The sequence below is a fragment of the Staphylococcus sp. GDX8P114P-2 genome (genome assembly GCF_017892945.1).
Taxonomy (GTDB): domain Bacteria; phylum Bacillota; class Bacilli; order Staphylococcales; family Staphylococcaceae; genus Staphylococcus; species Staphylococcus arlettae.
In genome coordinates, this window is the sequence record NZ_JAESMB010000001.1 from 57,672 (window position 1) to 115,342 (window position 57,671).

Annotated in this window: 54 protein-coding genes and 1 other annotated feature (1 of these 55 only partly in view); of the genes, 5 read left to right on the forward strand and 49 right to left on the reverse strand. The window is 34.3% G+C overall.

Annotation, left to right across the window (positions count from 1 at the left end; all coding sequences use genetic code 11):
• Window positions 1-157: 157 nt before the first annotated feature.
• The 18 genes from wecB (KA845_RS00275) to KA845_RS00360 all read right to left on the reverse strand — a co-directional run bounded on the left by wecB (KA845_RS00275) (window position 158) and on the right by KA845_RS00360 (window position 18,123).
• Complete coding sequence (gene wecB / locus KA845_RS00275) at window positions 158-1,297, reverse strand: non-hydrolyzing UDP-N-acetylglucosamine 2-epimerase (RefSeq protein WP_112369016.1); 1,140 nt, start codon at window positions 1,295-1,297, stop codon at window positions 158-160.
• A gap of 38 nt (window positions 1,298-1,335) precedes the next feature.
• Window positions 1,336-2,607 (reverse strand): nucleotide sugar dehydrogenase, encoded by a 1,272-nt coding sequence (locus tag KA845_RS00280; protein ID WP_210127734.1) that lies wholly within the window; start codon window positions 2,605-2,607, stop codon window positions 1,336-1,338.
• Between the two features lie 67 nt (window positions 2,608-2,674).
• The gene (locus tag KA845_RS00285) at window positions 2,675-3,544 is read right to left on the reverse strand and encodes an NAD-dependent epimerase/dehydratase family protein (protein WP_103388456.1); all 870 of its coding nucleotides are present in this window, start codon (window positions 3,542-3,544) and stop codon (window positions 2,675-2,677) included.
• Window positions 3,544-4,101 carry a sugar transferase gene (locus tag KA845_RS00290; RefSeq protein ID WP_103388457.1) on the reverse strand — a complete coding sequence of 186 codons (558 nt, stop codon included), beginning with the start codon at window positions 4,099-4,101 and terminating at the stop codon, window positions 3,544-3,546. The genes KA845_RS00285 and KA845_RS00290 overlap by 1 nt, the downstream gene beginning before the upstream one ends.
• Window position 4,102: 1 nt before the next feature.
• Window positions 4,103-5,311: a glycosyltransferase family 4 protein gene (locus tag KA845_RS00295; RefSeq protein WP_107373983.1), complete on the reverse strand. Its 1,209-nt coding sequence runs from the start codon at window positions 5,309-5,311 to the stop codon at window positions 4,103-4,105.
• A 23-nt stretch (window positions 5,312-5,334) separates the two neighbouring features.
• Window positions 5,335-6,597, reverse strand: a complete 1,263-nt coding sequence (locus KA845_RS00300; protein WP_167868133.1) for an O-antigen polymerase — start codon at window positions 6,595-6,597, stop codon at window positions 5,335-5,337.
• Window positions 6,598-6,602: 5 nt separating this feature from the next.
• Window positions 6,603-7,784, reverse strand: a complete 1,182-nt coding sequence (locus KA845_RS00305) for a lipopolysaccharide biosynthesis protein (protein ID WP_021459842.1) — start codon at window positions 7,782-7,784, stop codon at window positions 6,603-6,605.
• A 15-nt stretch (window positions 7,785-7,799) separates the two neighbouring features.
• Complete coding sequence (locus KA845_RS00310) at window positions 7,800-8,912, reverse strand: glycosyltransferase (protein ID WP_107374070.1); 1,113 nt, start codon at window positions 8,910-8,912, stop codon at window positions 7,800-7,802.
• A 10-nt stretch (window positions 8,913-8,922) separates the two neighbouring features.
• Window positions 8,923-9,546, reverse strand: a complete 624-nt coding sequence (locus KA845_RS00315) for a CatB-related O-acetyltransferase (protein ID WP_021459840.1) — start codon at window positions 9,544-9,546, stop codon at window positions 8,923-8,925.
• Window positions 9,540-10,670, reverse strand: coding sequence for a non-hydrolyzing UDP-N-acetylglucosamine 2-epimerase (gene wecB, locus KA845_RS00320; RefSeq protein ID WP_002509438.1), 1,131 nt, complete (start codon window positions 10,668-10,670; stop codon window positions 9,540-9,542). Before wecB (KA845_RS00320) ends, KA845_RS00315 begins: the two co-directional genes overlap by 7 nt.
• A gap of 4 nt (window positions 10,671-10,674) precedes the next feature.
• Complete coding sequence (locus tag KA845_RS00325; protein WP_002509437.1) at window positions 10,675-11,784, reverse strand: polysaccharide biosynthesis C-terminal domain-containing protein; 1,110 nt, start codon at window positions 11,782-11,784, stop codon at window positions 10,675-10,677.
• The gene (locus KA845_RS00330; RefSeq protein WP_002509436.1) at window positions 11,781-12,818 is read right to left on the reverse strand and encodes a nucleoside-diphosphate sugar epimerase/dehydratase; all 1,038 of its coding nucleotides are present in this window, start codon (window positions 12,816-12,818) and stop codon (window positions 11,781-11,783) included. Before KA845_RS00330 ends, KA845_RS00325 begins: the two co-directional genes overlap by 4 nt.
• A gap of 10 nt (window positions 12,819-12,828) precedes the next feature.
• Entirely contained in the window at window positions 12,829-14,586 is a 1,758-nt protein-coding gene (locus KA845_RS00335; RefSeq protein ID WP_245338042.1) for a nucleoside-diphosphate sugar epimerase/dehydratase, read from the reverse strand.
• Between the two features lie 63 nt (window positions 14,587-14,649).
• The gene (locus KA845_RS00340; RefSeq protein ID WP_002509434.1) at window positions 14,650-15,417 is read right to left on the reverse strand and encodes a tyrosine-protein phosphatase; all 768 of its coding nucleotides are present in this window, start codon (window positions 15,415-15,417) and stop codon (window positions 14,650-14,652) included.
• Window positions 15,410-16,105 carry a polysaccharide biosynthesis tyrosine autokinase gene (locus KA845_RS00345; protein WP_210127736.1) on the reverse strand — a complete coding sequence of 232 codons (696 nt, stop codon included), beginning with the start codon at window positions 16,103-16,105 and terminating at the stop codon, window positions 15,410-15,412. The genes KA845_RS00340 and KA845_RS00345 overlap by 8 nt, the downstream gene beginning before the upstream one ends.
• Window positions 16,106-16,121: 16 nt before the next feature.
• The gene (locus KA845_RS00350; protein ID WP_021459836.1) at window positions 16,122-16,790 is read right to left on the reverse strand and encodes a Wzz/FepE/Etk N-terminal domain-containing protein; all 669 of its coding nucleotides are present in this window, start codon (window positions 16,788-16,790) and stop codon (window positions 16,122-16,124) included.
• 237 nt (window positions 16,791-17,027) lie between these two features.
• On the reverse strand, window positions 17,028-17,534 hold the full coding sequence (locus tag KA845_RS00355) for a GNAT family N-acetyltransferase (RefSeq protein ID WP_002509431.1): 507 nt from the start codon (window positions 17,532-17,534) through the stop codon (window positions 17,028-17,030).
• A gap of 16 nt (window positions 17,535-17,550) precedes the next feature.
• Window positions 17,551-18,123 (reverse strand): GNAT family N-acetyltransferase, encoded by a 573-nt coding sequence (locus KA845_RS00360; RefSeq protein ID WP_021459834.1) that lies wholly within the window; start codon window positions 18,121-18,123, stop codon window positions 17,551-17,553.
• A 230-nt stretch (window positions 18,124-18,353) separates the two neighbouring features.
• Between KA845_RS00360 and KA845_RS00365 the strand changes: the two genes are divergently transcribed.
• Window positions 18,354-18,851, forward strand: coding sequence for a hypothetical protein (locus KA845_RS00365; protein ID WP_167868134.1), 498 nt, complete (start codon window positions 18,354-18,356; stop codon window positions 18,849-18,851).
• 105 nt (window positions 18,852-18,956) lie between these two features.
• On the opposite strand, the gene KA845_RS00370 is transcribed toward KA845_RS00365, so the two are convergent.
• Window positions 18,957-20,147 (reverse strand): glycine C-acetyltransferase, encoded by a 1,191-nt coding sequence (locus KA845_RS00370; RefSeq protein WP_167868135.1) that lies wholly within the window; start codon window positions 20,145-20,147, stop codon window positions 18,957-18,959.
• 189 nt (window positions 20,148-20,336) lie between these two features.
• Here KA845_RS00370 and KA845_RS00375 point away from each other — a divergent pair, with 189 nt between their 5' ends.
• On the forward strand, window positions 20,337-21,512 hold the full coding sequence (locus KA845_RS00375; RefSeq protein WP_103388462.1) for a M20 family metallopeptidase: 1,176 nt from the start codon (window positions 20,337-20,339) through the stop codon (window positions 21,510-21,512).
• A gap of 105 nt (window positions 21,513-21,617) precedes the next feature.
• On the opposite strand, the gene tuf is transcribed toward KA845_RS00375, so the two are convergent.
• From tuf to KA845_RS00515, 28 genes are all read right to left on the reverse strand, one after another.
• On the reverse strand, window positions 21,618-22,805 hold the full coding sequence (gene tuf / locus KA845_RS00380) for an elongation factor Tu (RefSeq protein WP_002509426.1): 1,188 nt from the start codon (window positions 22,803-22,805) through the stop codon (window positions 21,618-21,620).
• A 215-nt stretch (window positions 22,806-23,020) separates the two neighbouring features.
• A complete protein-coding gene (fusA, locus tag KA845_RS00385; protein ID WP_103388463.1) occupies window positions 23,021-25,111 on the reverse strand; it encodes an elongation factor G in 2,091 nt (696 codons plus the stop codon).
• 120 nt (window positions 25,112-25,231) lie between these two features.
• A complete protein-coding gene (rpsG, locus tag KA845_RS00390; RefSeq protein ID WP_002509425.1) occupies window positions 25,232-25,702 on the reverse strand; it encodes a 30S ribosomal protein S7 in 471 nt (156 codons plus the stop codon).
• 70 nt (window positions 25,703-25,772) lie between these two features.
• Window positions 25,773-26,186, reverse strand: coding sequence for a 30S ribosomal protein S12 (gene rpsL, locus KA845_RS00395; RefSeq protein WP_002509424.1), 414 nt, complete (start codon window positions 26,184-26,186; stop codon window positions 25,773-25,775).
• A 96-nt stretch (window positions 26,187-26,282) separates the two neighbouring features.
• Window positions 26,283-26,537 carry a ribosomal L7Ae/L30e/S12e/Gadd45 family protein gene (locus KA845_RS00400; RefSeq protein WP_002509423.1) on the reverse strand — a complete coding sequence of 85 codons (255 nt, stop codon included), beginning with the start codon at window positions 26,535-26,537 and terminating at the stop codon, window positions 26,283-26,285.
• 141 nt (window positions 26,538-26,678) lie between these two features.
• Window positions 26,679-30,269 (reverse strand): DNA-directed RNA polymerase subunit beta', encoded by a 3,591-nt coding sequence (gene rpoC / locus KA845_RS00405; protein WP_167868140.1) that lies wholly within the window; start codon window positions 30,267-30,269, stop codon window positions 26,679-26,681.
• 187 nt (window positions 30,270-30,456) lie between these two features.
• Window positions 30,457-34,008: a DNA-directed RNA polymerase subunit beta gene (gene rpoB / locus KA845_RS00410; RefSeq protein WP_103388464.1), complete on the reverse strand. Its 3,552-nt coding sequence runs from the start codon at window positions 34,006-34,008 to the stop codon at window positions 30,457-30,459.
• 201 nt (window positions 34,009-34,209) lie between these two features.
• Complete coding sequence (locus tag KA845_RS00415) at window positions 34,210-34,821, reverse strand: class I SAM-dependent methyltransferase (protein ID WP_002509419.1); 612 nt, start codon at window positions 34,819-34,821, stop codon at window positions 34,210-34,212.
• Between the two features lie 231 nt (window positions 34,822-35,052).
• Complete coding sequence (rplL, locus tag KA845_RS00420; protein WP_002509418.1) at window positions 35,053-35,421, reverse strand: 50S ribosomal protein L7/L12; 369 nt, start codon at window positions 35,419-35,421, stop codon at window positions 35,053-35,055.
• Window positions 35,422-35,460: 39 nt separating this feature from the next.
• Entirely contained in the window at window positions 35,461-35,961 is a 501-nt protein-coding gene (gene rplJ, locus KA845_RS00425) for a 50S ribosomal protein L10 (protein ID WP_002509417.1), read from the reverse strand.
• Window positions 35,962-36,034: 73 nt separating this feature from the next.
• Window positions 36,035-36,177: a sequence feature (ribosomal protein L10 leader region), on the reverse strand.
• 87 nt (window positions 36,178-36,264) lie between these two features.
• Window positions 36,265-36,960 (reverse strand): 50S ribosomal protein L1, encoded by a 696-nt coding sequence (rplA, locus tag KA845_RS00430; RefSeq protein ID WP_002509416.1) that lies wholly within the window; start codon window positions 36,958-36,960, stop codon window positions 36,265-36,267.
• A gap of 217 nt (window positions 36,961-37,177) precedes the next feature.
• Window positions 37,178-37,600, reverse strand: coding sequence for a 50S ribosomal protein L11 (gene rplK, locus KA845_RS00435; RefSeq protein ID WP_002509415.1), 423 nt, complete (start codon window positions 37,598-37,600; stop codon window positions 37,178-37,180).
• Window positions 37,601-37,757: 157 nt separating this feature from the next.
• Window positions 37,758-38,306 (reverse strand): transcription termination/antitermination protein NusG, encoded by a 549-nt coding sequence (nusG, locus tag KA845_RS00440; protein WP_002509414.1) that lies wholly within the window; start codon window positions 38,304-38,306, stop codon window positions 37,758-37,760.
• Between the two features lie 14 nt (window positions 38,307-38,320).
• The gene (gene secE, locus KA845_RS00445) at window positions 38,321-38,500 is read right to left on the reverse strand and encodes a preprotein translocase subunit SecE (RefSeq protein ID WP_103388465.1); all 180 of its coding nucleotides are present in this window, start codon (window positions 38,498-38,500) and stop codon (window positions 38,321-38,323) included.
• A 93-nt stretch (window positions 38,501-38,593) separates the two neighbouring features.
• Window positions 38,594-38,737 carry a 50S ribosomal protein L33 gene (gene rpmG, locus KA845_RS00450; protein ID WP_002509412.1) on the reverse strand — a complete coding sequence of 48 codons (144 nt, stop codon included), beginning with the start codon at window positions 38,735-38,737 and terminating at the stop codon, window positions 38,594-38,596.
• A 126-nt stretch (window positions 38,738-38,863) separates the two neighbouring features.
• Window positions 38,864-39,430, reverse strand: coding sequence for a sigma-70 family RNA polymerase sigma factor (locus tag KA845_RS00455; RefSeq protein WP_167868137.1), 567 nt, complete (start codon window positions 39,428-39,430; stop codon window positions 38,864-38,866).
• Window positions 39,431-39,511: 81 nt separating this feature from the next.
• Entirely contained in the window at window positions 39,512-40,039 is a 528-nt protein-coding gene (locus KA845_RS00460; protein ID WP_103388467.1) for an NYN domain-containing protein, read from the reverse strand.
• Window positions 40,039-40,785 carry a 23S rRNA (guanosine(2251)-2'-O)-methyltransferase RlmB gene (gene rlmB / locus KA845_RS00465; protein WP_002509409.1) on the reverse strand — a complete coding sequence of 249 codons (747 nt, stop codon included), beginning with the start codon at window positions 40,783-40,785 and terminating at the stop codon, window positions 40,039-40,041. Before rlmB ends, KA845_RS00460 begins: the two co-directional genes overlap by 1 nt.
• Before the next feature lie 4 nt (window positions 40,786-40,789).
• Complete coding sequence (locus KA845_RS00470; protein ID WP_082435643.1) at window positions 40,790-41,140, reverse strand: Mini-ribonuclease 3; 351 nt, start codon at window positions 41,138-41,140, stop codon at window positions 40,790-40,792.
• Between the two features lie 40 nt (window positions 41,141-41,180).
• Window positions 41,181-42,581 carry a cysteine--tRNA ligase gene (gene cysS / locus KA845_RS00475; protein WP_002509407.1) on the reverse strand — a complete coding sequence of 467 codons (1,401 nt, stop codon included), beginning with the start codon at window positions 42,579-42,581 and terminating at the stop codon, window positions 41,181-41,183.
• Complete coding sequence (gene cysE, locus KA845_RS00480) at window positions 42,565-43,215, reverse strand: serine O-acetyltransferase (protein WP_002509406.1); 651 nt, start codon at window positions 43,213-43,215, stop codon at window positions 42,565-42,567. The genes cysS and cysE overlap by 17 nt, the downstream gene beginning before the upstream one ends.
• A gap of 300 nt (window positions 43,216-43,515) precedes the next feature.
• On the reverse strand, window positions 43,516-44,973 hold the full coding sequence (gene gltX, locus KA845_RS00485; RefSeq protein WP_210127737.1) for a glutamate--tRNA ligase: 1,458 nt from the start codon (window positions 44,971-44,973) through the stop codon (window positions 43,516-43,518).
• A 377-nt stretch (window positions 44,974-45,350) separates the two neighbouring features.
• The gene (locus tag KA845_RS00490) at window positions 45,351-46,412 is read right to left on the reverse strand and encodes a PIN/TRAM domain-containing protein (protein ID WP_103388468.1); all 1,062 of its coding nucleotides are present in this window, start codon (window positions 46,410-46,412) and stop codon (window positions 45,351-45,353) included.
• 64 nt (window positions 46,413-46,476) lie between these two features.
• On the reverse strand, window positions 46,477-47,844 hold the full coding sequence (gene radA / locus KA845_RS00495) for a DNA repair protein RadA (protein WP_002509403.1): 1,368 nt from the start codon (window positions 47,842-47,844) through the stop codon (window positions 46,477-46,479).
• A 530-nt stretch (window positions 47,845-48,374) separates the two neighbouring features.
• Entirely contained in the window at window positions 48,375-50,846 is a 2,472-nt protein-coding gene (locus tag KA845_RS00500) for an ATP-dependent Clp protease ATP-binding subunit (protein WP_021459824.1), read from the reverse strand.
• Window positions 50,847-50,859: 13 nt separating this feature from the next.
• A complete protein-coding gene (locus KA845_RS00505) occupies window positions 50,860-51,870 on the reverse strand; it encodes a protein arginine kinase (protein ID WP_002509401.1) in 1,011 nt (336 codons plus the stop codon).
• A complete protein-coding gene (locus KA845_RS00510; RefSeq protein WP_103388471.1) occupies window positions 51,863-52,420 on the reverse strand; it encodes a UvrB/UvrC motif-containing protein in 558 nt (185 codons plus the stop codon). Before KA845_RS00510 ends, KA845_RS00505 begins: the two co-directional genes overlap by 8 nt.
• An 18-nt stretch (window positions 52,421-52,438) precedes the next feature.
• Window positions 52,439-52,900 carry a CtsR family transcriptional regulator gene (locus KA845_RS00515; protein ID WP_103388472.1) on the reverse strand — a complete coding sequence of 154 codons (462 nt, stop codon included), beginning with the start codon at window positions 52,898-52,900 and terminating at the stop codon, window positions 52,439-52,441.
• A gap of 157 nt (window positions 52,901-53,057) precedes the next feature.
• On the opposite strand from KA845_RS00515, the gene KA845_RS00520 reads away from it, so the two are divergent.
• Entirely contained in the window at window positions 53,058-54,272 is a 1,215-nt protein-coding gene (locus tag KA845_RS00520) for a NupC/NupG family nucleoside CNT transporter (protein WP_167868138.1), read from the forward strand.
• Window positions 54,273-54,651: 379 nt separating this feature from the next.
• Window positions 54,652-54,840, forward strand: coding sequence for a hypothetical protein (locus KA845_RS00525; RefSeq protein WP_002509397.1), 189 nt, complete (start codon window positions 54,652-54,654; stop codon window positions 54,838-54,840).
• Window positions 54,841-54,954: 114 nt separating this feature from the next.
• On the opposite strand, the gene pdxT is transcribed toward KA845_RS00525, so the two are convergent.
• Both pdxT and pdxS read right to left on the reverse strand, forming a co-directional pair.
• Complete coding sequence (gene pdxT, locus KA845_RS00530) at window positions 54,955-55,530, reverse strand: pyridoxal 5'-phosphate synthase glutaminase subunit PdxT (RefSeq protein ID WP_002509396.1); 576 nt, start codon at window positions 55,528-55,530, stop codon at window positions 54,955-54,957.
• Window position 55,531: 1 nt separating this feature from the next.
• On the reverse strand, window positions 55,532-56,419 hold the full coding sequence (gene pdxS / locus KA845_RS00535) for a pyridoxal 5'-phosphate synthase lyase subunit PdxS (RefSeq protein ID WP_002509395.1): 888 nt from the start codon (window positions 56,417-56,419) through the stop codon (window positions 55,532-55,534).
• 97 nt (window positions 56,420-56,516) lie between these two features.
• Between pdxS and pdxR the strand changes: the two genes are divergently transcribed.
• Window positions 56,517-57,671: the 5' portion of a MocR-like pyridoxine biosynthesis transcription factor PdxR gene (gene pdxR, locus KA845_RS00540; protein ID WP_002509394.1), read on the forward strand. It continues 219 nt past the right edge of the window; the window shows 1,155 of its 1,374 coding nt (coding positions 1-1,155); it begins with the start codon at window positions 56,517-56,519; its stop codon lies beyond the right edge, outside the window.

A 57,671-nucleotide genomic window follows, 5' to 3' on the forward strand; every position in this document is an offset into this window, starting at 1 on the left:
CTTCTAACAATTTTAATACCTAGTACTAATACTACTCCGATTATACTTTAAATGGAAATCATTGTCCTAAAATTATGATTACGCTTACAATGATAAACAAAAAAGCATCTCAATTAAAGTTGACTATCATTTCAACTATTGAGATGCTGTTTAAATTTTAATTTCTATAATTAAAAGGTTCAGGTTTTACTTCTCTAATTCCAAAATAATATTCTATGTTTTCACAAATACGTCGCGAAGCTTTGCCATCTCCATATGGATTACTAGCTTTATTCATTCTTTCATATTCATTGTGGTTATCTAACAAATTTTTCGTCTCTGTTAACACTGCTTCATAAGTTGTACCAATAACTTTTAATGTACCAGCACTAACACCTTCTGGTCGTTCAGTGGTATCTCTCAAGACTAATACCGGTTTACCCAATGATGGTGCCTCTTCTTGAACTCCTCCAGAATCTGTAAGAATTAAATGTGCTTCATTTGCAAAATTATGAAAATCTACAACATCAAGCGGTTCAATTAATTCAATTCTTGAATGATCGTATAAATACTGACTCGCAATCTCTCTTACTTTAGGATTTTTGTGCATTGGATATATAACAACGACATCTTTATATTCATCTACAATGTCACGAACTGCTCTAAAGATGTTGTGCATAGATTCCCCAATATTCTCTCTTCTATGTGCAGTTAATAAAATAACTCTTTTATCACTATGACGTTCAAGAATTTTTGACTGATATCCGTCTTTAATTGTTGTCTTCATTGCGTCAATGGCAGTATTTCCCGTTACAACGATACTTGCTACTTGTTTCTTTTCCCTTTGTAAATTATTAGCAGCTTGCTCTGTGGGTGCAAAATTTAAATCAGCCATATGAGCAACCATGACCCTATTCATCTCTTCTGGAAATGGAGAATATTTATTCCAAGTACGTAATCCTGCTTCTACATGACCAATTGGTATTTGATTGTAAAAAGCTGTTAAGCCACCTACAAATGTAGACGTTGTATCTCCGTGAACCAGGACCATATCTGGTTTTTCCTCTTTTATTACTGCATCTAATTTCGTTATAATTCTAGAAGTGAGTTCAGCTAATGTTTGGTTTGCCTTCATGATATTTAAGTCATAATCTGCTTTTATATCAAAGATGTTTAACACACTATCGAGCATTTCTCTATGCTGTGCTGTAATTACGACAACTGGTTGTAGCTTTTCATTTGTTTGTAACGCTTTAACTAGAGGCGACATTTTTATAGCTTCCGGGCGGGTGCCAAAAACGGTCATTATTTTCTTCATTTGCTTCCCCCTTGTTCATAACAATTTAAATTCAATCATTAATTAACTAGCTCTATATCTCTTGTTATGTATAGGTTACCATAGTTAATATATGATACATCTTTAAAGTTGGATTTAACAATGTTTTTCGTATCAAAGATGATTTTATGTTTCATGTATTTGAAGTCATCATCACTAAATGTTTTAAACTCAGAATGATCCGCAAGAATAAGTACCAGTGAAGCCCCTTCAGTAGCTTTATCAATATCTTTTTCAACAAAATCTAATTTAACATGTGGATCATAAGCCACTACATCTAAGTTCTCATCTTGTAATAATGTATAAATATCAACAGCTGGTGATTCCCTAATATCATCGACGTCACCTTTATAAGTTAATCCAAATACAGCAACTTTGGCGTTATCGATACCAGTTAATAACCGCTTAACATTTTCAACTACAAATTGAGGCATTGAGCGATTAATTTTTCGAACATTTTGAATTAATGGCGAATTTTTTGGGTCTGTCGCGATAATGAAATACGGATCAACAGCCAAACAATGACCTCCTACACCTGGACCAGGTAAATGTATGTTTACACGTGGATGCTTATTAGCCATTTCAATCACATCTAATACATTGATGTCTAAGTTATTGCAAATTTTTGTTAACTCGTTTGCTAAAGCAATATTTAAATCACGATAAGTATTTTCCATTAATTTACTCATTTCAGCAGTACGTGCATTAGTTTCAATCATTTCACCTTTAACAAATGTACTATAAACTCGTTTCCCAGCTTCCACACATTTAGATGTAACACCACCAATAATACGGTTATTATATACTAACTCTTCTAAAATTTTCCCAGGTAATACACGTTCTGGACAGTGAACTAAATAAATATCTTCGCCAACTATAAATCCAGTTTCTTCGATTAATGGTTTAACGAAGTCATCTATGGTACGAGGTGCAATAGTAGACTCTACAATAATCGTATCACCTTTTGTTAAATGTGGAATTACACTGTTTATTGCACTAAGTACTATTGAAATATCACAAGATTCGTACGTATCATCGTTATTTGGTGTTGGTACAGTAATGATAAATGCATCCGCTTCTTCAGGCTTGGTAGATACTTTGAACTTCCCTGTTTCAAGTACTTCTTCAAATGCTTCTTGTAACCCTGGCTCCTCTATGTTTGCTTTCCCTTGTTGTAAACAATCGATTGTTTTTTCATTTATGTCTACACCTAATACATCCACACCATGTTTGGCGAACATAATAGATGTTGGTAGTCCGATATAACCTAAACCCACAACTGTTATTTTCAAAATAATACCCTCCATATACAAATAATAATTTTTATATGTGATTTTCATTAAAATGACTTTTAAAATACTAATATTTATTCATGATATCTTTGATAATTGTTTCAAATTTCTGATTATCAATAGCAACTTTGCTTTCATGTGCATACAAAGATTTGGCATACACCAAGTTACCGTAGATTTTAGAAATAACTCGAAATTTATTTAAAATAGGATACATTGCTTTTGGAATAGGCAATAAAAATGTATTTTTATGTTCATTCTTCCGTATTTCTGTTACAACCTTTGTCGTATTGAATTCAAATTTATCTTTTGGATGATAGATACCTGTCATTTCATGTTTAATTATTTCATTTACAAATTGTTCCAAATGTTTAATATACAAAGCGCTCCTAGCATTACTTAAATTTGGAATTATAGGTAATCGCTTTGCAACTTTTATTAATTTAGTGAAATTACCTGGTGAACCTACTCCATATATCATTGGAGGTCTAATTATTGCAACTTTAAAATTATCATCTGCTATCTCTCGTATTTTAGCTTCAGCTTTAGCCTTTGATATACCATAATTTGTCACTGGTTTTAAATTAGTTGGATTTGTTAGCTCAACCATTTCACCAATTTTGCCATCCTCTCCAAACACAGCCATCGTACTCATAAATACAAAATGTTTAACTCCGCATTTTTTGGCTTCCATTGCTAAATTAAATGTTAAATGCATATTAACTCGAAAATACTCTGCAAGTTGAGCGTTAGGATCATTGTTATGTACTAAAGCTGCTGTATGGATAATGGCATCATATTGCTTAAAATCCAGTTCTTTCCACAATGTATTTTTTACATTTAATCTGCTAACTTTATTACCTAATTGTTCTAAACTATCTGCTAAATGACTGCCAACATATCCGCTACTTCCAGTTATTAAAATGTGTTTAGCCATTAGTGAGACACACCTTCTGAAGAGATTGTGTTAATCACAGTTTTATAAATGATGTACATATCAAGTAGTAATGATTGATTTTCCAAATAGTATTTATCATACATAACTTTTTGGTCATCTGTGTTATTATCTCTGCCCATCACTTGAGCTAATCCAGTAACACCTGGTCGTATTGTATGCACATTAACCTTAGTCCTCTTTTCGATAAGTTCATATTGGTTATAAAGTGCTGGTCTCGGGCCCACTATTGACATTTCTCCTTTTAGCACATTTACTAATTGCGGTAACTCATCAATTGATGTTTTTCTAATGAATTTACCTGTCTTAGTTATAAAATCTTCTGGCCCCATTAAATCTGTTGCTACGTTAGGCGTCCCCATTTTCATGGATCTAAATTTATAAATATTAAAAAGCTCATTATTTATCGTTGGTCTTTTTTGTTTGAAAATAGCAGGACCCGGTGACTCTAATTTTATTAGTACTGCTACAATAAGTAGTAACGGCCCGGCTACAATTAATCCATATATTGAGCAAAATAAATCGAAAGCTCTTTTCACATCAATTGCCTCCATTCAGCAAAATATAATATTTAGTTGTGTTATGTTGTCTCGTATATTCATCTTTAAATAATTGATATGCATTACCCCCCAATACTTGTAAGTCATTCCTTGAGTGCGAAGTTATAAAATTTAGAATGTCTTGTGCTGCACCATTATCAATTTGAATACCTGCATTGTATGTTTCAACGTGTTTAACGATATCTGAATGTTTATCCATAATTAAAATTAAGGGTTTCTTATTGGCTAAGTAACCATAGTTTTTACTCGGCACACCTAAGCCCACACCTTCAGGAATTAACGAAGCAAAACAAGCATCAGTAATTTTTAATACATCCGTATAATCAGTCCCAGTTAGAAATTCATACATCTTCACATTTTTAATTTCGTTTGATTTAATACTTTTTTTCACTTCTGCATATTTTTTACCATGCCCACATAGAATCGTTAACGTGTTCTCGTTATTCTTATTTAACTTTAAGAATTCAACAATTGTCTCCATATCTTGTAGTTGTCCCATATTGCCACTATATAGCAAGATCTTGTCATATTGATTTCTAAGTTTCTTAAATTCATTACTCTTAACTACGTCATATTCAGATTCTATGTACCAGTTAGGTATCACGTGAATATTTCCCGGGTTATCTGAAATTTTATTTTGTAATAAATAAGTTTTCATTTCTGTGCCTAGAACTATGATGTTTTCAGCATTTTTATATACATGTTTATTGATATAGTTCATTAATCTATCAATTAGACTTCCAGATTTGATAGTTCCTGTTTTCAAAGCGTTGTCGGGCGCAATATCATACACTACAAATGAGTATTGCTTGTTAAACATTCGATATAACACATCTGGAATTAAAGGTAATATTGGTGGGTTTGAATATACTAATATATGATCATAAGTCAGCATTTTTGGCATTTTACAAACAAACATTGCAAATAATGAAAAGAAATTAAAAATACGACCAAATTTATTTTTGTTATTAAATTTAGAGTATTTTAATCTTTTAATAGAAATTCCCTTGTAATTTTCATTTTTTTCAACATCTTTTTCATTACTGTATTCATATGGCCACCCACACATCACTTCCACACGCATACCTTTGTCAACTAAGTCCTCAGCCATTTGAGTTGGTAATGTAGCAGACGACACATATTCAGGATAAAAATACTGACATAATATTAATAATTTTTTCTTTTTCATCTACTCACCTTAGATTTTCAAATTTATTTAAACTTAAGCTTAATTTGTGATAACCAAAGCAATAATGCTAACGGAATAAATAAATATAATGCTTCTTGAATATTTGTTGCAGTATCTCCCCGAATAGAACCCATAATCAATTGAATAGATAAAATAGTTATTAAAATTAAATTAATACTATATATTCCATTTTCAGCTTTTCTTAAGCTCAAACTGTACTGGTCAGCTAAACCACAAAATATTGCAAATATTATACTCGCTAAAATTATTCCAAAAACACCTAAATATATATATGCTTCACCTACAAACCCTGGTGGAATTGACATCCCTTGATCAAATGGAAAATTTAATTTTTTAACTATTTCTTCCGACAAAGGTTGGGGTTTATTCGGCCAAATACTTCTAGGTATAAAAATAAATAATGGTTTGAATAATGTTAATATATTTACATGTACTTGATAATTAGTAATTATAGTTGCTAAAGAATATGAATAATTCACATCCGTTCCTACTGCTAAATAATCTATATATTTGTTGTAATCTCCGACTAATATATCTTTAAAATTCACAAAACCATCCTTCAAACCATAAGTTCGAATGCTCATCATTAAAGGTAATATAATTAATATAGTTGATAGTGCAATTACTGATAAATGAAGAAGGTTTGGTGTTTTCCCTTTTTTATAAATGTAAAGTACTAAAATTGCTATAGTGGGATATATTAAAATGCGTCTTCCAAATATGAAGATTGTTACTACTATTACACTAATAAGAATTAGAAATAAAGATTTCACTTTATTTCTTGTATTATTTGAATTATATAAATATAAATATGAAAGATATAAGTAACCCAATAGCACTGATCCTTGTAACATTTTCATTATAGAGCTATTTTCAAGAGTTGCAGTCGAACCACCAGTAACAATGTTCAATCCTGTTAACATTATTACAACAATTGTTGCTAATACATATATTGGATAGATATTATCTATATTTTTTGTTTTTATTATTAATAAATTGTTCATTTCAAATTTTATATTTGCAAGTTGAATAATAAGATTAGTAACTACAAAGACAATCAAAGCTAGTAAATACAATTTATTAGTGTAATCATAATTTGAGGCATCTAAATACAATTTATAATTAAAAGGTTTATCCATTATTATAGGTAATAAAAAACTTATACTAAAAACTGTTAAAAATAATAAACTTATAAACCTAAAATTTGAACGCAATAAATATATCGCATAAGTAACCGATATTGTTACAAAGAAAAATATAATCACACAATTCACCCTTTATTCTGAATTAGCTTTAAAATATTTTTATAAATGGCAAAATGCTTATATATTGCTGAAATTATTAAAGCGATTGCATATCCATATATTTCTATAATGTTAGTCAATATTGCACTAAGTAAAACAATTATTATTAATGTGAATAAGTTAATTATCAAATTATTTCTATATTGATTGTTAGCAAGCAATTTTATTTGTAGCAATGCTGAACTCGACATTAAAATCACCCCTAAACTCGCTGGAAATATTAACAATTGAACTTTGTAAATATACTCATTATAAAATATATAAATAAAGACCCATGAAAGTACGGAAATAAAAATTGATATTATAATTGATAAAAATATTATTAACTTCCACGTCTTTCTTACTTGAGCTGTCGTAATCTCTTGTTTGTTATCAACTTCATAACTCAATAACACGGTAACAATGGGATTGATTAGTATATTAGAAATTTTGCCAATTATAGTAGCAATAAAGAATAATGGCACATAAATAGTTCCTAAGAATATACTTAGCAATATCCTATCTGAGTAATTAATTAAATTTAATATGGAATTAGCACTAAGAAGCTCTAAATAACTTTTAAAATCAACTTTATTTAACATTTTAATATTTGTTTTTTTTAATACGTTCTTATATTCAAATATCATTAATATACTCATTAAAAATTCACTCAAAAATAATATTACGAACACAGATGTATGCAATAAATACATACTTACGCCGCCTATTATCATAATTGCACTTGCTACTAAACTTATATAAAATAGTGATTTAAATCGAAAATCTAATCTGTAATATACAAATAAATAACATCTTATTAATAAAAATGCTGACCACAAACTAGAAAACATAATATCTATGAATGCAAACTGATTCACTAGAGAATAAAGACCCGTTACACACATTACTATTACAGATCCCATAAATATTAAAAATAAGTATTCCGATTCAATTATTTGATCTTTATTTTTATTTATTAATCTTATGTTATTCAATGTGTTCCCTATGATAGGTGAAATCATATTAACTAATGTTAAAAGTAAAATGAAGTTCCCAAATTCTATTGTAGAATGTGATTTTGAATAAATAGGTAGAAGTAAAAACTGCATTAAAACCATGATCATTACGTTAGATAACACACTATAGATAAAGTCTTTTGATTTATTCATTTTGCTACCACACTATTAATTACTTAAATATATTCTTTTTAATTTTTCACTTTCATTTTGCCAATTCAGCTCATTAGATGCCTTAATAGCATTACATCTTAATTTGTTGTATAAAATTTTATTATTTAATAATGTTTGCACGGCTTCAGCAATGTTTTGAGGTGTTACTTTGTCTATTACAATTCCAAATTCATATTTTTCATTTAAGTAGTAATGTTCTTTAACTGGAGATAATATTACTGGCAATCCAGCATGTATACATTCAAAAATTTTATTAGACACTGTATATTTAAAATTTATTGAAACAGGTTTAGTAAGAACTACACCAATATCACTTTCACTTAGTTTTTGAACTAACTCTTTTACTTCTACAGGTTTAGCTAATTTTACGTTAGCATTTTCTACTTTAATGAGTTTTCTAATTTCGTCTTCTTGTGGGCCAAATCCTCTAATCACATAATTAACTGGTTGTTCATGCTGAATTGTAGCAGCTTTAACAAACTCCTCATAACCACGATTTGCAACAATCTGACCTTGATAAACAACTTCATTAATTTCACTACTTTTAGTTAAAGTCAATGATTCATCGAGAAACGGTGCATTGGTAATCACATGTGGCGTTTTTTTATAACCTTTTTTTAAATAATATGATTTAGCTGCATGACTCACAGTAACAAATGCATTCACCCTTTTATTTATAATATGTTTTTCAATAAGTTCAACAATTTTAGATATAACTCTGTACTTATTGATAAATGCGTTCTTAGCATATATTTCATGGGCATCAAAAATGATATTGGCTTTTTTATAACCACTTAAGTAAACCATTAGCAACACATCAAAATCATTTGCATGAATAACGTCTGGTTTATAATTTTTAATTTGTCTTATTACACCTTTGGCAAATTTAATGCGTTTAGATAGCTTACTTAAAATTGAAGTAGAATCTTTTTTATCACCAATTAATTTATATTTAAAATCTATCTGCTTTAAGCGTTCTTCTGTAACATTTTTATTATTCATTCCAATCATTAAATGAGTATTAGTAACATTTTTAATCGTCTCCATTTGCTTCAAAATTCTAGGATCTTGAACAATATTACTTGATACGATATTTAAAATTTTCATTTATCTCTTCCTATTCTTTCGAAACTTTAAAATTATTTAATGAAAAGTTATTTGCTTTAAGTTCTTTTGGCTCCATTAACCACCATTTACTTTCAAGTAACTGCTGAATAGTTACATTATCAAATCTTTTTTTTATAGCTTTAGCTGGTATTCCACCTACAATTTCATAAGGAGCAACATCTTTCGTTACAACTGCTCCTGTTGCTATGATTGCACCAGTACCTATTTGAACACCATCTAGTACGATTGCACTAGCTCCAATCCATACATCATGTCCAACAACAATTTTCTTCGGACTCTCATCAAATTTCAAAAAAGCTTCTTTTAAACCAAAAGGGTTATTGTTTGAATAAAAGACAGGAGAGCTACTAAAAAAATTTACTGGATGCTTACCTAAACCCATCTTTACATCAGATGAAATTGAACAGTAATTGCCTATTTTAACGTTATTAAAATCACTACCAAAACCAATATAACTATATTTACCGATAGTAGAATTTCTGACTTTACAGAATCTATCGACATAATTATTACCTTCAAAAGTTGAATTAGTAACATAAGCTAATCTATTTATCTTCACATTTTTTTCCTTAGAAGATGATGATTTTATTAAAGCAAATACTTTATTTAACATGATTTCCTCCAAGTATTGCGATTAATAATATCTTTATAACTTTGAATAATTTTAACGACCTTTGTTGAAACATTGCTATCTTGATAGTCGATTGCGTCAACCATTGGCTCGTCATTTTCTTGCATTAATTTCGCTAATTCTACAGATTGCACAAGATTGGCATATGAAATGCCACCAACAATAACTGTCCCTTTATCAAGTACTTCCGGTCTTTCAGTTGATGTACGGATTAAGACACCTGGGAATTTTAAAATAGCTGATTCTTCAGACAATGTACCGCTATCGGATAATACGACAAATGCATTTTTCTGCAATGCATTATAATCAAAGAAGCCAAATGGTTTTAATTGACTAACCAATGGATGAAATTTGAAGTTTCTTTCTTCAATTTTTTTCCAACTTCTTGGATGCGTTGAATAAATAACTGGCATTTGATAGTTCTCTGCAATTGCGTTAATCGCACTCATCAATGATAAGAAGTTTTGCTCATTATCAATATTTTCTTCACGATGCGCTGACACTAAAATATAATTTTGCGGTGTTAACTTTAAGTTTGAAAGAATGCTACTTCCCTCAATTTTAGTTAAATGTTCATCTAATACTTCTTTCATAGGAGACCCTGTCACAAAAATATTTTGTTTTTGGATACCTTCATCAAGTAAATAGCGTCTACTATGTTCTGTGTAAGGTAAGTTAACATCACTGACATGGTCGACAATTTTCCGATTAATTTCCTCTGGTACATTTTGATCAAAACATCTGTTTCCTGCTTCCATATGAAATACTGGAATTTTAAGTCTTTTCGCTGATAACGCTGCTAAACAACTATTGGTATCTCCTAAAATTAACAGTGCATCTGGCATTTCTTCAGCTAAAACTTCATATGATTTTGCTAAAATGTTACCCATTGTTTCACCTAAATGACTTCCTACCACTTCAAGAAAGTAGTCTGGTTTTCTTAATTCTAAATCCTCAAAAAACACTTGATTCAGCGTATAGTCATAATTTTGACCCGTATGTACTAATACGTGATTGAAATACTTATCGCATGATTTTATAGTTGCTGATAACCGAATAATTTCAGGCCTTGTACCAACAACAGTCATTAATTTTAATTTTTTCACTTATTTAGACCTCCAAGAAATATGTATCTGGATTATGTGGGTCAAAGATTTCATTTACCCACATGATTGTAACCATATCTGTGTCACCTAAGTTTTCAATATTGTGTGTATAACCTACTGGAATATCAACTACTTCAAGTTTTTCGCTAGTAACAGGATATTCAATAATTTTGTCATCTCCAACTTTTCTAAAACGAATAACACCATGACCAGAAACAACTAAAAATTTTTCATTTTTTGTATGATGCCAATGGTTTCCTTTCACAATGCCAGGTTTTGAAATATTAACCGAAACTTGACCTCTATCTATAGTTTTAAAAATCTCTGTAAATGATCCTCTATCATCAACATTCATTTTTAAAGGATAACTAAATTTATCTTTAGGTAAGTAACTTAAAAATGTACTATGCAATGCTCGTTCAAATGGATTTTCAATATTTGGGAGTGATTTATTTATATTCATTTCTTTAAATCGATATAATAGTTTAGCTACTGTACCTAATTTTTCTTCAAATACATTAGGTACTTCGGGTCTGTCATTTTTAATAGTCGGTCGTCCTGCAATTGCATTTTTAAATTCTTTAATAACGTCATCAATATAGTTTAATTTAAGTTCAACATCCTCATCATTAACTTGTATTTCTTTATTTCGAGCAATATTATGGCAAAACGTAGCAATAACTGAGTTGTAATTCGGTTTGCACCATTTACCAAATAAATTAGGCAAGCGATAAATTAAACTTTCATTGCCATTTTGTACTGCAAAATTAATAAGTAGATGCTCACTTTCACGTTTACTATTACCATATGGTGTATCAATTTCAGCTTGAATTGATGAAGCAAAAATAATTTTTGGTTGCTTAGGGTTATCTTTTAAGATTTCAAGTATTTGTTGTAAAAAGTCTACATTACCTATTTTAAATTCCGTATCATTTTGAGGCCTATTTACGCCTGCTAAATGCACAACTGAATCAGCTACCAGTAAATACTGTTTTAATTCATCTGAGGAAGTTTGTCTGTGCACTTCAAAAATTTCATAATCTGTTGTTGCTTTCAAATCTTCTTTTAGGTTTTTTCCTACAAAGCCATTTGAGCCAGTTATAACAATTTTCAATGTAAACGCTCCTGTCTTTTATGGTATTTGCTTAATTCAGTACGAACATATTTTAAAGTCAGCAATTTCTCCTTAATTTCTTCAACTGTTAATATTGTCGTATTATCAGAATTATATTCATAAGATGCAGTAATACTTTTACTACCATCTTCAAAATAATTACTGTAATTCAAATCTCTTGAATCTGCTGGCACTCTGAAATAATTTCCTAAATCTTCACATTGAGCGTATTCCTCGCGAGTTAATAATGTTTCAGACTTTTTCTCACCATGTCTTGTACCGATTATTTTGAGGTCATTATATGCTTCAAATAATTGTAAAAGTGCTGTCGCAAGGTCTCCAACTGTTGAGCTCGGTGCTTTTTGAACCATAATGTCTCCATTTTGTGCGTGCTCAAATGCATAAATCACTAATTCAACGGCTTCTTCTAAAGTCATTAAAAACCTTGTCATATTTGGATCTGTTATTGTTAATGGTTCTCCAGCTTTAATTTTTTCTATGAAGAGAGGAATGACTGAGCCTCTTGAAGCCATCACATTACCGTACCTAGTACCACAAATTAATGTTTGCTCACTATCCACATTTCTAGATTTAGCTACAAATATTTTTTCCATCATTGATTTAGAAATGCCCATTGCATTAATCGGATAGGCAGCTTTATCTGTAGATAAACAAATTACTTTTTTTACATTATGACGAATAGCATTTTGTAGTACATTTTCAGTACCGAGTATATTTGTTTTAACAGCTTCTATTGGGAAAAATTCACAAGAAGGCACTTGTTTTAAAGCTGCTGCATGAAATACAAAATCTACATTTCTCATAGCAGTTTCTACACTACGTGAATCTCTCACGTCACCTATATAAAATTTTAATTTAGGGTGATTGTACTTTTTTCTCATATCGTCTTGCTTTTTCTCATCTCTTGAAAACACTCTAATCTCTTTAATATCTGTTTCAAGAAATCTATCCATAACGGCATTACCAAATGACCCTGTTCCACCAGTGATTAATAGCACTTTATCTTTAAACATATTAATTCTCCTATTCATTAGCAATCTGGATAATTTTTTCTTTAGAAAAGTTATTTACTAAATCATTTATGATTTCGTCTACTTCTACTCGAGAGAAGAATTTCACTTTACCTCGATAGATTTTTTCATATACTTGTTCTGGATGTATTTCACCCTCATTCAGTAACTCTTCGTATAGCTTTTCTCCTGGTCTTATACCAGAAAATTCAATACCGATATCTTCTTCTTTTTTACCGCTTAACCTAATAAGATTACGCGCTAAATCTACTATTTTTACTGGTTTTCCCATATCGAGTACGAAAACTTCTCCGCCTTGTGCTAAGGCACCAGCTTGTAATACTAATCTTGATGCTTCTGGTATCGTCATAAAATACCGCGTCATTTCTGGATGCGTTACAGTAACCGGGCCACCCGCTTCTATTTGTTGCTTAAATAATGGAATTACTGAACCTCGCGAACCTAACACATTACCGAAACGGACAGCGACAAAGTCTGTTTGTGATGTTTTGTCGTTCAAACTTTGTATAACCATCTCTGCAACTCGCTTTGTCGCTCCCATAACGTTCGGTGGGTTTACTGCTTTATCTGTAGAAATCATGACAAACTTTTTCACAGCTGCATGTTTCGCTGCTTCTGCAGTATTTTTCGTTCCTAGTACATTATTACGTAATGCTTCTTGTGAATTATATTCCATCAGTGGAACGTGTTTATGTGCTGCTGCATGATACACGGCATACGGTTTGTAGTAATTCATCACTTCAAATAATCGCACTCTATTTTGCACATCGGCTATTACAGGTTCTAACTCAATTTCCCCTGCATACTGTTTGGACAATTCTTGGTGTATTAAATAAATACTATTTTCACCATGTCCTAACAACACGACTTTGTTCGAGCTAAATTTACAAACTTGGCGACAAATTTCTGAGCCTATAGAACCACCTGCACCGGTAACTAATATCGTTTTATGCGTTAACTCCTGTGATATCATTTGCATATTTAGTTCTACTGGGTCCCTCCCAAGTAAATCTTCAACTTCTACCTTTTTCAGTTGATTAACTTCAATTTCTCCTGCCATAACTTCCTCAATATTAGGCATTCTTAATAACTCAACACCTTCAATATTGCAGATATTATTAATTTCTTTTAGTCTCTTTTGATTAACTGTAGGTATTGCTATAATAATTTTTTTGATGTTAAATTTCTTTACTAACTCCGGAATATCAGCTATCGTTCCCTGTACTTTAACTCCTTCAGTAATTGCTATTTTGTACTTTTTCGGATCATCGTCTACTGCCAATACTGGTTCTAATTTCATCTCAACACTTTTCAACATTTGACGAATCAACATCGAACCTCCTTGGCCAGCACCGACAACTAATGTAGGTTTTTTATTATATGCTTTGCCACCAAAGTGTTTACTTGATACTCTCCAACATAAACGAGAACAACCAATAAATATTAAATGCATCATCCATGTAATAAAATACAACCTAATAAATGGACTTTGCGCTGTTAAGATTGCTACGATAATCATTGTGCTCACAATAGATGAAGTTACCGCTTTCACAACTAACAAGAGTTCACCCACACTAGCATACTCCCATGCCCGATGATATAAGTTAAAAGCCAAGGCAAAAATGTGATGCGATATTAACAACGACAGCGCTGATAACATTAATAATTTAATAGAATAACTTTCAAAATATGGCTGTAAGATAAAATAACTTACAAAGACTGAGAAAGTTACTATTATTGAATCAATCATAATTAATATTAATAACCGTAATCTTGCAGAAATGTGCGTCACTATAATCCCTCATTCAATTTACTAAGTTAGTCCAAACCATTTTTTCTCTTTATATCCCTGAGTTGGCTTAAATTTGGATATGTGTACATCCCTAACCACCTTTTGTGCATTTGTTAAAAAATTAGTTAATTCACCATGATACTGCTTCACCTTACGGTCCTGAAATAAGCTACGCATCAAAAATGGACGATGTATGGCATGATGTGCATCGGAACCTACAAAATGTACTAAATTGTTATCTATCATTTGAAATGCTAACTTTTTAACGTTTTTACCAAAAACACCTACTAACGATCCAGAAGTCAATTGACTTAAAGCTCCCATGTTAATTAGCTCAAATAATACATCAAGATTTTGACTCATTTCTTTATTTCTTTCTGGATGTGCAATGATTGGTATATATCCTTTATTTTGTAATTCATAAAATAGCTTATGCGTATAATACGGCACTTCGTTCGATGGAAATTCAATTAATAAATAACGTGAATCATTAATTCCTTTAATAGTTCCTTGTTCTAGCTCAGTAATAATTTGATCTGTCAATCGAATTTCCTGTCCCGCATAAAAGTTAATGTTCAATTGTTTTACTTCTTCATGATTTTGTAATTCCAACAACTTTTCTTCAACACAGTGCATAGTCGTTGAATATTTAGGATGTAAATGATGAGGCGTCACTATTATTTCAGTTACTCCTTCTGTACGTGCTTGTTGTAGCAGTTTACTCGCTGCTTCAATATTTTGTGGTCCATCATCAACATCAATTAACACGTGATTATGAAAATCAATCATTACTATCATCTCCGTAATAATAATAGTAATTTGACGATTTATCTTTCGGCATTTTATTTAATACAACACCAATAACTTTTGCTCCTGATATTTCTATTAATTCTTTAGCTTTTTTCACTTCATTTTTATCATTCTTTTCGCTATCAATGACTAAAATGCAATTCACCACATTGATAGCGTATAGTTGAGCATCAGTCACACTCGTTACCGGTGGTGTATCGATCACAATAAAATCAAACTCTTGCTTTAGTTGCTGGTATACTGTTTTAAATTTTTCTGAACCAATTAACTCAGATGGATTCGGTGGTATCGGACCAGAAGTTAGTACAAACAAATTTGCAACGAACGTCTCTTTGACAGCATCTTGATACATTGCCCTACCTAACATATAGTTTGATAATCCATTATTGTTCGTTACATCAAAAACATAATGTTGCGTCGGTTTACGCATATCACCGTCTATAAGTAATGTTTTATAACCTGCTTGCGCATATGTAATTGCAATATTTGCTGCAATCGTACTTTTTCCTGCTGCAGTTTTTTCTGAGGCAACTATGATATCTGTAATTTCAGCATTTGCATTCGAAAACATAATATTCGACCTTATTCCTCTAAACTTTTCACTAATCGTTGATTTGGGTTGATCATATGTGTACAGGGGTGTTATATTTTTATTCTTTTTAGCCATAGCTGAGCAACCTTCCTTATTTGAATTTTTGTATAGCGCCTAGAACTGGTAAGTCCAATTCCGTTGCTACATCTACTTCTGTTTTTATACGTTTATCAAATAATTCTTTTAGCACAACAGCAAACAGCGCTACTAATAATCCCGATGTCCATCCGATAAATAAATTTACAAGTGGTTTAGGTGCAACTTGTATGGCGGTCCCATTAGCTTTAGATAAAATTGACACATTATCTATATTCATAATGTCAGTCACTTCATCACTAAATACCTGTGCAATAGTATTAGCAATTTTTTCCGTTTCCTTCTTATTTTCACTTTGTATATTAATGTTTAATAATTGCGTTTCAGCCTGATTTGACACAGTTAACATTGCAGCAATATCGTCCGCACTATATTTTTTGCTTAGTTTTCTGGCAGAGGCCTCTAAAATACGAGGACTTTTAATAATTTCATTATATGTATTTACTAATTGAATATTGCTTTGTACTTGTTGCGGATTAAATTGCTGACCATCACTTTCTTTTTGATTAACCAAGACTTGGGTAGAAGCTTCATATTTGGGAACCATAATAAAAAAAGTAATCATTGCACTACTAATTAAAAATAAAAGTGGCACTAAACATAAGAACTTTAAGTTTTTCTTTATTATGTCTTTTAACTTCATCAAATCTAATGTTTTTTCCATATTTACCTCCATTAATCATGTTTTACAATTGATTAAATGCCATCCATTTTGTAATATCAATATTTGCTCACAATTTTTATTGCGAACCATATTGTAATTTACAAATATGTTGCATTAAAATTTTACCTGAATATACTTTCAAGCTGTGGTAAATTTTAAAATAAGCAAAAAAAAGGAAGCACTTAATAAAAAAGTGCTTCCAAAAAAATGTGTAATTCTTATTTTGTTGTAAATTTATTATGCAATGTCGAATAAGAAACGTCGTGTTGTTGTACCATCTTCTTTTGTATATGGTTCGATTTCTTCGCCACCGTTATGCTCAATGACTGACAATGAAATTTCATTATCTGCATTGCAAGTAATTAAGGCTTCTTGTACGCCAATACGTGATAAATAATCTAAAGCTTTCTTCAAGATTTTATTACCGTAACCTTTACCACGATATTTTTTGCGTATGCCGTAACTAACGTGACCACCGACTTTTTTCAATGAATCATTTAAATGATGTCTAATATTAACTGCACCGATAATTTCTTCATCATCAATTAAGAAGAATGTTGTGTTATCCACTGTTTCATCGCGTGTTTTATTATGTGCTAGTTCATGCACTAATTCTTCGAAACAACTATATTTTGTAATACTTGTAATCGATGGAACGATTTGCTCATCATTATCTATCCATTCCTTCATATAATTACAATATAAAGATTCATCTGACATTGCCAACTCTCTAAATTCAGCCATGCTGATGTGCCTCCTTCTAACTACTTATATCATTATTATGTGTGTTTAAATAATAAACAAAATGATCCGTCCATTGACCATTTTCAAATATAAATCCCTTACGTATACACTCAAAATGGAAGCCCACTTTTTCTAATAGCTTTTGTGATGGTTCATTATCAAGATTGACATGTGCTTCTATTCTATGAAAATGTAATATCTGTTGTGCTTGTGCCACGATTTCAACTAGTGCTTCATAGGCATAGCCACGTCTCCAAAATTGGTTGTGAATAAAGTAGCCTAATTCTGCCCATTGAAAATTGTCCCTACTTAATGTTTTCAAATCTATCATTCCGATATGTTGCCCACGTTTATCAAAGATAGCAAAATAATAAATATCATCTTCTTTTATCGCTTCTTGTTGGTTACGCACAAGTGTGTAAAACCATGATTCGGTCTTCTCTAATAAATCAAGTTGTCCCTTATCATATTTATATTGTGCTGGCTTACTGTTACTATAACCGTTATACCATGAATGATAGTCATTTTTTTCCAACGGTCTAATGATAAGACGTTGTGTCTGAAAATGCAACCTTAAATTGTATTTCATTTAGTTATTCCCCTTTTAAAATAAAAAACCACAATTTTCTGTATATTGCACACCGTTAATTAAGCTAGTTGACCCTATCATACTACTTTCTAATTTGTTAGTAAAAAATTCCGCCATGCTTACTTTTTTTCGAGATGGGTATACTGATAATAAGTAATTTTACACTTATAAACATTGATATTTTCTTTGTTATAACATGCTAGAACCAAGCATTTAAGGAGGTTGTTACAATGAATAAACATCTGTCTAATATTTTATTCACATTCTTTGGAATTTTAGCTTGGTTGGCAACGATGCTGATTTTTATTTTACCAACACTAACACCATATCAATCTTACATCGAGAGTCAAAGTGGCTTATCTGAAGGTTGGATTGTTGTATTGCTTGTACTCATTACACTATTTTATATCTTTATCTTAGTGTTAGACTTATTTAACTCAGTCGCTACACAAGTATTACAATTTGTGTTACTTACGTTAGTAATTGTCTGTACGTTACCATCCATCACAGCATTTATTATCATTTCTTTTATTGTTGATATCAGTATCATTCAAATTTTCATACCAATCGTCCTCATTATATTTACGATTTTATTGCATGTCGTGTGGTGTACTATACCATTTCTACAAACTAAAGAGGCAAAAGAAGCTAAAGCACAACAAGATGCAAAACAACGTGACGATACTAATACTGCCAAAGATTCCATTACTAAAAGACATGCCCATTAGTCACATGATAACAAAGAAGCTAGAACAATTGTCTGTTCTAGCTTCTTCTTATAGTCATTATTCATTTATTACAGCAAAAATTTCTATGAAATATGCTCAATTAATCTATTCAATAATATTTAATTCTTTTCCAACTTTTTCAAATGCTGCAATGGCATCATCTAACATCTCTTTAGTATGTGCTGCAGTTGGCATATTACGTACACGTCCTGTGCCTCTTGGTACAGTTGGGAATACGATTGATTTTACATAAACACCTTCTTCTTTCAGTTTATTACTGAAATCTTGTGTTTTCTGTTCATCACCAATAATGACTGGTGTAATCGGCGTTTCTGATTGACCAATATCAAAGCCTAATTCTTTTAAACCTGCTTTTAAATAATTGCCATTTTCCCATAATTTATCATGTAATTCAGTTGAAGCCATTAATTTTTTAACAGCTTCTGTGATCGCTTTTGTATCTCCAGGAGCTAATGAAGTAGAGAATAAGAAAGGTCTTGATTGTACTTTTAACCAATCGATTAATGATTGAGTACCTGCCACATAACCGCCTACAACACCAATTGCTTTTGATAATGTGCCGATTTGGAAATCAATTTTGTCTTGTAAACCGAAATGTTTTACAGTACCAGCGCCGTTACCCATAACACCTGAACCATGTGCATCATCAATATAAGTTAACAATCCAAATTCTTCAGCGATTTCTACGATTTCTGGTAATTTTGCAACATCTCCATCCATACTAAAGACGCCATCTGTAATATACATTACTTTATTATATTGTCCTGATTCCACTGCTTCTTTTGCTTTGGCACGTAAGTCTTCCATATCAGAATGATTCACACGGATAATTTTAGCTTTTGATAAACGGCAACCATCAATAATAGAAGCATGGTTTAATTCATCTGATAAAATAGCGTCATTTTTATTCATTACTGCAGATATCGCAGCCATATTACAATTAAAGCCAGATTGATAAGCAATAGCTGCTTCTGTTCCTTTAAATTGCGCCAATGTTTGCTCTAATTCATCATGTAAATCTAATGTCCCATTGATTGAACGTACTGCACCTGCACCCACACCATGCGTATCAATGGCATTTTTAGCTGCTGTTTTTAAGTCTTCATCTGTCGCTAGTCCTAAATAGTTGTTTGATGATAGATTAATATAGTTTTTACCATTAATTTTAATTTCAGCGCCATTCGCACCTTCAATTGTGTCTATTTCGTTGTAGAGTCCATTATCTTTTAAATAATTAATATTCTCTGTTAAAAAGTCATTCAGTGATTGTACCACTGTGATTCCCCCTTTGAGTTGTCTATGTACTTAACCCCATCATATCGCATTTTGATTTAAGTTAAAAGTACTAAATACGGCATTGAAAATTAATTCTAAAGATAATATTTTAACTCGTGCTCTATAGGCTTTAGAAGGAAAATGTTATACTGAAGTCATATGAAAATAGAATAGGAAGAAGGGTTGAAATTGTTTGATTGGTATCAACTAGCAAATATGAAAGAAAATAGAATGATTCAAATTCGCAGATATCTCCATCAATATCCTGAGTTATCATTCGAAGAAGAACATACGTATGATTTTATTTTAAATCAATTAAGCCAATTATCGTGCGATATACAATCACCTGTTGGCCGTAATGGTATCGTTGCAAGATTTTCAGGCAAAGGTGATGGTCCAGCAATCGCTTTACGTGCCGATTTTGACGCTTTACCCATAGATGAATTAACGAATTTAGACTTTAAATCAAAGCATCCTGGAAAAATGCATGCATGTGGACATGATGGCCATACAGCTATTTTATTAGGTGTGGCTGAACTTATAGACGAACACCGCAATAACCTAAATGGAGATGTCGTACTGATTTTCCAATATGGTGAAGAAATAATGCCTGGTGGTTCTCAAGAAATGATTGATGCTGGCTGTTTACAAGATGTAGATCGTATATATGGAAACCATTTATGGAGTGGCTATCCTACTGGTGCTATCTATTCACGCAATGGCGCGATGATGGCTTCACCTGATGAATTTAATATTAAGATTCAAGGACAAGGTGGTCATGGCGCTAAACCACACGAAACAATAGATCCTGTAGTCGTTATGGCTGAATTTATTTTAAGCGCACAAAAAATCGTTTCACGTACGATAGACCCGGTTAAACAAGCCGTAGTGAGTTTTGGAATGATTAAAGCTGGCGATGCTGACAATGTTATCCCTGACGCTGCTTATTGTCGTGGCACAGTACGCACTTTTGATACAGAAATACAGCAACATGTTATTGAACGATTGGAAAAAATATTAGAAGGTTTAGCAGTCGCGAACGACATCACATATACCTTTGATTATATTAAAGGGTATTTACCAGTGCATAATCATCCACAAGCTTATGATGTCGTACAAGCTGCTGCAGATCAATTAAATTTCCGTTTTAATAATGCTGAGTTGATGATGGTCGGAGAAGATTTTTCTCATTATCAACGCGTACGTCCGGGTGCTTTTTTCCTCACTGGTTGTGGAGACGAAACCAAAGGCACAACTGCGCCACATCACAGTCCGTATTTTGATATTGACGAATCTGCGATGAAATATGCAGTCAGCACCTTTTTAAAAATTTTAGAACTAGAGCAAGTCATTATAACTAAATAATACTTCAGAAGATAGGTACAACAATGCTACCTATCTTTTTTGAATACAAAAAAAGCCTCCAATAATGGAGGCTTCAAACTACATCTATATTAGATAAAGTTTAAATTATTTTTCGATTACAGTAACAACGCCTGATCCAACAGTACGTCCACCTTCACGAATTGAGAAACGAGTACCGTCTTCGATAGCGATTGGAGAAATTAACTCAACGTCCATTTCAACGTTATCGCCAGGCATAACCATTTCAGTACCTTCTGGTAAGTTAACAACACCAGTTACGTCAGTAGTACGGAAATAGAATTGTGGGCGGTAATTACTGAAGAATGGAGTATGACGTCCACCTTCGTCTTTAGATAATACATAAACTTCAGCTTTGAATTTAGTATGTGGTGTAATTGATCCAGGAGCAGCTAATACTTGACCACGTTGGATGTCTTCACGAGCAACACCACGTAATAAAGCACCAATGTTGTCACCAGCTTCAGCGTAGTCTAATAACTTACGGAACATTTCTACACCAGTAACAGTTGTTTTGCTTGAATCTTCTTGCATACCAATGATTTCAACTTCTTCGCCGACTTTGATTTGTCCACGTTCAACACGGCCTGTAGCAACAGTACCACGACCAGTGATTGAGAATACGTCCTCAACTGGCATCATGAATGGTTTGTCAGAGTCACGTTCTGGAGTTGGGATGAAATCATCAACTGATTGCATTAAGTCTAAGATTTTTTGCTCGTAGTCAGCGTCGCCTTCTAGAGCTTTAAGAGCAGAACCAGCGATTACAGGTACATCGTCACCTGGGAAGTCATATTCGCTTAATAAGTCACGAACTTCCATTTCTACTAATTCTAATAATTCTTCATCGTCAACCATGTCAACTTTGTTTAAGAATACTACTAATGCTGGAACACCAACGTTACGTGATAATAAGATGTGTTCACGAGTTTGTGGCATTGGGCCGTCAGCAGCAGATACTACTAAGATACCGCCGTCCATTTGAGCAGCACCAGTGATCATGTTTTTAACATAGTCAGCGTGTCCTGGGCAGTCAACGTGAGCATAGTGACGTTTTTCAGTTTGATATTCGATGTGTGAAGTATTGATTGTAATACCACGTTCTTTTTCTTCTGGAGCGTTGTCAATCATGTCATATGATTGAGCTACAGCGTCACCATTTTTTGCTAATACAGTTGCGATAGCAGCTGTTAATGTTGTTTTACCATGGTCAACGTGACCGATAGTACCAATATTGGCATGTTCTTTTGAGCGATCAAATTTTTCTTTAGCCATTATAAAATCTCTCCTATTCTCTTAGAAAATATATTTAATAATTATCTCTCATGACAGTTTCTCACCATCATGAGAAGACAGATAACAAGTTGATGCAAAGGAACATAGTTCCTTTATAATGCATTTAGACCAAAAAATCAATTCAAACAATTGGATGGCTTATAATTAAGCTTATTTTGTATTTTACCGACGTTTGTCGTACAACACAAGTTTAATTATTCAGCTTGGTTTCCACTGTTTTTCTTGATAATCTCTTCAGAGATTGATTTTGGAACTTCTGCATAGTGGTCAAAGTACATAGTATAAGTACCGCGACCTTGAGTGTTTGAACGTAATGATGTTGCATAACCGAACATTTCTGAAAGTGGTACAAATGCGTTAACAACTTGTGCGTTACCGCGTGGTTCCATACCATCTACACGTCCACGACGAGATGTTACGTCACCCATGATGTCACCCATGTACTCTTCAGGCATTTCGATTGTTACTTTCATCATTGGTTCTAAGATAACTGGATCACATTTTTTAGCAGCTTCTTTAAGTGCTAATGATGCAGCAATTTTGAAGGCCATTTCAGATGAATCGACATCGTGGTATGAACCATCAAATAATTTAGCTTTAACATCAATTAATGGATATCCAGCTAATACACCATTTTCCATTGAATCTTTAAGACCAGCTTCAACAGATGGAATGTATTCACGAGGAACTACACCACCAACAATGGCATTTTCAAATTCGAAACCTGCGCCAGTTTCGTTAGGCGTAAATTCGATTTGAACGTCACCATATTGTCCACGTCCACCTGATTGACGAGCAAATTTACCTTGAACTTGTGCTGATTGCTTGAATGTTTCACGGTAAGAAACCATTGGCGCACCAACATTACATTCAACGTTAAATTCTTTCTTCATACGGTCTACTAAGATATCTAAGTGAAGTTCACCCATACCACCGATGATAACTTGTCCAGTTTCTTCATCTGTGTGAGCATGGAAAGTTGGATCTTCTTCTTGTAATTTAACTAAAGCAGTAGTCATTTTATCTTGGTCTGCTTTAGATTTTGGTTCTACTGATAAGTGAATAACTGGCTCTGGGAAGTCCATTGATTCCAAGATGATGTCATTTTTCTCACCACATAAAGTATCACCAGTACCTGTATCTTTAAGACCTACCGCAGCAGCGATATCGCCTGAGTATACAGTGTTTAATTCTTGACGAGAGTTAGCGTGCATTTGTAATAAACGACCTACACGTTCACGTTTATTTTTCGTTGAGTTTTTAACATATGAACCTGATGTTAACGTACCTGAGTACACACGGAAGAATGTTAATTTACCAACGTAAGGGTCTGTCATTACTTTGAATGCTAATGCAGCAAATTCTGCATCGTCATCCGCTCTAGCAATAACTTCTTCGTCAGGATCTTCAGCACGGTGACCAATGATTGGTTTAACATCTAATGGTGATGGTAGGTAGTCAATTACAGCATTAAGCATTAATTGAACACCTTTGTTTTTGAATGCTGTACCAACTAGTACTGGGTAGAATTCTACATCAGTAGTTGCTTTACGGATAGCAGCTTTCAATTCATCAATAGTGATTTCTTCATCACCAAGATATTTTTCCATGATGTCTTCATTAGTTTCAGCAACGGCTTCAATTAAGTTAGCACGTGCTTCATCTGCTCTGTCTTTTTGATCTTCAGGAATTTCAATTTCTTCAATTTCAGTTCCTAAGTCATTGTTGTATTTGAAACATTTCATTTCTACTAGGTCAATGATTGCTTCGAACTCATCCTCTGCACCAATTGGTAATTGGATAGGTTGTGCATTCGCTTGTAAACGGTCATGAATAGTGCTAACTGAATATTCAAAGTTTGCACCTAACTTGTCCATTTTGTTTACGAATACAATACGAGGTACACCATAAGTAGTAGCTTGACGCCAAACTGTTTCAGTTTGTGGTTCAACACCTGATTGAGCATCAAGTACTGTTACCGCACCGTCAAGTACACGTAAAGAACGCTCAACTTCAACTGTGAAGTCTACGTGTCCTGGTGTATCAATGATATTTACACGGTGATCATCCCACTGTGCTGTTGTTGCAGCTGAAGTGATAGTGATACCACGATCTTGTTCTTGCTCCATCCAGTCCATTTGTGAAGCACCTTCATGTGTTTCACCGATTTTATGGATTCGGCCAGTATAGTAAAGAATACGTTCTGTCGTAGTTGTTTTACCAGCATCAATGTGAGCCATAATACCGATATTACGAGTTCTTTGTAAAGTAAATTCTCTAGCCATGTATTTTTTCTCCTTCCAGTATTACTGCGAATAAATACTATAAATATGGCGATGCCCTAAGCACGAGCCACAGATAGTAAACTATCAAATTGGAACATACTCAGGGTAAAAACTACCATCTTACCAGCGATAGTGAGCGAACGCTTTGTTTGCTTCAGCCATCTTGTGTGTATCTTCACGTTTCTTAACTGCGCCACCTGAATTGTTAGCTGCATCTAAGATTTCGTTAGCTAAACGCTCTTCCATAGTTTTTTCACCACGAAGACGAGCATAGTTTACTAACCAACGTAATCCTAATGTAGTACGACGTTCTGGACGAACTTCTACAGGTACTTGATAGTTAGAACCACCAACACGACGAGCTTTAACTTCTAATACTGGCATGATATTTTCAATAGCTTCTTCAAATACTTCTAATGCATCTCTACCACTACGTTCTTGAACTAGTTCGAAAGCATTATAAAGAATTCCTTGAGCTGTTCCACGTTTACCATCTAACATAATTTTGTTGATCAATTTTGTAACTAATTTTGAGTTATGAATTGGATCTGGTAATACGTCTCTTTTTGGGACTGATCCTTTACGAGGCATAATGTAAGTCCTCCCTTCCTATTATAATATATTTTGAGATTTTATAAGTAAAATTTACGAAATTTTAAACTTATTTTTTAGGTTTCTTAGTTCCGTATAATGAACGACCTTTTCTACGTCCATCAACGCCTGAAGTATCAAGCGCACCACGTACGATATGATAACGCACACCAGGTAAGTCTTTTACACGTCCACCACGTACAAGTACAACACTGTGTTCTTGTAAGTTATGTCCGATACCAGGAATGTATGCATTTACTTCAATGTTATTTGATAAACGCACACGTGCATATTTACGTAACGCTGAGTTAGGTTTTTTAGGTGTCATTGTACCAACACGAGTACAAACACCACGTTTTTGAGGTGAATTTAAGTCAGTAAATTTTTTCTTTTTACTGTTAAAACCTCTGTTTAAAGCTGGTGAATCAGATTTTTTACCTTTACTTTGTCTTGGTTTACGCACCAATTGGTTAATAGTTGGCATTTAAAATGTCCTCCTCTCTTCTTTTTTAATCCCACACATCCAGGTGGTTCATTTTTAGGTTAAATAAAATTTAGTAAGAATATCTTCTCACTAATCTCATTTTAGTAATGCAACAATAGAAGCATTAACATTAATCCCTACACATTCTCCTAAAGCTTGTTTGCTCGCAAAAAATGATATAGGCATTGTTTGTAGATTGATTTGGCTTAACACGCGAGAAAGTACATAAACTTCTACGTCTTCAGCGATAATCAATGATGTAACTTGATCGTTGCTCAGCGCTTTCAGCGTCTGTCTCTGACCAATAACATAGTGTTGTTTGTTAAAGCGTGCAACTTTTTCATTAGACATAAAATATCCTCCAAAGTTCTGCTTGCATCAACCTTAATAATAGTAACATCTACATGGTGTCACGTCAACTATAAATAGACTTTATTATCAAAAAAACAAGTGACCGATTAAGGCATCGGTCACTATGTTTTATACACCTTGTTATTCAGTAATAATAGCTTCTTCTATTTCTTGTTCCGGAGCAGCTTTATCGTATTTAACGTCTCTATAACGTCTCATACCTGTACCTGCTGGAATCAATTTACCGATAATAACATTTTCCTTCAAGCCAAGTAAGTTATCACGTTTACCTTTAATTGCAGCATCTGTTAGGACACGAGTTGTTTCTTGGAATGAAGCCGCAGATAAGAAGCTTTCAGTTTCAAGAGATGCTTTCGTAATACCTAATAATACTGGTTTAGCTGTTGCTGGACGTTTACGTTCTTTGAACGCTTCACGGTTAGCATCAGTAAAGTTGTGAATGTCTACTAATGAACCAGGTAATAGTTTCGTATCGCCTGCTTCAATGATACGTACTTTACGTAACATTTGTCTTACCATAACCTCAACGTGTTTATCGTCGATTTCAACACCTTGCATACGGTAAACTTTTTGAACTTCTTTTAGTAAGTAGCTTTCAGTTGCGTTCAAGCCAGCAACAGATAAGAAGTTTTTCGGTTCAATTGAACCTTCAGTTAATACTTCTCCACGCTCTACTGCTTGTCCAACTTCTACTTTCAATCTTGAAGTACCTGAAGCAAGGTAAGATCTAGTTTCATTATTACCTTTAATGACAATTTCTTGTTGACGGTCTTTCGCTAGTTTAATGTCTTCTACCGTACCTTCGATATCAGTGATTACCGCTTGTCCTTTTGGATTACGCGCTTCAAAGATTTCTTGGATACGAGGAAGACCTTGAGTGATATCGCTACCTGCTACCCCACCTGTGTGGAATGTACGCATTGTAAGCTGTGTACCAGGTTCACCGATTGATTGGGCTGCAATTGTACCAACTGCTTCACCAACTTCGACTTTTTCACCTGTAGCAAGGTTTTTACCGTAACATTTTTCACATACACCATGACGTGTATTACATGTAAATGCTGAACGGATATACATTTCTTCAATACCAGCATCTGTAATTTGTTTAGCGATATCTGCAGTAATTAATTCGTCTGGACGGATGATAATTGCATCTGTTTCAGGGTGACGAATTGTTTCTTTAGAATAACGACCTTCGATACGCTCGATGAATGGTTCAATCATTTCAGTACCTTCTTTGATGTCTGAAACAAGTAAACCACGGTCTGTACCACAATCTTCTTCACGGACAATAACATCTTGAGCCACATCAACAAGACGACGAGTAAGGTAACCTGAATCGGCAGTTTTCAGTGCTGTATCGGCAAGACCTTTACGCGCACCGTGAGTAGAAATAAAGTACTCTAATACTGTTAGACCTTCACGGAATGATGATGTAATTGGTAACTCAATAATTTTACCGGATGGCGCAGCCATGAGTCCACGCATACCTGCTAACTGTGTAAAGTTAGATGCGTTACCACGGGCACCAGAGTCACTCATCATGAAGATAGGGTTTGTTTTATCTAATGACTGCATTAATTCACCTTGAATCTTATCTTTGGCGTCTGTCCAAATTTCGACTACTCGGTTATAACGCTCATCTTCAGTAATTAAACCACGATTAAATTGTTTTGTAATACGTTCAACTAATTCTTCATGTTCATCTAAAATATCTTGCTTGTCTGGTAATACCACAATATCAGATACACCAACAGTAATACCCGCTTTAGAAGAGAACTTAAATCCTAAGTCTTTCATTCTATCAAGCATCATTGATGTGTCAGTGATGCTAAAGCGATTGAACACTTCGGCAATGATATTACCTAAGAATTTTTTGTTGAATGGATCAACAAGTGGTTGATCTTTGAAGTATTCTTGTAATCCGCCTTCACCTAGTTCAGTTGCAGAAACAAAGTACTTATCTGGTGTTTTATCTTCTAAATTAGCTTGTGAAGGTTCATTAATATAGGCGAATGAATCAGGAATAATCTCATTAAATATCACTTTACCTACAGATGTTGTCAAGATCTTACGATTTTGTTCTTCTGTAAATGTTGGATTATTAAATGATTGTGCGTGCACACCAATACGTGTGTGTAAGTGCACATAACCATTAGCATACGCTTTTAATACTTCGTTAGTATCGTTGTAAATTGTACCTGTATTCACAGCATCTGCACGTTCTAATGTTAAATAATAGTTACCTAATACCATATCCTGTGATGGTGTAACAACTGGTTTACCATCTTTAGGGTTTAAGATATTTTGTGCAGCTAACATTAACATACGTGCTTCAGCTTGTGCTTCTTTAGATAAAGGTACGTGAACAGCCATTTGGTCACCATCAAAGTCAGCGTTATAAGCCGTCGTTACAAGTGGATGTAAACGAATCGCACGACCTTCAACTAATGTTGGTTCAAAGGCTTGGATACCTAATCTGTGAAGTGTAGGCGCACGGTTAAGTAATACTGGGTGTTCTACGATAACATCTTCTAAAACATCCCATACTTCATCGTCCATGCGTTCAATTTTACTTTTGGCATTTTTAATATTCGTTGCAATTTCACGTTGTACTAATTCTTTCATAATGAATGGTTTGAATAATTCTAATGCCATTTCTTTAGGTAGTCCACATTGGTACATCTTCAAGCTAGGTCCTACTGCAATAACAGAACGGCCTGAATAGTCAACACGTTTACCTAATAAGTTTTGACGGAAACGACCTTGTTTACCTTTTAACATATGTGACAATGATTTTAATGGACGGTTACCTGGACCAGTAACTGGACGGCCACGACGACCATTATCAATTAAAGCATCTACTGCTTCTTGTAACATACGTTTTTCGTTTTGTACGATGATGCCAGGAGCACCTAAGTCTAATAAACGTTTTAAACGGTTATTACGGTTAATAACACGACGATATAAATCGTTTAAATCACTTGTAGCAAAACGTCCACCATCTAATTGAACCATTGGTCTGATCTCTGGTGGAATAATTGGTAATACGTCTAAAATCATCCAAGCAGGATTATTACCAGAATGTCTAAATGATTCAACAACTTCTAAACGTTTAATAGCACGAGTCAATCTTTGCCCTGTAGCTGATTCAAGCTCATCACGTAAGTGTTTTAATTCATCATCTAAATTTATTTCTGCTAATAAATCTTTAATACCTTCAGCACCCATTTTAGCGCTAAATTGGCCTGGGAATTTATCATAATACTCTCTGTATTCTGCTTCAGAAAGTAATGTTTTCTTCTCTAAACCTGTTGGTCCTGGGTTAACTACCACATAAGACGCGAAGTAAATAACTTCTTCTAATGCTCTTGGTGACATATCTAATAAAAGGCCCATACGACTTGGGATACCTTTGAAATACCAAATATGTGATACTGGTGCTGCTAATTCAATGTGTCCCATGCGTTCACGACGCACTTTAGATTTAGTTACTTCCACACCACATCTGTCACAAACCATGCCTTTATAACGCACACGTTTGTATTTACCACAACTACATTCCCAGTCTTTTGTAGGTCCAAAAATTCTTTCACAGAAAAGACCATCTTTTTCTGGTTTAAGTGTACGATAGTTTATTGTTTCTGGCTTTTTGACTTCACCAAAAGACCAAGATCTGATTTTTTCAGGTGAAGCAAGTCCTATTTTCATATAATGGAAATTATTTACATCAATCAAGGAGCCTACCTCCTTCAATTTAGATTAACTGTGCAAATTGATTGATTGGCTTATATCAACAAAATGAATAATAAAAGTGTCAAGTTGCGTATACATAGCACGATAAACGCGCTATGTACGACAACCTGTGAATTTATTCTTTATTTAGTCTTAAATACAATTAGTCAGTGATTTCTTTTTGTGATTCTGGCGCGCCTTGTTGTTGTAAGTCAACTTTACGCTCTGTTGCTTCTTCATCTTCTGTATCATGCATGTCGATTTCATTATCGTGTTCATCCATAATTTTAACGTCTAAACCTAAACTTTGTAATTCTTTCATCAATACGCGGAATGATTCTGGAACACTTGGTCTAGTGATATTTTCACCTTTAACAATAGCTTCGTATGTTTTCACACGACCTACTGTATCATCGGATTTATAAGTTAAGATTTCTTGTAATGTATAAGCAGCACCATATGCTTCAAGTGCCCATACCTCCATTTCACCGAAACGTTGTCCACCAAATTGTGCTTTACCACCAAGTGGTTGTTGTGTAACAAGTGAATATGGTCCAGTTGAACGCGCATGTAACTTGTCATCAACCATGTGCGCAAGTTTAAGCATGTACATTACACCAACTGAAATACGATTATCGAATGGTTCACCAGTACGACCATCATAAAGTACAGTTTTACCGTCTCTAGCCATGCCTGCTTCTTCAATAGTTGACCAAACATCATCATCGTTGGCACCATCAAATACTGGTGATGCAACATGAATACCTAAGTTTTTCGCAGCCATACCTAAATGTAATTCAAGTACTTGTCCAATGTTCATACGTGATGGCACACCTAATGGATTTAGCATGATATCGATTGGCGTACCGTCTGGTAAATAAGGCATATCCTCTTCAGGAACAATTTTCGAAATTACACCTTTGTTACCGTGACGTCCACACATTTTATCACCAACGTGTATTTTACGTTTTTGAACGATATAAACACGTACCAATTGATTTACGCCTGGCGCAAGTGTGTCGTCTCCTTCTTCACGATTGAAGACTTTAACATCTAGCACGATACCGCCTGCACCATGAGGTACACGTAATGAAGTATCACGAACTTCTCGTGCTTTTTCACCAAAGATTGCATGTAACAAACGCTCTTCAGCAGTTAATTCTGTGACACCTTTTGGCGTTACTTTACCAACTAAAATATCACCGTCGTTAACTTCGGCACCAACATAGACAATACCGCGATCATCTAAGTTTTTCAGTGCGTTATCCGAAACGTTTGGAATGTCTCTCGTAATTTCTTCAGGTCCTAATTTAGTATCACGTGCTTCAGATTCATATTCTTCAATATGGATTGAAGTGTAAACGTCATCTTTAACAAGACGTTCACTCATGATTACAGCATCCTCGTAGTTATAACCGTCCCAAGTCATGAAACCAACAACTACGTTTCTACCTAAGGCCATTTCACCTAATTCCATTGAAGGACCGTCAGCTAGGATTTCACCTTTTGTCACAACATTACCTTTTGCAATGATTGGACGTTGGTTATAACAAGTACCAGTATTAGAACGTTTGAATTTAGATAATGGATAACGATCTAATTCACCTTCGTATTCTTGACCATTTTCTTCAATCAAGCGACGAACTAGGATTTCATTAGATTCAACGTGCTCAACGCGACCTTTGTATTTTGCAATAACTGCAGCACCAGAGTCACGAGCAGCTACGTGTTCCATACCTGTACCTACGAAAGGTGATTCAGGGTTCATCAACGGTACTGCTTGACGTTGCATGTTCGCACCCATTAATGCACGGTTAGAGTCATCGTTTTCTAAGAAAGGAATACATGCCGTTGCAGCTGAAACTACTTGCTTAGGTGATACGTCCATGTAGTCCATTTTTTCTTTAGCCATAACTGTGTTATTACCGCGGAAACGACAAACAACTTCGTCATCTAAAAACTTACCATTTTCATCTAAGTTAGAGTTGGCTTGTGCTACCACATAGCTGTCCTCTTCATCAGCAGTTAGGTAATCAATTTGATCTGTAATTGAGTTTGTTGCTAAATCTACTTTACGGTACGGCGTTTCGATAAAGCCAAATTCATTTACACGTGCATAACTTGATAGTGAGTTAATTAAACCGATGTTTGGTCCCTCTGGTGTTTCGATAGGACACATACGGCCATAGTGAGAATAGTGTACGTCACGTACTTCCATTTGAGCACGTTCACGTGTTAAACCACCAGGTCCTAATGCTGATAAACGACGTTTATGTGTTAACTCAGCTAATGGGTTAGCTTGGTCCATGAATTGTGATAATTGTGAACTACCAAAGAATTCTTTGATAGATGCAATAACTGGACGAATGTTGATTAATTGTTGTGGTGTGATTGAGTCTGTATCTTGAATAGACATTCTTTCTCTAACCACACGTTCCATTCTTGATAAACCAATACGGAATTGGTTTTGTAATAATTCACCTACTGAACGTAGACGACGATTACCTAAATGGTCAATATCATCAGTAAAGCCAATACCACTTAATAAGTTAAAGAAGTATGACATAGATGCGATAATATCTGCTGGTGTAATACATTTAACTTCTGAATCAGGGAACGCGTTACCAATTACTGTAGTAGTACGTTCTTCTTCATCATTTGGTACATATACTTTGATAGATTGAATTTCAACTGGTTCATCAATTACTGTACCTTCTAATTCAAATACTTCACTATTTGCATTTGCTTCTAAAACATCCATGATTTCATCTAAGCTACGACGATCTAAAACTGTGCCTTCTTCAGCTACAATTTCACCTGTCTCAGCATTAACAATCGGTTCTGCTAATTTTTGATTAAACAGACGATGTTTTAAATGTAGTTTTTTGTTTGCTTTATAACGACCTACACTTGCTAAATCATATCGTTTTGGATCAAAGAAACGTGAATATAATAAGCTTTTAGCATTTTCTACTGTAGGTGGCTCGCCAGGACGTAAACGTTCATAAATTTCTAGTAAAGCTTGGTCTGTATTTTCAGTACCATCTTTTTCTAGTGTGTTACGTAAATATTCATTATCTCCTAATAGATCGATGATTTCTTGATCTGTAGAGAAACCTAAAGCACGTAATAACACAGTTAAAGGTAGCTTTCTAGTTCTGTCGATACGTACATATACAACATCTTTTGCATCTGTTTCATACTCTAACCATGCACCACGGTTAGGAATGATAGTTGCATCATAGTTCGTACGACCATTTTTATCTAGTTTTTCGTTGAAGTAAACGGATGGTGAACGAACAAGTTGTGATACGATAACACGTTCTGCACCGTTAATCACAAATGTACCTGTATCTGTCATTAATGGGAAATCTCCCATAAACACTTCTTGCTCTTTTACTTCGCCAGTCTCTTTAATAATAAGACGTACTTTCACTCGAAGTGGTGCAGCATACGTTGTATCACGGTTTTTCGATTCTTCTAAATCATATTTTGGTTCACCAAGTCTGTAATCTACAAACTCTAAAGACAGATTACCTGTGAAATCTTCAATCGGTGAAATATCACGGAACATTTCTAGTAACCCTTCTTTTAAGAACCACTCATATGATTTCGTTTGAATTTCGATTAAGTTCGGTAATTCTAATACTTCTGAAATTCTCGCATAATTTCTACGTTTACGATGTCTTCCATATTGGACAAATTGACCTGCCAAACAGATTCACCCCTCAAAAATTGTGTGTTTACTTTTGATAAATAACCAAATATAATAAGACAAAAAGAAAACGGTAGCACTCCTTATGACACCATTTTCTATTTACTATATTAGCAATATACATTGTTATTTTATACGTAAAAGTACACACTTATTGAACATAAATTTTTACATTCTATAACTATATCAGAATCAAGTATTTTAATCAAGCTTTACACTTCGCAAAATGTAATAGCCTTTACTTTTTTCTACTACTTCTACGTTTTCAAATACTTCTTGCATTTTCTTCTTCGCTGAAGGCATTCCTTGTTTTTTCTGAATAACAACATAGAGCGCGCCTTCTTGTTTCAACTTACTACTGGCGTCCGTTAGTATTTGATGCACCACAGTTTTTCCTGCTCTAATAGGTGGATTGGTTAACACAAAGTCAAACGTAGCGTCCTCTACTTGAGTTAAACCATCACTTTCTACAATTTCAACATTTTCGATGTGATTTTTTTGTTTGTTGCGCTTTGCTAATGCTAACGCACGCTGATTCACATCTACCATTGTAACCTGATGATGTGGTGCTACTTTAGCAACCATTAAGCCAATGGGCCCATAGCCACATCCAACATCAATTATATTTTTCGTAGGTCCAGGGGGATTTGCTTTCAAAAATGTTGTAACTAACAAGTCAGAACCAAAGTCTATCTTCCCTTTCGAAAAGACACCTGTATCTGTTGTTAGTTTTAAATTATGATTATCGTAGGAGTAGGTAAAAACAGTTTCATCACTTTCAACTTCAGGATTCGCATCATAATAGTGGCTCATGACTACACCTCATTTTAATCCACAAATTGCGGATTATGTATTATCTTAGCTAGTGCTTAGTTCAAATGATAACGTAGACCTTTAAAGATAATCAAAAGATAAAACCCCGTTATAGTGATAACGGGGTTTTCATTTCTCAAAAATCTCAGACTGCAAGTTGCTTACATATCACTTTGATAATGTAACTCTCGGCCTGCAATATAAAATTATTCATTAGTTAAGAGGCTAGAATTATTTTAATTCTACTGTAGCGCCTACTTCTTCTAATTGTGATTTAAGCTCTTCAGCATCTTCTTTAGATAAGCCTTCTTTAACTACTTTAGGAGCTCCGTCTACTAATTCTTTAGCATCTTTTAATCCTAAGCCAGTTGCTTCTTTAACAGCTTTAACAACTTTGATTTTAGATGAACCAGCTGAAGTTAACTCTACGTCAAATTCAGTTTGTTCAGCAGCTGCATCTGCGCCGCCTGCTGCACCTGCTGCTGCTACTGGAGCTGCTGCAGTTACACCAAATTCTTCTTCAATTGCTTTTACTAAGTCGTTTAATTCTAATACTGACATTTCTTTAATTGCTTCAATGATTTGTTCTTGATTAGCCATTTTAATATTCCTCCATTAAGTTAAGTTTTTTATGCGCAATTATTCAGCGCTTTCTTCTTTTTCTTCACCAACAGCTTTAACTGCATATGCGAAGTTGCGGACTGGTGCTTGTAATACAGATAATAGCATTGATACAAGACCGTCGTGTGATGGTAGAGATCCAACTGTTTTAACTTCTTCAGCTGAGATAACGCTACCTTCCATAATACCTGTTTTAATTTCTAATGCTTCGTGTTCTTTAGCGAATCCTGCAAGTACTTTTGCTGGCGCAACGACATCTTCAGTAGATGTTGCAACAGCTGTAGGTCCTACTAAGAATTCATCTAATCCTTCGATACCAGCTTTTTCAGCAGCACGACGAACCATAGTGTTTTTGTAAACTTTGTACTCAACACCAGCTTCACGTAATTGTGAACGTAGTTCTGTCACTTCAGCTACACTTAAACCACGGTAGTCTACGATTACAGTAGATACTGAGTTTTTAAGTTGTTCAGCAATAGTATCAACTTGTTGTTGTTTTGCTTCAATGATAGCAGACATTTAGACACCTCCATACAATTTATTTTGGTGCTTTTAATTTTGAATAATACTCTAGCTTAAGAGTTAAAAGCATCACTCAATAAAAAAAGCACTTTCTACCCACGGCAAAAAGTGCTTGAAAGTTTCTTCACGTTCAAGTCAATTTTAGCCTCGGCAGGATGTAATTTTAAGTTAATGTATAACTCCTACTGTCTTAGGTAAAATAATCACATAAACCAATATAACTGGTTTATTGTAATATGTCAATATTTATTTATAGACTGAAAGGAATACTTTCAGTCTATTTATATTAGATATGATTTATTATAGTTTAAAGCCTGAAGTATCAACTTTAACGCCAGGACCCATTGTTGTAGTAATACCAACAGATTTGAAATAAGTCCCTTTAGCTGAAGATGGTTTAGCTTTTGCTAATACATCTTGTAAAGCTCTGAAGTTTTCAACTAATTTATCAGTATCAAATGAAGTTTTACCAATAGATGCATGTACAATACCAGCTTTTTCAGCGCGGTATTCTACTTTACCAGCTTTGATTTCTTCAACAGCTTTTTTCACATCCATAGTAACTGTACCTGTTTTAGGGTTTGGCATTAAACCTTTAGGTCCTAATACACGACCTAATTTACCAACTTCACCCATCATGTCTGGTGTTGCAACAACTACATCGAAGTCAAACCATCCTTGTTGGATTTTGTTTACGTAGTCGCCTTCGCCTACGTAATCAGCGCCTGCTGCTTCTGCTTCTGTTGCTTTGTCACCTTTAGCAAATACTAATACACGTTGTGATTTACCAGTACCGTTTGGTAATACTACTGCACCACGGATTTGTTGGTCATTTTTACGTGTATCAATGCCTAAACGGAATGCTACTTCTACTGAAGCATCAAAGTTAGCGATGCTTGTTTCTTTAGCTAATGCGACAGCTTCTTCAACATCGTAATGTTTTTGGCGGTCTATTTTACTAGCTGCTTCTTGATACTTTTTACTTTTTTTAGCCATTTATTGTTCCTCCTTTAGTGGTTTTAGCGGAATTTCCTCCCACGTTTACTTGCCTGCGCAAGTTAAGAGCAGATAACAGTGAAGTGTGTATGGACTTTGGGAGACTTCCTCAACAGTTCTACTTCTTCATTTACGACAATGTTGAATACTGCGATCATGTTTGTCATCTCTGTCATCTGCTACTATCCGTCTATCTGTTTCATGTTAATTGTTATAATTATTCTACTGTGATACCCATACTACGTGCAGTACCTTCGATAATACGTATAGCTGCTTCTTCGTCTGCAGCGTTTAAGTCTTGCATTTTGCTGTTAGCAATTTCGCGTACTTGATCTTTAGTTACTGTAGCAACTTTGTTTTTATTAGGTTCGCCTGAACCTTTTTCAACGCCAGCTGCTTTTTTAAGTAGTACTGGAGCTGGTGGTGTTTTAGTAATAAATGTAAATGAACGATCTTCATAAACACTGATTTCCACCGGAATGATTAAACCTGCATCTTCTTGAGTACGTGCGTTGAATTCCTTACAGAATCCCATAATGTTCACACCTGCTTGACCTAATGCTGGACCAACTGGTGGTGCTGGGTTTGCTTTACCTGCAGGAATTTGTAATTTAACTACTTTTTCTACTTTTTTAGCCACGATGTGCACCTCCTTGATATCGTGATGTGGTCACAGGACTGAGTTTTGCCCTCCCACTCTTCTACATTTCGTGACGAAATGGAACGCTCTAAAGCGCGACCACAGTATTATACCATCAATCTATATTAGAAATCAATAGTAATTTTCCTTTTAATTATTATAATTTTTCTATTTGATCAAATTCTACTTCTACCGGAGTTTCTCTTCCAAACATGTCTACTAAAACTGTTAATTTGAATTTATCCGCTTCAATTTCTTGTACTTCACCAACTTGGTTAGCAAACGGACCAGATTTCACTCGTACTTGTTCACCTAAATCAACTTCAACATCAATCGTTTTTTCTTTCATGCCCATTTGTTTTAAGATGAAACGTACTTCATCAGGCAATAAAGGATTAGGTTTTGAGCCTGCACCAGCAGAACCAACGAAACCAGTTACACCTGGTGTATTCCTTACAACATACCAAGATTCGTCGGTCATCACTAATTCAACTAACACATATCCTGGGAATGTTTTTTTAGTTAGCTTTTTCGCTTTACCATCTTTAACTTGTGTTTCTTCCTCTTCTGGTATGACAACTCTAAAAATTTGTTCTGTCATATTCATAGATTCTACACGTTTTTCTAAATTCTTTTTAACTTTATTCTCATAACCAGAATAAGTATGCACTGCATACCAATGCTTTGCACTAACTTCTTCAGACATGTCGTCACTCCTCACTATTTAATTAATTCTATAAGTCTGCCAATTCCTAAGTCTAAGGCATAGAAGAAAGCTAGAAAGAAGATTACTGTAGCAACCACAATTACTGTGTACTTAAATAAATCTTCTTTAGTTGGCCAACTTGTCTTTTCCATTTCAGACTTTACGCCTTGAAAGAAACCATCTTTTTTAGCCATTATAAACCCTCCATCTCATTATACTCGAGTCATCCATTACTACTATGTTATCCGTTCGCGTTTGCAGCTACTTAATATGAAATACACTAACATTTATTTTGTTTCTTTATGCAGTGTATGTGTATTACACCTAGGGCAATATTTTTTCAATGTAAGTCTCGTAGTTGCATCGTTGTGTTTGGGTAAATTGTAATTTCGGCTGCCACATTCTTCACAATTCAACGGTACTTTTTTCAATAAACCTCACCTTATTCATTATAATACCAATCTACTATACATAAGTCATATAGCAATTGTCAAACATCAATACTATTGTAAAATGTATCACGTGTTGTCATATCACCATATTCAGTGTACTACATTTTATTGCCACCAGAGTAGTAAATAACGCTTAATTTTGCGTTTTGCTCTTTGAATCCCGTTATAGACTACTTTGTGTTCTATATTAAAACGCTGTGCAATAGAATGCGGTTTATAGCCATTTACCATATCAGTCATAATAGTACGTTCTAATATGGTCAGTCGTTCGAAGCTCTGATTTAATATTGTTTTCAACTCATTACGTAATATAATCACTTCAATATTTTGCTGTTGTGTACGTGATTCATAATTCACACGAAACTCTTGCACTAATGCTTGCCGTTGCACATTTTGTAACGCGCGTCGTCGAAAGTAATCTGCTTTTGTTGTTTTCACTATTTTATTGATGTAATGTTCAATTGGTGTGTCTTGCTTAAAGTCAAAATGCGCTATATTGAGTAAAAGCTTCAGGATAATGTCTTGAAACAAATCATCTTTACTATCTTTAGTAATTGAGCTGCAATTTAAACTTGCTTTAATCTTAGGTGTGACCTGTGCAATGATGTGGTTTACTAATGTTTGATTATGTTCATTAGTGGCATGGGCTACAGATTGCTTTTTAGTTGTCATATGGTCTCTCATGATATGTTCCTTTCCGTTAGAATATTCATATCATACAAAGCGAGATCACTAAAAAGCAAGAGGGCAAAATTAGTCTTTCTTGTGGTTACCACGCCTAATTTTTTCGAATTCTTGCAATATCTCATTTGATAATGGGATACGTGTTCTTGGTTTAGTTTCATTGAAGCCATCTAATGACTTAGAAATAGTCGTTTCGTTTTCTTCTAAATCGCGCCACATTTCTCTCGATGAGATGCGATAGGCGCCTGTGCCAAAGATTGCATGTTGTTCACTCATGTCACTCGTTACTACTGTAATATGTGTCGTATGTTTATTATACAAATCGTAAACATACTTTTCGATGTAGCTATCAGCTGTTTCCTTTTCTTTCGTAAACACTGTTTTAACACCATGATACTCATACTCAGAGTGCAAACCAGATTGGTCGTAAGCATCAAATACACAAATGACTTCATCAGCAACAACCGCACTGAAGTTTGCAATAGCAATCAATAATTGTTCACGAGCCTCTTCTAGATTTTCCTGTGCGAGTTTGCTTAACGTTTTAGATTGGCCAATCATATTATATCCATCTATGATTAAGTACCTTTCCTTCATTATGCATCTCCAATCTGATTCCGTTTACGATAAACTTCGTACATCAGTAAACTTGCTGCTACAGATGCATTCAAACTATTGACGTGTCCAACCATAGGAATCTTGATATAAAAATCACATTTATCTTTCACTAATCTACTCATACCTTGGCCTTCACTACCGATAACTAACGCAAGTGGCATGCCAGCATCCAACTCACGATAATCGGTTGCGTTATCTGCTTCCGCTCCTGCTACCCAATAGCCATGTTCCTTTAACGACTCGATCGTTTGTGCTAAGTTTGTCACGCGCATAATCGGCACATGTTGGATAGCACCTGTACTTGCTTTTACAACTGTTTGTGTTAGAGCAACGGAACGACGTTTAGGTATAATAATCCCATCTACACCCGAAGCGTCAGCCGTACGAATAATCGATCCTAAATTATGTGGATCTTCTAACCCATCTAAAATCAACACTGTGGCTAAAGTATCTTTGTTGTCTTGTTGCGCTATAAAGTCATTAAAATCAGTATACTCATAAGGCGCTACTAATGCAGCGACACCTTGGTGTGGTGATTCTGACAAACCGTCTATCTTAGATTTAGGAACGGTTTGTACAATGATTTTCTCGTTTTTAGCTTTTTTTAATATCTCATTGATTTGTTGTTTTCTAATTCCATCTTGAATTAAAATTTTATTAATTGTATGGCCACTGGTAATAGCTTCTTTTACCGCATGTCGACCGACGATAACGATATCTTCCAACATGTCACTCCCTTTCATTTACACTTTCTACAATTGCCTCTAATAATGCTGTCAGACGCTCTTCTTGTGTGTCTAAATATAAAAAGCCAATGACTGCTTCCAAGCCTGAACTTTTCTTATATGTTTGTATATCTGTATTTTTAGCTTTAGTATAACTTTTAGCATTGCGTCCACGACGTACTATTTCTAATTCTTCATCTGTAAACCAAGTGTTCTCAATCAAATATTCTAGTGTTTGTGCTTGGCTTTTAGCAGAAACATATTGTTTTGCCACCTGATGTAAACGATTGGGCTTACTTTGTAATTTCAAAACGATATAGGTTCTAATGTGTTGATCTAACACAGCATCTCCCATATACGCTAATGTCAATGGGTTCAAAAGTTTAGGATTAGTATTAGCCACGTTTAAACCTCACACCTTGAGGCGTATCTTCAAGTATAATATTTTGTGCTTTTAAGTCATCACGAATTTCGTCTGCGCGTGCGAAATCTTTATTTTTTCTAGCAGCATCACGTTCTGCTATTAATGCTTCAACATCTTCATCTAATAATTCATCAGTTGAAGCACCTTCTAATGGCACGCCTAACACATCGCTAAAGATATGGAACACTTCTTTAAAACGTTCTAGTACCGCCAGTGAAGTGGTATTTTCCAATACAAATTTATTTGCTAATTTAACTAAATCGTACCATGCCGTGATAGCATTCGCGGTATTAAAATCGTCATTCATTACAGTTTCAAATTGTGTTAATATGCTATCAATTTGCTCTAAATAGTCACTTTGATCTGTTATATCTGTAGCAATTGCTGCACGCTCTAACACAGCATTATAACTATTACGTATACGCTCTAATCCACTTCTAGCTGCATTAACAAGTTCCATATTGTAATTAATTGGGCTACGATAATGTACGCTAATCATGAAGAAACGTAATACGTCAGGATCAATTTCTTTAATAATGTCATGTACTAACACAAAGTTACCTAACGATTTACTCATTTTTTCATTATCAATGTTAATAAAACCATTATGCATCCAATAATTCGCAAATGGTGCATGGTTGTGTGCTTCTGATTGCGCAATTTCATTTTCATGGTGTGGGAATTGTAAATCTGTCCCACCAGCATGAATATCAATTGTGGCACCTAATTCTTTATATGCCATTACAGAACATTCGATATGCCAACCTGGACGTCCCTCTCCAAATGGACTCTCCCAACTAATTTCACCGGGTTTTGCTTGTTTCCACAATGTAAAATCAAGTGCATCTTCTTTCTGTTCACCTTGCTCAATACGAGCACCTACTTTTAAATCATTGAGTGATTGATGACTTAATTTACCATAATCTTCAAACTTACGTGTTCTAAAATAAACATCGCCACCACTGACATAAGCATAACCTTCATCAACTAATTCTTGAATAAATTGAATAATGTCATCCATATGATTCATAACACGTGGATTCGACGTTGCTTTCTTAACATTCAATGCTGACGTATCTTCATAAAATGCTTCAATATAGCGATCAGCAATCGACTGTACTGATTCGTTCAATTCGTTTGAACGTTTAATGAGTTTATCGTCTACATCGGTAAAGTTAGATACATATTCTACCTCATAACCTTTGTATTCAAGGTATCTGCGTACTACATCATAGTTAATTGCTGGTCGAGCATTCCCTATATGAATATAGTTATAAACTGTAGGTCCACATACATACATCTTCACTTTACCCGGTTCAAGAGGCTCAAAAGTCTCCTTTTGGCGTGTTAATGTATTATATAATGTAATCATCTTGAATCTCTCCATTTCTTGTTTTTTCAAGTTGTTTCTCTAACTCTTTCATTTGCTCATAAATCGGGTCAGGTAAATTTAAATGATCGAATGTTTTACCGATACGTTTACCATCTTGTTTTACTATATGCCCTGGTATACCTACTACAGTTGAAAAACTTGGCACAGAAGTTAGTACTACAGAATTAGCACCAATATTTACATCTGAATGAATTTCAATATTACCTAGTACTTTAGCTCCCGCTGCAATCAGTACGTTATCTCCAATGTCTGGATGTCTTTTGCCTTTCTCTTTTCCAGTTCCGCCTAGTGTCACACCTTGATATATAGTTACATTATCTCCAATTCGACATGTCTCACCAATTACTACTCCCATGCCGTGATCGATAAATAAACGTCTCCCTATCTTTGCACCTGGATGTATTTCTATACCAGTAAAAAACCGCGTAATTTGTGATATTAATCTTGCAAGAACATATTTTTCCTTTTTATATAATGTGTGCGCAATGAGATGACTCCATACAGCATGTAAACCTGCGTATGATGTCACAACTTCAAACGTCGTTTTTGCTGCTGGGTCTTGTTCAAAAACCATATTTATATCATCTTTTACTCTTTTTAAAACTTTAAACAAGATTTTTTCCTCCCTACTAAAAAAGCACCTCTAACACAATATGCTAGAGGTGCTTTGGCACGGTCCCACTCTTCTTTATATATAAGTTTAATTTTGATATTTCATCCCAAAATTGCACTTATATACACTCATTTACATCATTTAATTGTTAGCAACAAAGGTGCATTCCATAGTATTAGTGATGTACTCGCAGCTCCCGTACACTCTCTGAACACTTTTACTACTTACTAATCCTTTGCATTGTCAATTCTTATCATAGGGGTTCTCGTACTGTATTTCAAGTTTCTAAGTGCCACAGATTTATTTTACGTAATGTTGTAATCTTGTTAACACTTTATCTTTACCTAATACTTCAATTGTATTAGGTAATTCCGGTCCATGCATTTGCCCAGTAACCGCAACACGAATCGGCATAAATAATTGCTTACCTTTAATTCCAGTCTCTTTTTGTACTTCTTTAATTGTTTTTTTAATTTCTGTCGCTTCAAAGACTTCTAACGCTTCTAATTTGCTATATAAATGTTCCATCAATTCTGGCACTTGTTCTCCAGCAATGATTTCTTGTTCATCATCGCCTAGTGCTTGCTCATCACGGAAGAATATTTCAGATAACGGAACAATTTCTCCAGCGTAACTCATTTCTTTTTGATATAACGCTACTAATTTACGTCCCCAATCTAGGTCCGCTTCTGTTGGTTGTTCTGGTAATAAGTTAGCTTTAATTAAATGAGGTAAAGCTAATTCAAATACTGTTTCAGTATCTTTTTGCTTCATATATTGGTTGTTTACCCAAGCTAATTTGTGTTTATCAAAGAAGGCAGGTGATTTAGATAAACGTTGTTCATCAAAAATCTTAATAAATTCTTCTTTAGAATAAATTTCTTCCTCGCCCTCTGGTGACCAACCTAGCAAAGTAATAAAGTTAAATAACGCTTCTGGTAAATAACCTAAATCACGATATTGTTCGATAAATTGTAAAATTTTACCATCACGCTTACTTAATTTTTTACGTTCTTCATTAACTATTAATGACATGTGCGCAAAACGTGGTACTTCCCAACCAAATGTTTCATAAATCATAATTTGTTTTGGTGTATTAGAAATGTGGTCATCGCCACGAATAACATCTGAAATTTCCATGTAATGGTCATCAACTGCTACTGCAAAGTTATAAGTTGGCACGCCATCTTTCTTCACAATAACCCAGTCACCTATATTATTGGAATCAAATGAAATTTCACCTTTAACCATATCATCAAACTTAAATGTTGTACCTTTAGGTACTCTGAAACGAATTGATGGTTTACGACCTTCCGCTTCAAATTGTTGTCTTTCTTCTTCAGTTAAATGTGCGTGTTTTCCACCGTAACGTGGCATTTCATTGTTTGCTATCTGTTCTTCACGTTCAGCTTCTAATTCTTCTTCAGTCATATAACATTTATATGCTTTGTCTTCGTCTAATAATTGTTGAATTAATGGATTATAAATTTCTGCACGCTCTGATTGGCGGTATGGTCCATAGCCTTTATCTTTATCTACTGATTCATCCCAGTCAATGCCTAACCATTTTAAGTTATCAAATTGAGAAGATTCGCCATCTTCTAAATTACGTTTACTATCTGTATCTTCAATACGAATAATAAAGTCTCCATCATAATGTTTTGCAAATAAATAGTTAAATAAAGCTGTTCTAGCGTTACCTATATGCAAATAGCCCGTTGGACTAGGGGCATATCTAACTCTTACGCGATCACTCATTATATTCACTCCTGTTTACCATTTTAATATTATCAATTAACATGCGTGCGTATTGACGGCACATCAAAAAAGTTGAAACATGCTGTAACAACTTATACTTGTTATACCTATACCCACACCATTAACTATGAATATGCTTTGTTATATTTTCTAATTAATAATACCATAGCTCAGCATATTTTGCTTATCACTTTTTTCTAATTTATAGATAATTATCGAAGTAATAGCTTACTTCGCCAATACATAGCTAAAGGCATTTTTCGCTATCTATTGTAGCACGATACAGTATAAATTGATAACACCATGCCTATATCTATGTATTAAAAAATCTATGTAACACCCTATCAATTACATGGCATTACATAGATTATAATTTATTATGCACTAATTTTTTTGGCGAAAATAATACGACCTGATGAAGTTTGTAATAAGCTAATCACTTCTAAATCAATATGTTCTCCAATATGCTTTTTGGCATTGTCTACTACGACCATCGTACCGTCATCTAAGTAACCTACAGCTTGTCCACTTTCTTTGCCCATTTTCGTTAATAATAAGTTAAAACGGTCACCTTGATGGACAGTTGGCTTAATTGCTTCAGATAAGTCATTCACATTTAATGCCTGTATCCCTTGCACATGACATACTTTGTTCAAATTAAAATCAGTCGTGATAATATGACCCCTATAATGTTGAGCTAATTTAATGAGCATTGCATCAATATCACTATGTGATTTTGTAGGATGGATGATGCGTGTCGGATGATCCGTATCATAAAGTTCATTTAATATATCTAATCCACGTTGTCCTTTTTCTCGTTTCACACTATCATTGGCATCAGCAATAATTTGCAACTCATTTATAACGCCTTGTGGTATTAATATTTCACCGTCAATAAAACCACATTTTATAATATCAACAATACGACCATCGATAATGGCACTCGTATCAATAATTTTAGGTACTGCATTTCTAGCATTAATAGACATCGAACGCGCCATGTTTTCAGGTAAAAACAACAACATTTCATCTCGTTTTTTCAAGCCAAATTGGAAACCAAGATAACCTAATATAATAGTAATAATAATCGGTACAAAATGATTTAATACATTATTACCAATTATTTGGAAAATAAAAGAAATCATAACTGAAATTAATAGTCCTATCATTAGACCAATTGTGGCAAATAAGATTTCAATTGCACTTTGACGCATAATCGTTTGCTCAACTTCTCTTAAGCCTAAGGCGATTTTTCGTATAAACCACCCAAACAAAAGGAAGAAAATAACTATGCCTAATAGACCAGTAAAATAACTATTTTTTAATAGTGGATAATGACTTAGTCCTGTATCATTTATAATTTCTGGTATAAAATAGACGCCCAAACTTGCACCTAATATGACATAGCACAAGATTACAATGACTCTTATCATATTCAATAATACTTCCTTTCCATAGTGACTACATATCGGTGGCAGTACTATTCATTTTCCTTATTTATATTTATTGTTTCAATGCATATTTTAATGCATCATGAACGCTAGAAACACCGATAACTTGAATATTATCAGGGAAAGTCCAGCCTCCAATATTTGTTTCAGGGATAACAACCCTTTTAAAACCAAGCTTTGCAGCTTCTTGTACACGTTGTTCGATTCTGGATACACGACGTACTTCACCAGTAAGTCCAACTTCTCCGATGAAACAATCGAGACCATCAACAGCTAAATCTTTAAAACTAGAAGCCGTAGCCATTATAATTCCTAAGTCAACAGCAGGTTCTGTTAGACGTACACCACCAGCAACTTTAATATATGCATCTTGTTGTTGTAATAAAAAATTCTCTTTTTTCTCTAACACTGCCATCAATAAACTAAGCCTATTATGATCAATACCTGTCGCCATACGTCTCGGGTTATTAAAGGTCGTTGGTGTAACTAATGCTTGTACTTCAATCAATAGTGGTCTTGTCCCTTCCATCGTTGATACAATAGTTGAACCTGGCACATTCGTCGAACGCTCTTCTAAAAACATCTCTGAAGGGTTTTTGACACCTTTTAGTCCGCTTTGTTTCATTTCAAAAATTCCCATTTCATTGGTTGAACCAAAACGGTTTTTGACCGCACGTAAAATACGATAGGCATGATGTTCATCACCTTCAAAATACAACACTGTATCTACCATATGTTCTAACAACCGCGGCCCAGCAATTTGGCCTTCTTTAGTTACATGTCCTACGATAAAGGTCGCAATATTCATTTGTTTAGCAATGTTCATTAAACTTTGCGTACTCTCTCTCACTTGTGACACAGAGCCAGGTGCAGAACTAATTTCAGGATGGAATATCGTTTGGATCGAATCTACAACGATTAAATCAGGTTTCATTTTTTTTACAGTATCATGAATAATTTCTAAATCTGTTTCAGCGAATACGTTTAAATGACTTGAGTCTTCATCTAAACGTTCAGCTCGTAACTTAGTTTGATTTAATGATTCTTCTCCCGTAATATAGAGCACATTGTGGCTTTGTGATAACGCTGCACATATTTGTAACAGTAACGTTGATTTCCCAATTCCGGGATCACCGCCAATGAGCACTAACGATCCACTAACTATGCCACCACCCAATACTCTGTTAAACTCTGCAGATTTACTTTCTATTCTAGGTGCTGTTTCATTATTTACTTCATTAAGTTTCTGCACTTTCGATGCAGTATCTTTACTTCTCACTCCATGTTTTGGGCTTGAAGCTTGTTGCTCTATACTCTCCTCCATTTGGTTCCACGCACCACAACTTGGACATTTCCCCATCCATTTCGGAGACTGATAGCCACAAGCCATACATTCAAATATCACTTTCTTTTTGGCCAAATTTGCACCTCCAACTTTACTTGAACAAATCTATTCTATACCTCTGTTGCTGTAAAAACAATTAAAATATTAAGTGATTCATAGGGCTTATATCACCGTATCTAACTTACTAGTCAATCCTACATTGATTATTTCTTAAAGCTAACAGTTATTAATATGACATTTCCTATTCAATGTTACGCTTACACATTTTACTACTTTATCATATTCTGTCATAAATTGAGACACTATTATTATGCCTAAATAGTATCTCAATTATAGGTAAATCAGTGTGCTGAATACTAAAGTAAGCAAACGCAAGATTAACTAAGTATCTCAATTAAGAGCCTTACATCATCGTTTACATAAAAAAGAAGTAGGACAGAAATCTAATTTTATTAAAAAGATTTCGTCGCCCTACCTCAACAATGATGACTCGGATTGAAACACGCATGATTTGAAACGCATGTTTAGTCATCTACTGGCAATATAAAATTAGGCTGAGACATAATTAATTTGTCCCAGCCTTCAAACTTACACACGGAATTCTCTTAAGATTCTGTTGTTTCTGTTTGTTCTTGTTCTTCTGTTTCATTTACACGATCTTTGATATCATACTTAAATTCTTTACCATCATGATCAATAACTACGTCTTTACCTTCGATTTTGTTACCATCTAAAATTAATTCACTTAAGTTATCTTCGACCGTTTTTTGAATAGCTCTGATTAATGGTCTAGCACCATATTCTGGATCATAGCCTTCTTCAGCAATTTTTTCCTTCGCTGTATCAGTAACACTGATGCTAATATCTTGTTCTGACAGACGTTCTGTTAGTTTATTAACCATCATTGTTACAATTTCTTTCAATTCATCTTTATCCAATTTGTGGAAGACGATAATGTCATCGACACGGTTTAAGAATTCTGGACGGAAGGCATTTTTCAATTCTTTCAACATTGTTTTACGAATTGTTTCATAATCTTGTCCTTCTTCTGCACCGCCAAAGCCAGCGAATTTCTGATCTTGTAATTCTTGAGCTCCAACGTTTGAAGTCATAATAATTACAGTATTACGGAAATCTACGCGACGACCTTTAGTATCTGTTAAATGTCCATCATCAAGGACTTGTAATAAAATGTTAAAGACATCTGGATGTGCTTTTTCAATTTCATCAAATAAAATAACAGAATATGGCTTACGTCTAACCTTTTCTGTTAATTGTCCACCATCGTCGTGACCAACATAGCCTGGAGGTGCTCCGACTAAACGACTCACAGCATGTTTCTCCATGAATTCACTCATATCAACACGAATCATTGCGTCTTCTTCACCAAACATTGACTCAGCTAATGCACGTGCTAATTCTGTTTTACCTACACCTGTAGGTCCTAAGAAAATAAAGCTACCGATTGGACGTTTAGGATCTTTCAAGCCTGCTCTGGCACGTCTTACTGCTTTACTGATAGAGTTAACCGCTTCTTTTTGGCCGATAACTCTGTCGTGTAACGTATCTTCTAAGTTGAGTAAGCGTTGTGATTCTGTTTCGTTAATTTTAGTTAATGGAATACCTGTCCAACCAGCGATAACTTCTGCAATATCTTCTTCTGATAATGCTGTGTTTTCGCCATTTTGAGCATTTTTCCAGTTATTTGTTGCTTCTTCATATTGTTTTTCTAATTTTGTTTGTTTATCTCGTAAATTAGCTGCATTTTCAAATTCTTGAGCATGTACAGCTGCATCTTTTTCATTTTTCACTTGTTCAATATGTTGTTCAATCTCTTTTAAATTTGGTGGTGTTGTATGACTTTTGAGTCGTACTTTTGAACTTGCTTCATCTATTAAATCAATCGCTTTATCTGGTAAGAAACGATCTGAAACATAACGATTACTTAATTGTACTGCAGCTTCAACTGCTTGGTCTGAAATGTTGATGCGGTGATGCGCTTCATAACGATCACGTAATCCTTTTAAGATTTCTACAGTATCTTCTACTGTTGGTTCATCTACTTGTACAGGTTGGAAACGACGTTCTAATGCTGCATCTTTTTCGATGTTTTTACGATATTCATCCAATGTAGTTGCACCAATACATTGTAATTCGCCTCTAGCTAAAGCAGGTTTCAAGATGTTGGATGCATCGATAGCACCTTCTGCGCCACCTGCACCTACAAGTGTGTGTAACTCATCAATGAATAGAACAACATTACCTGCTTGGTGAATTTCTTCCATAACTTTTTTCAAGCGCTCTTCAAATTCACCACGGTATTTAGTACCAGCAACTACCGTACCCATGTCTAATGACATGACACGTTTATTTTTCAATGTTTCAGGTACTTCATTGTTAACGATTGCTTGTGCTAACCCTTCAGCAATTGCAGTCTTACCAACACCTGGCTCACCAATAAGCACTGGATTATTTTTAGTACGTCTACTTAATACTTCAATCACTCGTGTAATTTCTTGATCTCTACCAATGACAGGGTCTAAAGTACCGTCTTTAGCAATAACAGTTAAGTCTCTCGCTAAACTGTCTAATGTTGGTGTGTTATTAGATTTATTAGCTTGTGCATTTTTATTATTCATTTCTGGACTACCTAAAGCTTTCACTACTTGTGCACGTGCTTTAGTTATATTTAAGTCTAAGTTTGCAAATACACGCGCTGCAACGCCTTCATTTTCACGAATAAGTCCTAATAAGATGTGCTCTGTACCTACAAAGTTATGGTGTAACTTACGCGCCTCATCCATAGATAATTCGATGACTTTTTTAGCTCGTGGCGTATAATGGAGTGCGCCCATTTGTTCTTGACCATGTCCAATAAGTTTTTCCACTTCTTCGACTACTTTTTCTTCAGTGATTTCGAATGATTCTAGCACTTTTGCTGCAATACCTTCTGGTTCTTTCATTAAACCTAAGAGTAAATGCTCTGTACCTATATTTGAATGATTTAAACGGATTGCTTCTTCTTGTGCATGTGCTAATACGCGTTGCGCACGTTCAGTTAATCTACCAAATAACATAAAACGAGACCTCCTATTTTATATATGTTCTCAAGATATCAGCTCTTTTTTCATTCACTGATTTTTCATCTTCATCATCTATTAAAAATGGTGATTGAATGGCAATCATCAGCTCATTGAACTTAAAATCTTCTAATGTGATATATCCTAAATCTAAGCCTAATTTAACTTCACTTAATCTAAACGAAGCTTCTTCCATTGATATCAGTCTACTATACTTTAAGATTCCTAACGAACGATATACTCTATCTTGTGTTTCAACGTAATTATGACGATTTAACTGTTCTCTAATTTGCAATTCTTCATTAATAATTTGTTGTACTACTTCAGTTAAACTATCGATAATTTCCGCTTCTGTTTTACCTAACGTTAATTGGTTAGATACTTGATAGATGTGACCATATACTTGTGAACCTTCACCATATATTCCACGCATTGTAAATCCAAAGCGATTAATAGTCTGTGCAATGCGGTTCATCCTTTTCATAATGGATAACCCAGGTAAGTGTAGCATCACGCTAGCACGCATCCCTGTACCAATATTCGTCGGACATGTTGTTAAATAACCTAAGTTTTCATCAAAGCTGATGTCCAACTTAGCATCTAGCTGATCATCAATTTGTGAAGCTTTTTCAAACAATGATTGTAGTGATAAATCATTACCCATTGCTTGAATACGTAAGTGATCTTCTTCATTCACCATTAAACTTAATGATTCATCTTCATTTAATAATACTGCTGCCGCTGGTTGTTTAATTAATTCAGGGCTAATAAGATGTTTCGCAACGAGTTTAAATTTACTGCGCTGATCCATTTGATCTAAATGTTGCACTGCTAACTCGGGAAGCGCATCTTGAACTTCATTAACTACTCTATAACCTTCTTGTTCAGATGGAAACATTAACGGGTGTACGTGATTTTCCAAATTTCGTGCCAACCTAATCCTCGATGACATAATGACTGGTGATTCAGTACCTTCACGCATCCACTCACTCATATGTGCATTTAAGTCTTTATTACTCATCACGTGACACCTCGCTATCTCTGTCTGCTTTTAATGCTGTGATTTCATCTCTGACAACAGCAGCTTCTTCAAAGTTTTGCTCTTCAATTAGATGTGTTAAATAGTTGTTTTTTTCTTCTATTTGTTTTTTTAACGCTAATTTTTTATGGGACGAATGAGGTGTTTTACCTGTGTGTTCAAATTGACCCCCTTGCACACGTCTTACAATATCTACAATATCTTCTTTAAATGTATCGTAACATTGTGCACAGCCAAACTTACCTACATGTGCGATATCACGTAAAGACATTTGACATGTTGGACAACGTTTAGCTTCTTTAATCGTAATTTCATCAAAATTGATACCGTGTTTAGCTGCTAAGTGTTGTAATATTTGTTTTACAACAAAGGCACCTTCTATATCATCTTGTTGTTCTACTTGACTATCTTGTGTCCAAGGGTTGTTCCCTTTAGCGCAAGTGGTACATACCCATTTTTCTTGAATACCGTCTTTTCCTTTTACTGCTACCTTAACTTCGGCTTCATTTAAATGACAATTCTCACACAACACGGTAATCACCTCGCTCTTTTAATAATAATTTATGATCGGTAATAGTCTTTTCATAATATTAGCTCTAATAATATCACGTGCTACTACATCCATTTTTAATGTTTCTCTATCTACTACTGCATTAATCATTTTAGCTTCTCTATCGCTAATATAACCTTTTTCTAATAAGCCATCTACAATATAGTACGCTTGTTGTTGAGATATTGAAGGACCAATAATTTGGAGTAGATGATTAATATATCCGCTTGCGTCATTATTTTCAATTTTTGTGATTCGAATATAGCCTCCGCCACCTCGTTTACTTTCAATTTCATAACCATGTTTATTCGTAAAACGTGTTTTAATTACATAATTGAGCTGCGAAGGCACACAATCAAATTGCTGTGCTACATGTGCACGCTGAATTTCTACAGCATCTTCATTGGAGTCTTCAAATAACTTTTTAATGTATTGCTCTATGATGTCAGACATATTGTGCATGATTATCACCTCTTTTTGACCTTCTTTGACTATATTATATGACCAACTTTGACCTTTTTCAACCAATATGATTTAAAAATTTAAAAAATCCATGTTACTTATATAACTTTTATTGTATTATAGATATTAAGAAAAAATTAAAGGGATGAAAAACAATATGCATATTATTATTGGCTTAATTGGTATCGTAGTATTTTTAGCACTTGCCGTTGTGTTTAGCTCAGACAGAAAAAATATACGTTGGAATTATGTCGGTTTGTTACTTGGAATACAGTTAGTTTTTGCTTTTATCTTACTTAAAACAAAATTTGGTATTACTGTTATTAGTGGTATTTCAAATGGTTTTAATTATCTATTAGCACAAGCAGCAGAAGGGGTAAATTTTGTATTTGGAGGATTTGAATATATAGATCCTGAAAACCCTCCATTCTTCTTTAATGTTTTATTACCTATTGTGTTTATTTCAGCATTAATTGGTATCTTACAATATACAAAAATTTTACCATGGATTATTAATGTTTTAGGATTTCTTATTTCTAAAATCAATGGCATGGGACGATTAGAATCATACAACGCAGTTGCCGCTGCTATTTTGGGACAATCAGAAGTTTTTATATCACTAAAAAAAGAATTAGCATACATACCTAAACAACGTTTATATACATTAACAGCTTCTGCTATGTCTACAGTATCAGCGTCTATCATTGGTGCGTACTTTGCATTAATCGAACCTAAATACGTTGTTACTGCAGTAGTCTTAAACTTATTCGGTGGTTTTATTATCGCTTCTATCATCAATCCATATCGTGTGGATGAAAAAGAAGATAAATTAATTGTGCAAGAAAGTGAAGCTTCAAAACAGTCATTCTTTGAAGTATTGGGAGAATACATCTTAGACGGATTTAAAGTTGCTGTAATCGTTGGTGCAATGTTAATAGGGTACATTGCTATAATCGCTTTACTTAACGGACTTGTTGCCGGTATCTTCTCAGGCTTGTCAGGTGGACAAATTGATTGGGACTTCCAAACAATTATCGGTTTTATCTTTGCGCCATTTGCATTTTTAGCTGGTATTCCTTGGAGCGATGCAGTACAATCTGGTTCTGTTATGGCAACAAAACTACTATCCAATGAATTTGTTGCGATGCAAAGTTTAAGTGAAGTTAAAGGTATGAGTGAGCATGCTAAAGGTATCGTTTCAGTTTTCTTAGTATCTTTCGCCAACTTCAGTTCAATCGGAATTATTTCCGGTGCAATTAAATCATTAAATAACGAAAAAGGTGACATGGTAGCCCGCTTTGGTTTGAAATTATTATTAGGTGCTACATTAGTTTCATTCATTTCATCAGCAATCGCAGGCTTCTTTATTTAGTGATACAATTTAAAATAGCTTAAATCAATTTTTTACAACAACAAACCTAACAAACACACTCATCGCCTAATATCGTTGAGTGTGTTTTCATTTTAAATAGGTGTAGCATATTAAAATGTTGCCACTTGTAAATTTACATCTAAACATGTATCATTCAATAAGTAGGTGCATTTATTCATACCTATGAACAAGAAGTGCAGTATCAAATTTTAATTCAAAGGAAGTAACACAATTTATACAATGTAACACTCTAACTTACAGCTATAGTTCGTGTACTTTCACTTTTGTTTTATAGTTATTAAGCACTACAATTAATACTTTAAATTGACACAATACTCAAATACTGCACTGATTATTATATATTAAGGGGAGATGTTCCATGAAAATGGCTCATGACGTAATTAATTTTGATTCACGAGAAGATTTTGAAATTCAAGTACAAAGGGAATTGGAATTTTCATCCAAACGTAAAAAGAAAATAATTAAACAAGTGGCATCTTTAACATCTGTATTAGTTGCAGGAGCTACGACATCATTTGTTCTTTATAAAAAATATTCAGCAGCATAAAAAATATAAGGACCTAGAACATATTGCAATGTTCTAGGTCCTTTTTTATTTATACTCTTCTAACATGTTATTTCACTATGATATAAAGTTTTGTATGGGCTTAAATACATTTTGTCATACTTGGTGTGTTTGTTGTCCTTGCACAATACGGTCAATGAAATATTGTGTTACTCGGTAATCATCCGTCAATTCTGGATGGAAAGATACTCCTAAATACTGCCCTTCTTGTACCGCTACAATTTTCTCACCTACTGTACACAGTACGTTTACGCCTGCTTGCACTGATTCAATATGTGGTGCTCGAATAAACACACCCTCAATATCTTTAGCAATCCCACGAATATCCAATTCAGCTTCAAAGCTATCTACCTGACGCCCAAATGAATTACGTTGTACTGAAATGTTCAACTTATTTAAATAACCACTTTCACCAACAATATCGTTAGCTAAGACAATTAAACCTGCACAAGTACCAAACATTGGCAATGTTGATTGTTGTAGTGCTTCTTTAAATCCATACAAGTCCATTAGGCGACGCAATGTTGTCGACTCACCACCAGGTAGTATTAAACCGTCTATCTCATCTAATTGATCTACACGTTTTATGGCTACACCTTCATGTCCACTCAGTTCGATGTGACGAATATGTTCTCTAACTGCACCTTGTAATGCCAGTACGCCAATTTTCATATTACCAACCACGCTCTTGCATACGTTCTTCTAAAGAAAGTTGATTTATATCTAAACCTTTCATAGCAGTACCTAGCTCTTTTGATAAACGACCAATTAATTCATAATCTTGATAATGTGTTGTCGCTTGAACAATGGCTTTTGCGAATTTTTCAGGGTCTTCTGATTTAAAAATACCTGAACCAACAAAGACACCATCAGCGCCTAACTCCATCATTAAAGCAGCATCTTGAGGTGTTGCTACACCACCCGCTGCAAAGTTTACAACTGGTAAACGTCCATTGTCTTTAATTGATTTTAATACTTCATATGGTGCACCAATATTTTTAGCTTCAGTCATGATTTCATCATCATTCATTACAGTTAAACGACTTACTTCTGAGTTAACTTGACGAATATGTCTAACTGCTTCAACTATATTACCAGTACCTGGTTCACCTTTAGTACGTAACATCGCAGAACCTTCACCAATACGGCGAGCTGCTTCTCCTAAGTTACGACAACCACAAACAAATGGTACTGTGAATTGATCTTTTAATAAATGATATTCTTCATCTGCAGGTGTTAACACTTCAGATTCATCAATGTAATCTACGCCCATTGATTCTAAAACACGTGCTTCTGTAATATGACCAATACGTGCTTTAGCCATTACAGGGATAGACACTGCTTCCATTACTTCTTCTACAATTTTTGGATTAGCCATTCGTGCTACGCCACCAGCAGCTCTAATATCAGAAGGCACACGTTCTAAAGCCATTACAGCAACTGCGCCTGCTTCTTCAGCAATTCTAGCTTGTTCTGCATTAACAACGTCCATAATAACGCCGCCTTTTTGCATTTCAGCCATTCCTCGTTTTACTCTATCTGATCCAGTAATTTTTGACATATTACTTACCCCTTTTCATAGTTGATTAAATTCATTTTAAGAGATAAACTGGTATTTAAAAAGGTACAATTCTCAATAAAATTAAGGGGTCAGTCATATGCCGAAACAACCGCTTTACCTCAATCTTTATGAAACTTTAAAACAACAAATCATTGAAGGTCAATATCATGCTGATGATAAATTCCCTTCTAAACGTGCTTTAGGTGCACATTTGTCAGTCAGTAATACTACTATCGAACATGCCTATCAAATTTTATTAGATGAAGGGTTTATTTATGCTAAACCGCGTTCTGGTTATTATGTGTCAGATATTGAATCTTTACCTGTTATTTATAAAAATGATACACCACAACCTCCCCATGTCGATAATCAAGAAAAAAACGAAGAGACTATACATCACAAATACGCTTTTAATATGGCAGAAATTGACGCTGAATATTTTCCAATGCAACAATTTAGACGACATGCGCGTGATATCTTTGAAGATGATCAACGTGCTTTGCTACAACATCGTGATTCACAAGGCTTAAAAGAATTAAGACAAGAAATAGCACATTATTTATTTAATAGCCGTGGCGTGACCAGCCATCCAAATCAAATTATTATCGGTTCATCGACTGAACAACTCATTAATTTATTAACGGATATCTTAGATGATCAATCATTTATTATAGAACAACCTAGTTATCCTCCAATTAAGCAAGTGTTGGATAAAAAACAAATACCTTATTTACAAGTTCCTGTTACACCTACTGGAATTGATATTGACGCATTTAAACAAAGTAAGCATCATGTTGCCTATGTTACGCCATCCCATCAGTTTCCAACTGGTTATGTCATGAACCTAAAAAAAAGAACCCAACTGATTCATTGGGCTCAAAAAGATGACAATCGTTATATTATTGAAGATGATTATGATTCTGAGTTTCGTTTTTCCGGGAAACCTATTCCGGCCTTACAAAGTCTAGATACTAAAGATAAAGTGATATATATTAGTACTTTCTCGAAATCTTTATATCCGAGTTGTCGAATTGCATATGTCGTTCTACCTAACCCATTACTCACACGATATCAGCAACTTCCGTACAAAGAAGGTAATACCGTACCAATGCATTTACAACAATTAGTAGCGAATTTCATGCACTCTGGCAGCTTTGAACGTCACCTTAATAAAATGAGAACTGTTTATAGTGATAAGCTCAAATTTATTTTAGAACGACTGAAACCCTATGCAAACCAATTACAAATTGAA

Bases quoted from the DNA above. Each gene is read 5' to 3' on its own strand.
- rpsG (WP_002509425.1), bottom strand. From the start codon at position 25,702: ATGCCTCGTAAAGGATCAGTCCCAAAAAGAGACGTATTACCAGATCCA.
- wecB (WP_112369016.1), bottom strand. From the start codon at position 1,297: ATGAAGAAAATAATGACCGTTTTTGGCACCCGCCCGGAAGCTATAAAA.
- KA845_RS00285 (WP_103388456.1), bottom strand. From the start codon at position 3,544: ATGGCTAAACACATTTTAATAACTGGAAGTAGCGGATATGTTGGCAGT.
- rpoC (WP_167868140.1), bottom strand. From the start codon at position 30,269: ATGAAAATAGGACTTGCTTCACCTGAAAAAATCAGATCTTGGTCTTTT.
- nusG (WP_002509414.1), bottom strand. From the start codon at position 38,306: ATGTCTGAAGAAGTTAGTGCAAAGCATTGGTATGCAGTGCATACTTAT.
- tuf (WP_002509426.1), bottom strand. From the start codon at position 22,805: ATGGCTAAAGAAAAATTTGATCGCTCAAAAGAACATGCCAATATTGGT.
- rplJ (WP_002509417.1), bottom strand. From the start codon at position 35,961: ATGTCTGCTATCATTGAAGCAAAACAACAACAAGTTGATACTATTGCT.
- KA845_RS00455 (WP_167868137.1), bottom strand. From the start codon at position 39,430: ATGACAACTAAAAAGCAATCTGTAGCCCATGCCACTAATGAACATAAT.
- KA845_RS00515 (WP_103388472.1), bottom strand. From the start codon at position 52,900: ATGCACAATATGTCTGACATCATAGAGCAATACATTAAAAAGTTATTT.
- KA845_RS00525 (WP_002509397.1), top strand. From the start codon at position 54,652: ATGAAAATGGCTCATGACGTAATTAATTTTGATTCACGAGAAGATTTT.
- secE (WP_103388465.1), bottom strand. From the start codon at position 38,500: ATGGCTAAAAAAGATGGTTTCTTTCAAGGCGTAAAGTCTGAAATGGAA.
- pdxS (WP_002509395.1), bottom strand. From the start codon at position 56,419: ATGTCAAAAATTACTGGATCAGATAGAGTAAAACGAGGAATGGCTGAA.
- KA845_RS00315 (WP_021459840.1), bottom strand. From the start codon at position 9,546: ATGTTAAATAAAGTATTTGCTTTAATAAAATCATCATCTTCTAAGGAA.
- KA845_RS00415 (WP_002509419.1), bottom strand. From the start codon at position 34,821: ATGAGCCACTATTATGATGCGAATCCTGAAGTTGAAAGTGATGAAACT.
- KA845_RS00360 (WP_021459834.1), bottom strand. From the start codon at position 18,123: ATGAAATACAATTTAAGGTTGCATTTTCAGACACAACGTCTTATCATT.
- KA845_RS00460 (WP_103388467.1), bottom strand. From the start codon at position 40,039: ATGAAGGAAAGGTACTTAATCATAGATGGATATAATATGATTGGCCAA.
- KA845_RS00305 (WP_021459842.1), bottom strand. From the start codon at position 7,784: ATGAATAAATCAAAAGACTTTATCTATAGTGTGTTATCTAACGTAATG.
- KA845_RS00330 (WP_002509436.1), bottom strand. From the start codon at position 12,818: ATGTTTAAAGATAAAGTGCTATTAATCACTGGTGGAACAGGGTCATTT.
- rplL (WP_002509418.1), bottom strand. From the start codon at position 35,421: ATGGCTAATCAAGAACAAATCATTGAAGCAATTAAAGAAATGTCAGTA.
- KA845_RS00500 (WP_021459824.1), bottom strand. From the start codon at position 50,846: ATGTTATTTGGTAGATTAACTGAACGTGCGCAACGCGTATTAGCACAT.
- pdxT (WP_002509396.1), bottom strand. From the start codon at position 55,530: ATGAAAATTGGCGTACTGGCATTACAAGGTGCAGTTAGAGAACATATT.
- KA845_RS00345 (WP_210127736.1), bottom strand. From the start codon at position 16,105: ATGGCTAAAAAGAATAAAAATATAACACCCCTGTACACATATGATCAA.
- KA845_RS00355 (WP_002509431.1), bottom strand. From the start codon at position 17,534: ATGGCTGAATTTAGAGAGTTGGCAATGTCAGATGAATCTTTATATTGT.
- gltX (WP_210127737.1), bottom strand. From the start codon at position 44,973: ATGAGTGATCGCGTAAGAGTTAGATATGCCCCTAGTCCAACGGGCTAT.
- KA845_RS00365 (WP_167868134.1), top strand. From the start codon at position 18,354: ATGAATAAACATCTGTCTAATATTTTATTCACATTCTTTGGAATTTTA.
- rplA (WP_002509416.1), bottom strand. From the start codon at position 36,960: ATGGCTAAAAAAAGTAAAAAGTATCAAGAAGCAGCTAGTAAAATAGAC.
- KA845_RS00350 (WP_021459836.1), bottom strand. From the start codon at position 16,790: ATGGAAAAAACATTAGATTTGATGAAGTTAAAAGACATAATAAAGAAA.
- KA845_RS00310 (WP_107374070.1), bottom strand. From the start codon at position 8,912: ATGAAAATTTTAAATATCGTATCAAGTAATATTGTTCAAGATCCTAGA.
- KA845_RS00295 (WP_107373983.1), bottom strand. From the start codon at position 5,311: ATGAAAAAGAAAAAATTATTAATATTATGTCAGTATTTTTATCCTGAA.
- KA845_RS00335 (WP_245338042.1), bottom strand. From the start codon at position 14,586: ATGATTGATTCAATAATAGTAACTTTCTCAGTCTTTGTAAGTTATTTT.
- KA845_RS00520 (WP_167868138.1), top strand. From the start codon at position 53,058: ATGCATATTATTATTGGCTTAATTGGTATCGTAGTATTTTTAGCACTT.
- KA845_RS00400 (WP_002509423.1), bottom strand. From the start codon at position 26,537: ATGTCTAATGAAAAAGTTGCACGCTTTAACAAACAACACTATGTTATT.
- KA845_RS00505 (WP_002509401.1), bottom strand. From the start codon at position 51,870: ATGAGTAATAAAGACTTAAATGCACATATGAGTGAGTGGATGCGTGAA.
- fusA (WP_103388463.1), bottom strand. From the start codon at position 25,111: ATGGCTAGAGAATTTACTTTACAAAGAACTCGTAATATCGGTATTATG.
- rpsL (WP_002509424.1), bottom strand. From the start codon at position 26,186: ATGCCAACTATTAACCAATTGGTGCGTAAACCAAGACAAAGTAAAGGT.
- KA845_RS00470 (WP_082435643.1), bottom strand. From the start codon at position 41,140: ATGGGAGATGCTGTGTTAGATCAACACATTAGAACCTATATCGTTTTG.
- cysS (WP_002509407.1), bottom strand. From the start codon at position 42,581: ATGATTACATTATATAATACATTAACACGCCAAAAGGAGACTTTTGAG.
- KA845_RS00340 (WP_002509434.1), bottom strand. From the start codon at position 15,417: ATGATTGATTTTCATAATCACGTGTTAATTGATGTTGATGATGGACCA.